This is a genomic window from Streptomyces sp. NPDC060194 (assembly GCF_042728285.1).
Classification (GTDB): Bacteria; Actinomycetota; Actinomycetes; order Streptomycetales; family Streptomycetaceae; genus Streptomyces.
The window spans coordinates 1-56,464 of sequence record NZ_JBHWZH010000022.1; the positions used below are offsets into that span (position 1 = coordinate 1).

A 56,464-nucleotide genomic window follows, 5' to 3' on the forward strand; every position below is an offset into this window, starting at 1 on the left:
GTCGGCGGGCCATCACGAAACTTCGAGGTTAGGTCATATGCCCTTCGCGCACAACTTCCTCAGCCTCTTTCAAAGCTTCACTGGAGACGCGCCGCAATTCGCCTTCAAATCGCAAGACTGAAGAACCGAGAAACCTAATTACCTCGTCCGACGAGTCGGCCAGTTGAGGAATCAGGAAGCAAACTTCTCGGAAGAACGCGAAATCCTCTCCGTTAGCATTCCGGAGAATCCCTGGAAGGAGGTCAAGGGTTCTTTCCCTGCAGTACTCAGCAGCATCCACCAAAACTCCACCAACAAGCACTTGGAGACCAGGAGATCTGGCGCTGAGAATCGATTCAAGCAAGGCGATGGAGTCGGAACTAAGCTCGCCTCCGGCCTTTACATGCTCCGCGATGATGTCAACGCATGCAGCGGCGGCACTGTACAACTGTCCCTGATTGGCAACTTCACAGTAGAGCAGCTGGCTTGCACGGTTGCGCTCCCCTGCATCTACCCCGAGAAGCTGCCCAAGCTGCTGCCGAAGCTGACTGAAAGGAACGCTCAGGGTTGTAAGGGAATCCCAATCCCAATCATGGGGGACTTTCACCCTAGATCACTCTCCCATGTAGTTCCGGGCGCGAACTGATCGCGAGTGGTTCGACCCTCACAGCGCACACATACAGGTGCGGGTTCCTGCTTCAGGGGACGGATCGGCACACTGTATACGATGTCTTCCGGATTCGCACCTCCGGCAACAAGTTCGGCCCGGCACATGTCCTCAGCGCAGAAGTCCCCATCACCGGATTTTTTCAGGTTTACCGCTACTTCCCCGCTTCTCCGGTCGACAGCGGCAGACCCCATTGCATATTTGCGAATCGCAGTGCGAGATATGTTTGGATCTCCATGCATTTCGTCGAGCTTATCGGATAGCGCCTGGTTCGCCTTATCTGCGGCTTCCTGGTGAGTAAGCGTTTTGCAATTGTGAACCAGGACCGGTACAGCACCCGCCAGCACATAGTACGTGTGGATGTCCGCGACCGTCAGGTTGTGGACGGTGGCCGGCTGGGTCCAGCGCTTGACTGCGGCGATCTGGACCTTGGTGCCGGCGCCGCTGTCGAGCCACTGGCCGGACTTCAGGTCGGTGGCGTCGATCCAGGCGTCGAGTTCGGGGACCCAGAAGGGGTGGCCGTCCGTCGCGGTGACGGAGGCGGTCTTCGTGCCCTTCTTGCCGTCGACGTCGATGACGACGTCGACGAGCTTCTTGGCACCCTTGCCCTTGATCTCCGCGGTGACCAGCTTCGCCTTGGTGACGCCGGTCTTCGGGTCCTTGGCGAGGACCTTGTCACCGACGCGGACGTCCTTGATGGCCTTGGCCTTGCCGTCGGCCATCAGCACCTTGGTGTCCGGGGTGAAGCTGTTGTTGATCGGACAGGCTGTCGGAAGACCTCGGATCTTGGCGTTGAGCGCGCTCAACGCCGCTCTGCCCTTGTCCGCGGCCCCCTTCAGCGCCGCCGCCTTGTCGTCCCACTTCATCCACGCGTTGAAGCTGCTGAAGAGTCCCTCGACCAGGCCGCTGACCCTCTTGCCGAGGGCGATCCCCTTCTCCCAGTTCCACGGCAGGCCGTACTTCGCCGCGAGCTTCCCGATGGCTCCGCCGACGGCGCTGGTGACGACGTTGACGATCGTGGCACCGCAGGCACCGAGGCTGCCGGTGGTGAAGCAGTCGAGGGCGTCGGTGATGCCGAGCTCGTCGGCGATGATGCTGCCGAGCTCCTTGGCGGTGGCGATCGCCCGCGCCTTGGCCGCGGCCGCCTTCGCCGCCGCCTCGTTGTACTTGCGGACCGCGGTGGTGTCGCGCTGGGCCATGAGGCTGTAGCGGACGGGGTCCCGGTCGATGTAGTTCTGCAGGACCTGCGCGTTGCCGAACCCGAGGCCGGTGACCTCGTCGTAGATCATCAGACCGGTCGGGTCCGAGAAGGTGACCGGGTTGTTGTTGGCGTAGGCGTAGCCGTTGATCTGCTGCGGGTCCGAGAAGTCGATCAGCGGGTCGGCGGAGATGAACCGCCCGTTCTCGGGCTCGTACTGGCGCGCCCCGATGTGCGTGAGTCCGGTGGACGCGTCGACCGGCTTGCCGAGGAACCCCTTGTCGTCGACCCACGGCTTGCCGACGGGCTCACGCGTGGTGCCGAAGGGATCCATCCGCCGGCGCGTGACCGAGCCGCTCGCCGCGTCGATCGCCAGCGCCATCGTGCCGTGGTGGTCACCGGAGAGGTACTGCACGCCCTTGGGCGTGCGGATCGCGACGGTCTGGCCGCCGAACCCGTAGTACCGGGTCGCCTCCACCGCGCGGGTGGCGGTGTTGAGCTTCAGTTCCATGCCCGGCAGGTACAGCGTCTCCGCGCCGGGCTCCTTGCGCACGAGCCGGCTGCCGCCCGCGTCGTACACGAAGCTGCTGGTCTTGCCCGCCTCGACCGCCTTGGTCAGCTGACCGGTGGCGCTCCACTGGAGATCCTGGGTGCTGCCGTCGCGCACGCGGACGTCGGTGTGACCGGCCTCGGTGTAGTCGAAGCTGTCCTGCCTGGTCAAGGCGGGGGTGGTCCCGAAGGCGGGGGTCATCTGCGTGACGGTGCTGAGCTGGTGCGGGCCGTCGGCGCCTTCACCGTAGTTGTATGTGCGGGTGGAGTCGGGCTTGCCGTCGAAGCCCTTGAGGACCTGCTGGGTCCGGTTTCCGGCCAGGTCGTAGGCGAAGGTCTGCCAGTACGGAGCAGCGCCCCCGATCGTGCTGCTGGTCGGGGCCGATGCGCACGCGGCGTCCTTGGCGCCGGTGCCGAGGGCGTCGTTCGACGCGTTCGTGGTGGTCCAGGCGGAGCTGAGCCGGCGCTGCCAGTCGTAGTCGAAGCACTGGACGTCGGCCGTGTTGCCGGTCGGCGTGTCCGCTATCGACATGATGTTGCCGGCGGGGTCGTACGTGTAGCTGGTGTCGGCCGCCACGGAGGCGGCGCCCTCGTAGTCGACGCGGGTGTTCGTCAGGCGGTTGGTGCCGCGCTCGTAGGCGTACGTGAGCCAGGTCTTCTTGGCCGTTCCCCCCGAACTCAACTCCAACTGCTGGAGCTGTGAAGTGGGGGCGTAACGGGCCGCGTTGACGTAGGAGGAGCCCAGCGAGCTCGTCAGCGAGACGGGCCGCTGCAGGTCGTCGTAGGTGGTGGTCAGGGTCTCCGCGGGGAGTCCGCCGACGGCGGGCATCCGCACGGACTGGACGGTGCCGTCCTTGTTGTACTGGGTCCCGAACTCGTACGTGCCCTTGAGCTCGGCCGCCTCGGAACCGGCCAGGGTGACGCGGCTGACCGTCGGCTGGTACATGTCGTCGATCTCGGCGACGACACTGGAGGACTGGACGACGCCGTTCTCGTAGCGGTAGCTCGCGCTGCTCCGGCCCTTGGCGAGGGTGTCGTAGGTCGAGACCGTCAGCTTGGTCCCGGTGTCCGGCTCCCCCTCCCAGGTCGAGAGGACGCGCCCGAGCTTGTCGTACTTGGTCGAGATCTTCTTGTTCCGCGAGTCCGTCGTGGACAGCAGACGGTCCATCGTGTCGTAGGCGTACACCGTCCTGCCGGTGTCCGGGTCCTCCGACCAGGACTTCCGCCCGAGCTGGTCGTAGCCGTACGACCAGACGTTGCCGGCCTGGTCGGTGATCGTGTCGGTCTGACCGGCGGGCGTGTAGGTGTACCGCATGGACTCGAAGCCGGTGGTGGCCGTCAGCTCCGGCTTGTCACCCTTGTAGCGGCGCACCTCGACCGTGCGCCCGTGGGCGTCGGCGATGGTCGTGGTCGGCGGTGTGCCGGCCGGCGGGTCGACGTGGACCCGGTCGGCCTCATGGACGTAGGTGGTGCGCCACTTCTCCTCGCCCGCGACCTGGAAGATGTCGGCGGTCTTGCGGCCGGCCCCGTCGTACTCGGTGCGGCTCTGGGCGTCGGTGTCGCCGTTGACGGCCTTGAAGACCGTGTCGCCGGGTTCACCGGTGGTGTAGTAGTCGGCGTTGGCCTTCACGATGCGGCCGACGCCGTCGTAGAAGGTGTCAGCGACCATGCGGCCACCGCCCGACGCCTCGGTCTGCTGCTGCCGGGGCCGCATCAGCCCGTCGTAGAGGGCGTACTCGGAGCCGTACGAGACCCCGTCCTTCTCGATCTTCTGGGTACGGACGGCCACGGGAGCCGTCTTGCGGACGAGGTAGCTGTACTTGACGGAGGGGGTGAACTCGGCCTTCGGACGGTCGGGCAGCCAGACGGACGTCATACGGCCGAGCGCGTCGTACGCGAGGTCGGTGCGCTTGCCGTTCATGTCGGTCTGCGCGGAGGGGGCGCCCCAGGAGCGGACGTACTCGGTGGTCGTCTTCCACGTCAGCGGGTTCGTCTCGACCTTTTTGGTGGTCAGGCCGTCCGTCTCGAAGTCACCTTGGAAAGCACCTCTCAAGCGGAACCGGGACACTTCGTTCCGCATGCTTGACCATAAATCGTGTGTTCGACGTATGATGCGCCAACGAGCCCACGAGAGTTCGATCCGAACGCTTTTCGCCTGATTTGCCGATACCTTCACATATAGACTTGTTGGCGTGAGGGGGGCTTCACGTGGACCGCGCGTTGATTGGCTGTGGTGTGGAGGGCCTGGCGGAACGCCGACACCCCATCGACATAGGCCCATCTAGAACTCCGCGGGGCAGGCCCCCCGCCGGCCGAGACCCCGAAAGCGGCCCGATGGCTGTCGGAATGCAAACGCGTTCGGACGAGCTGCGCACGTGACGCTCCCGACTGCCGTCCGCGTCGGCGTTTCGACGTGGCTGCGCGGTCGCGAACGTTGCTCGGCACACGTCTCATCGCTCCGGTGTCGTCGAGGCCGACACCGATCCCGCCCGTCTCCCGCAGCTCCGACGCAGTCGAGGAATCCCCATGAACCATCTGGCCAAGCGCGCCGCCGCTCGGTTGCTCCCCCCGTCCGTGCGTGCTCGTCGGGAGGAGGAGCGCAGGGTGGCCGAGGCGGAGGCGGCCGAACGGAAGCGGGTGGAGAAGCGGGAGGCGCGTCGGCGGAAGCTCCTGGCGGAGCGACCCGACGTCCGGACGACAGAGGTGGCCGGGCGCACGTGGTTCGGGCGCACGGTCACCTCGTTCAGCGCGGCCGGCGCCGCCGACCGCAACCTCGACCTGGTGGTCGACGCCCTGAAGCACGCGGGAATCGAGTACTTCCTCGTGCCCGGGCGCTCACCGTTGCGGCACGTCGTCGGCGTGCGCCTGGAATGCCGCAAGCCGTTCCTGGACGCGATGCGGGAACTGTACGGAGCGACCGCCGTGTACGCGGCCCTCCCCGGCCGCGACCTGCTGCCCGACGCGGCCCTGTACGCCGACGGAGCCCTGCCCGCTGTGGTCAAGCGAGCGGACGTCATCCGGTTCGGGGAACTGCTGCTCGGTCCGGAGGGCCAGCTCCTGGGGAGCCTCGAGTTCGGCTGCGACGTGGAGTTCTGGCGCGACGGTGCCGAGGTGGTCGACACACCGCGCTTTGGAGAACTGCGCACTCAGGCCCCGGCGGACGTCGTGCGTTCCGGCCTCGTGGCGCCCCGGCTGAACGCCGTGTCCGACGTGCTTCCGGCGGGGTCGACCGCGGCGATACGGACGGTCGCAGAGCGGCAGCACCCGACGTACGAGGACTTCACGCGTCCCCGGATCGACGAGGTCGACTTCCCGATCGACGTCGTCTACACCTGGGTGGACGGCGCCGACCCGGAACTCGCCGCCCGCCGGGACATCTACCGCACGAGCGGGATCTCACCGATTCACGCACGCGAGACGGGTGACTCACGGTACACGGATCATGACGAACTCCGTTACTCCCTGCGCTCGTTGGAGATGTACGCCGGCTTCGTCCGCAACATCTACATCGTGACCGACAGCCAGGTGCCCTCCTGGCTGGACCAGGGGGCCGAGGGGCTCCAGGTGATCCACCACAAGGAGATCTTCGCCGATCCCTCGGTCCTACCCGTCTTCAATTCACACGCGATCGAGTCCCAACTGCACCGCATTCCAGGGCTTTCGGAGCGTTATCTCTATCTCAACGACGACTTCTTCATGGGACGCCCCGTGACGCCGGGGCACTTCTTCCACGGCAACGGAGTGGCCAAGCTTCCGTTCTCGCCCATGCAGCTCGGTCTGGGCCGGCCCCATCCCGACGATCCCGCCCCTAACTCGGCTGGAAAGAACGTCCGTCGAGCGCTGTGGGACGCACACGGGAGGTTCGTCGTCAACAAGTTCATGCACACACCGCACCCCCAGATCCGTATGGTGATGCGGGAGATCGAGTCGACCTTCACGGAAGACGTCGAGCGGACGAGCGCGTCCCGGTTCCGGTCGACGGCCGACGTCGCCGTGACCACGTCCTTCCACCACCACCACGCGTATCTGACGGGCAGAGCCGTACCCGGCAAGTACAAGTTGCGGTACATCGACATGGCGGCCGAGGACGCCTTCGACAGTCTGGCCACCCTGGCCGAGGAGCGGCGCTTCGACTTCTTCTGCCTCAACGACGTGCACACTCCGGCGGACCGGCAGGAGGAGGTCGGACGGAGGATGTCGGAGTTCCTCCAGGGCTACTTCCCGTTCCCCAGCCGATTCGAGATCAGCAGCTGACGTCCACGCAGCGGCGGCAGGTCCGTCGGGGTGTCCATCGAGACAGCTCCGAGGAACCGGCACACGTCACGCCCCCGCCGCCACGACCCGCTCCAGTGTGCGGCGGCCCGTCGCGCTCATCACCGGGTTGGTGAGCGCGTAGTACTCGACGAGGCCGAGGGCCTGCTCGAAGGCCCAGGCGCGGCCGCGTTCCCAGGTGAGGGCGTCGCAGGCGAGCGCGGTGCGGAAGGCGTCGCGGGGGCCGTCGTCGAGGAGGTGCCAGCCGGCGATGAGGTCGAGGGCGGGGTCGGCGGGGGCGAAGCCGCCGGTGTCGAGGACGCCGGTGAGGCGGTCGCCGGCGACGAGGAGGTTGCCGGGCATGAGGTCGGTGTGGCTCATGGCGTCGGCGTCGGCCGGCGGCAACTCACGGAAGGAGCGCCAGAGTTCACGCAGGTGGGGGACGTCGAGCAGGTCCCCGCTCACGGCGAGGCACTTGTTCACCCACGCGTCGTGGTCGGCGAGCACCCCGCCCCTGCCGCCGCCGGAGAAGCGCCGGCCACCCGTCCCCGCCGTGCGCAGCCCGGCGACGAGGTCGGCGAGGTCACGGGCGAAGGCGTACGACCCGGCGAGCTCGTCCAGCCGGGCGGCGGCGACCGTCCCCGACAGCCACGTCTGCACCGCCCACGGCATCGGGTACCCCTCCCCCGGCTCCCCGAGGGCGACGGGCTCCGGCCCGGGGAACGGCGACACCCGCGCGAACTCCGCGCTCGCGGCGGCCTCCCGGACCAGCTCGGCCCGTACGGCGTCCGCCGGGGCGAGACGCAGCGGGAGCCGTGCGGCGAGCCGGTCCCCGATGCGGAAGATCGCGTTGACGGTCCCGTCGGACGCCACCGCACGGACCGGCAGCCCGGCCCACCGCGGGAACTGCGCCCGGACGAGCGCGGCAACGGTCTCCTCACCGACGTCGACCTGATCGACGTGCATACCCACCTACGTCACCCCTCCGAGCGCGCCCTCCGCACTCACACCCGCACACGACGAACCGGGGCACACCACGCCGCTCACATCCGCGCCCGCAGCACATCGACCTCGGCCCCCGGCAGGAACGGATCGAACCCGTGCTCGGCCAGCCAGCGGATCGCCAGCAGGCTCCGCAACGACCACCACCCGCGGACCACGTCGACGTCGACGCCGCCGCCGTACCCGTCGAGGACCTCGTCGAGGCGCTCCTCGTGCCCGAGCGTCAGGACGGCGAGGTCGAAGTGGGCGTCGCCGGGGCCGCCTTCGGACCAGTCGATGACGCCCGTGACCTCGTCGTCCTCGGTGAAGACGTGCGTGATCTGCAGGTCCCCGTGCGTGAACACCGGCGTCCACGGCCGGATCGCGGCCTCGGCGACCCGCCGGTTGCGCGCCACCAGGCCCGCGGGCAGCACCCCGTTCCGCACGAGCAGCCCGCACTCGCGCTCCAGCTCCGCCGCCAGCCCGTCGGGCCCCTTCCCGCGCGCCGGCCACGGCGGCAACGGCGCGTCGTGCAGCCGCCGTACGGCCGAACCCGCCGCGGACCACGCCGCGGCGGACGCCGGCGACGGCTCGCCCAGGACGCCGAGCGCCGACCCCCGCACGGCACTGATCGCCAGCACGTTGGGCTTGCGCCACAGCACCTCCGGGGTCGGCACCGGCGCGAGGACGATCGCCTCCACCTCGGTGTCGATCCGCGCCTGGTCGGAGTCCACCTTCAGGAACACGTCCCCGACCCGCAGCGTCGCCCGCTCGGAGTGCGCGACGACGACCTCGACCTCGTTCATGGTGCAGCAGTATCCCGGGCGCGGTCGCCCGCGTCGCGCCCATTTCGGCGCCGCCGACGGCTCGGCCGCCGCCTCCCGGACCGGGTACCCACGCTCCGATCCCGCTCCCCTAGGATGATCTTCACTCGCACGGCCGGGGGGCCGGGGGGAGGGCGGCGGACGCCAGGGGGGCGCCACCGCACGGGAATCCGGGACATGTGCAGCCTTGGGGGGCGCGGAAATGTCGGCACGTGAAGCGAGGGGTCCGCTGACGACCCTGGCCGTACTGCTCGCCGCGATCGGATCGGTCGCGGCCTTCTTCCTCTCGGTCGAGGGCTACCTGCCGTGGGACGCGATGGTGCGGTCCTGGGCGGCCGCGGAGGACCGGGAGGCGGAGGTCACGGGCGGCGACGCCACCTGGGTCGTCGGAGACGTCGCCGTCCGCAGCCGCCACGACGCGGTGAGCGGGTACGCGCTCACCGGGGACGACAAGGGCGGGAAGCTCTGGGAGTATGTGCCACCGGGCCGGGACACCGTCTGCGACAGCGCCGAGCACGCCGGTGCGAAGGCCGTGCTCGTCGCCCTGAGCAGCGGTGGCGGCAGCGACGACGCCGACGGCGGGTCCGGGGCCTGCAGCACCGTCCTGGCCCTCGACGCCGAGAGCGGGCGGCAGTTGTGGAAGCGGGAGTGGGAGCCGGCGAAGGACCCGCTCAGCGATGCCACCGACCTGAGCGCCCTCGACCTGGACGCCCGCGGAGACCTGGCCGTCGTGGCCGAGGACCCGTTCGAGGGCTACCCGCAGGACGGTACTCAGGAGCGCGCCGCGAAGAAGGACGGCGCATACGCCCTGCGCGCCCTGGACCTGCGCACCGGCGCGCCGCGGTGGACCGCCGAACTGCCCGACCGGTGCGCGCCGGACGAGGTCTCCGCCGGCGAGAAGCGGGTGGTCGCCGTCCTGTCCTGCGACGCCGGCGGACGCGACCGGCGCGAGGTCTCCGAACTGACCGTGGCCGTGCTCGACCGCGCCACCGGCGCCGTGGAGTGGAACGTGCCCGTCGACGCGCGCCGCCCGCTCGACCCGGCGACGAGCGTCGTCATCGACGCGACCGACCCACTGGTGCTCGCCGTGGGGTCGTCGGACGAGGCCGAGGGAGCCTCGGGCCTCTTCGCCTCTTTCGACGACGACGGCCGCCCGCGCCCCACCATCGACTTCGACCAGGGCGACGACGGCATCATCGGGGCGGACAGCCTGATGCAGACGGTGGTCGCGGGCGACCGGCTCTACGCCTTGGCCGGTTACTGGGAGAAGGGCGAGCACCACACGGTCATCGCTTTCGACCTGAGGACCGGCGACCGGGTCTGGTCGGAGGAGATGGACGACCCGGCCGCGGCGATGACGGTGAGCGGTGACAGGCTTACGGTCCTCTGCGAGTGGTCCACCCAGTCCGACGACATCACCACCCTGATCGAACTCGATGCCCGCGACGGCGACGAGACCGACGAGCGCCACTTCCGCGACCCCGTGCCGCGCCCGGTCAGCGCCATGTACGAGGCCGACGGCCTCCTCGTCACCGCGGGCCGCGGCGGCGGAGCGCCCTTCACGGCCTGGGAGCGCTGGTGACCCGGTCCGGCCGACCCGCACCCCGCACCTCGACTCGCCCGAGATCCTCCTGGCCCCCGGCGACGCCACGCTCGTCCACGACGACGCCGACCCCGGCTTCCGGGGCGACGACGCGGGCCGCGGCCGCGACCGGACCGGGCGCCCCCGGAAACCGGTCCGCTCCGCACCGCACGCCCAGCGCGCCGGCACCCCTGTCACGGCCGGGCACGGCACCCGGGCCGCTCCGGCGACGGATGCCGCAGTGATCGAAGCTGCGGAAGCCCCCGCCGGGCGACCTGGTCGCCTGACGGGGGTAGGTGCGGGAGGCTAGTGCCGACGGCGCTTCTTGCGGAGGTCGCGCCAGAAGTCGCGCACGCCGAGAAGGTCGGACACCGCGCCGACCACTTCGAAGGACCACCTGATCGTCCTGACGGCGACTTCATCCACGGCAGGCGCTCCTTCTTCCGGTCGGCGACCCTCTCGTCGTGTGCGACGCGGCGGCGATCGAGAAGGTTGCGCCTGCGGGGCCGACGGACGGCGCCGGCCCCGCGCCGATCGCCGGTTCACACCCCGCCGAGAGCCACCTCCTCGCCGTGGGCCTCGCGGATGCGGAGGTCCGCCGGGGTCTCGCGGCGGACCATGAGGCGGGCGCGGCCGTCGCGGACGGCGACGACGGCCGGGCGGGGCTGGGCGTTGTAGTTGCTGGCCATGACGTGGTGGTACGCGCCGGTCGCGGGCACGGCGAGGAGGTCGCCGGAGGCGAGGGAGGACGGCAGCGCGATGTCGGGCACGACCACGTCCCCGCTTTCGCAGTGCCGGCCGACGACGACGCTGTGGACGGCGTCACCCGCCGCACCCCCGACGGCCGGCCACGCGGTGTAGCGGGCCAGGTAGAGCGACGGCCGCAGCGCGTCGCTCATGCCCCCGTCGACGGAGACGAACCGCCGGCGCAGACCGTCCTTGACGGCTCCCACCCGGTACAGCGTCACCCCGGCGGTCCCGATCATCGAGCGCCCGGGCTCGACGGCGAGCCTCACCGAGCCGGCCGGCAGCACGCGGTCCAGGCCCGCCCGGAGCGCGGCGACGAACGCACCGGGTTCCAGGCGCGGTTGACCGGGGAGGTAGGGGATGCCGGCCCCGCCGCCGAGGTCGATCTCGTCGACCGCGATCCCGTGCCGGTCGGTGAGCTCGGCGACGAAGGCGGCGACCCGCTCGGCCGCCAGCGTGAGCCCGTCGGTGGCGGTGACCTGCGACCCGATGTGGCAGTGCACACCGGCCAGCCGCAGGGCGGGCTGCCCGGCCACCGCGAGGACGGCCCGCTCGGCGTGCCCCTCGCGCACGGGGAAGCCGAACTTGACGTCGTCGCCGCCGGTCGCCATGTACGCGTGGGTCTCGGCGGTGACGCCGGGGGTGATCCGGACGTACACGTCCTGGACGCGACCGGCCGCGGCGGCCGCCCGGCCAAGCCGGTCGATCTCCTCCAGGCAGTCGACGACGACCACGCCCACGCCGTGGGAGACGGCCGCCTCCAGCTCGGCGACGGACTTGTTGTTGCCGTGGAAGACGATCCGGGCCGCGTCGAAGCCGGTGTCCACGGCCAGTTCGAGCTCGCCGCCGCTGCACACGTCGAGGTGCAGGCCCTCGGAGTCGACCCAGCGCACCATCTCGGCGCAGAGGAACGCCTTGGACGCGTAGTGCACCTGGTCGGCGCCGGACGCGCGCCACGCGCGGGCGCGGTGGCGGAAGTCGGCCTCGTCGACCACGTACAGGGCGGTGCCGCAGGCCTCGGCCAGCTCGTCCAGGGCGACACCGCCGACGTGTATCCGGCCGTCGACCGTCCGCGCGGTCAGCGGCCAGACCTCGGGGGCCGCCTCGGGCGGGGCCGCGACGGTGATCCCGTCGGCCGCATCGGGGCGGGGGGCGTCGACGGCGGTCGCGAGGGAGGGGGAGGACACGTGCGCTACTCCTGGGTGAGGACGACGAGCATGAGCAGGTCGTCGCTGGGATCGGTGCAGTGGTGGGAGTCGCCCGCGGCGAGGTGGACGCTGTCGCCCGGTCGCAGCAGGTGGGTGGTGCCCCCGGCGGCGAGCCGGCAGGACCCGGCGAGGACGGTGACGAACTCCTCGCCGGGGTGGCTGACGGGTCCGGCGTGGTCGCCGAGGTCGGCGTGGAGGAGGCGGGGCCTGAGGAGCGCGGCTCCCGGGGCGCCGAGATCCCAGATGCCCCGGTGGCCGGCGGTCCGCGCCAGGAGCGGCGCGGGCGTGAAGCGAGGGGCGAACGGCGGAGTCGGCTCCGGGGCCGACGGCCGCTCCCCGCCGAGGAGTTCGGCCGGCGTCGTCCCCATCGCCTCGGCGATCGCGGCCAGCGTGCGCACGGTGGGGTTGGCCGCGCCCGACTCCATCTGCGAGACGTACGCGGGCGAGACGCCGGCCCGGGCGGCCACCGCGCTCAGGGTCATCCCGCCGGCCCGGCGGACCCGCGCGACGGAGGCGGCGAGCACGTCGACCGCGGCGACGGTCCCGTCCTGGGCTTCACCCGAGGGGCTTGACGTGGTCATGTGGCAACAGTAAGACTCCCGCATCGCATAGATCAAGCCATCCGGTCGCGACCTTTACCGTGAGTGGAAAAGGACTGGACCAATTCACCGGCGGCCCTGACGGGCCGTCAACAACCGCTGTACAAAGGGAGGTAGAGCCGTGCCGTCACCACGCGAGTCGCTCGCCCCCACCCCGACCCTGGACCTGCTCCGCGCGGCCGCCGAGCTGTTCGGTCCGGCCGCGCGGCGGCTGGTGGCGGTGCTCGCCGAGGACTACCCCGCCTCACTGGAGAGCCGTCCGGGGCAGCTGCTGCGGGTCGCGGAGGCGGGCCCCGCGGACCTCGACGCCCTGCTGTCCGCGGCCGGGTTCGCCTCCACCGACGACCTGCGCCGCCTCGCCGCCCACGAGAGCGACCAGCGGCTCGCCGACCCGGACCTGCGCTTCACCCTGCGCGAGCCGCGGTCGGAGCCCAGCGAGCGGTCCGCGCTGCGGCGCATGATCGCCGCGGAGGAGGACAACCTCCGCCGCACCCTGTCCGACCTCCAGGCCAACGGCGCCCTGGAACTGGCCGCGTCCGCACTCCTCGGCGCCCGCCGGCGCTGGGTGCTCGGCGACCTGAAGTCGACCGGGTACGCCGCCCTGCTGGCCACCGACCTGACCAGCAGCCTGCGGGACGTCACCCTCGTCCCGCCCGGCACGGGCGCGGCGGTCAACGCCATCAGCGACGCGCACCCGAGCGATGCGCTGGTGGCGTTCAGCTTCCGCAACTACAGCGACCTGACGGTCCAAGTGGCGCGCGAGTTCCACGCGTTGGGCGCCACCGTCGTCGCGCTCACCGACAGCTACGCGAGCCCCGTCTGCGCCTACGCCACCCACACCCTGGCGGTGGACACGCGCAGCGAGTCCCCGCACCACTCCCCGACCGCCGTCGCGGCCACCGCGCACGTGCTCGCGGCGCTGGCCGCGGCCGGCGCGAAGGGCGCGGGGCGGCGGGGGCGGAGGCGGGCGGAGCTGTTCCGCGCCCTGGACATCTACCACCCCGAGGGCGCCGAGCCGTCCGGGCTCCCCGAGTCCGGCCCGTCGCACGACGGTTAGGCCCTTTCCGCACCGACATCCCGTCCCTCGACGCCCCTCCCCGGAGCCCCGTGCCCCGGCGTCGGGAAAGGCAGTGCTTCCCGTGACCCCACCCCCGCCCGACCCCCCGCCCGGCTGTCCCTCCGGCCCGCACGACACCCCGCACGACACCCCGCCCGCATCCCGCCCGGCCGCCCCGTCCGACGACGCCGCGGCACGTGCGCTGACGGCCGACGTCGTCGACCTCTGCTCCCGTCTGATCCGCTTCGACACCAGCAACTACGGCGGCGGCGAGGCCCGCGGCGAACGCGAGGCCGCCGAGTGGGTCGCCGAACTGCTCGCCGACGCCGGTCACACCCCCGTCGTCCTCGAGTCCGCCCCGCGCCGGACCAGCACCGTGGTCCGCATCCCCGGCACGGACCCGACCGCTCCCGCCCTGCTCGTCCACGGGCACCTGGACGTGGTGCCCGCCGAGGCGTCCGACTGGAGCTTCGACCCGTTCTGCGGGGAGGTGCGCGACGGCGCGGTCCTGGGCCGCGGCGCCCTGGACATGAAGGACATGCTGGCGATGATGGCGGCGCTCGTCCGGTCCTGGGCCGCCCGCGGGATCCGGCCGCCGCGCGACATCGTGATGGCGTTCGTCGCGGACGAGGAGGACACCGGCGAGCTGGGGGCCGGCTTCCTCGTCGAGCGCCACCCGCAGCTGTTCGACGGGGTGGCCACCGCGATCGGCGAGTCGGGCGGCTACTCGGTGCGGCTGCCGGACGCCGGGCTGCTCTACCCGATCGCCGTCGGCGAGCGCGGCAGCGCCTGGATGAACCTGACGGCGCGCGGCGCGGCCGGCCACGGCTCGCGCCCCGGGGGCGACAACGCCGTCACAGCCCTCGCCCGCACCCTGACCGCGCTGTCGGCGCACCGCTGGCCGGTCCGCACCGTCCCCGCCGTGGCCACCCTCCTCGACGGGCTCTCGCAGCGGCTCGGCTTCACCGTCGACCCCGCCGACCAGGCGTCGCTCGCGCGGCTCGGCGAGGCGGCGCGGCTGGTGGAGGCGACGGTGTCGCACACCCTCAACCCCACCATGCTGCAGGCGGGTTACAAGCACAACGTGATCCCGAGCGAGGCCGTCGCGGGCGTCGACGGCCGCATCCTGCCGGGCGCGGAGGACGACTTCTTCGCCACCGTCGACGCGCTCCTGGAGGACGGCGTCACCCGCGCGTTCCACAACTACGCCGCCCCGGTCGCCGCGGACCACACCTCACCGGAGTTCGCCGCCATGGCCGGCGCCCTGCGCAGGGCCGACCCCGAGGCCCTGGTGCTGCCGTTCGTCATGTCGGGCGGCACCGATGCGAAGGCCTTCTCCCGGCTCGGCATCCAGTGCTACGGCTTCGGCCCGCCCGGCCGCACCCCGCCCGGCTTCGACGCCTGGTCCTACGTCCACGGCGTGGACGAGCAGGTGCTGGTGAGCAGCCTCGACTTCGGGGTGCGGGTCCTGGAGGACTTCCTGCTGACCGATCCGCGCACCGCCTCGCCCGAGGACCCGGGTACGGCCCCGCCGCGGACCTGAGCGCCGCCTCACCGGCCCCCGGCGCCGCACCCCCCCCCACCCCACCGACCCGAGCGCCGCACCGCTCGCCCACCCCCCGCGCGTCCCGATCCCGCCCCTCCTCTCCCTGGAGCGCCCTCATGAGTCCCCTCCGCACCCCCGGCCACCGCGCCCGCAGAGGCGCCGCGCTGGCCACCGCCCTGCTGCTCGGCATCGGCGCGAGCTCGCTGACCGCTCCGACGGCCGTCGCCGCCGGCGGCGACGGAACCACCCTTCGGATGCCCGTCACCGGCAACGGCATCGACAGCCTGAACCCGTTCCTCGCCTACTTCTCCGGCAGCCTGGACGTGTTCGCCGCGATCTACCCCTCGCTCAACACGATGGACGCCGACGGCACCGCGAAGCCGTACCTGGCGGAGTCCTGGGAGACGTCCGCCGACAAGCTCACCTGGACCTTCAAGATCCGCAAGGACCTGAAGTGGAGCGACGGCAAGCCGATCACGGCGGAGGACGCCGCCTGGACGTTCAACATGATCATGACCGACCCCACGGCCGCCACCGCGAACGGCTCCCTCGTGGAGAACTTCGACTCCGTCAGCGCCCCCGACGCCGGCACCCTCGTCATCCGGACGAAGAAGCCGCAGGCCAACATGCTGACCATCAGCATCCCGGTGTCGGGCATCCCGATCGTGCCGAAGCACGTCTGGGAGCCGCAGGCGAAGAACCTCAAGGACTTCAAGAACGACAGCTACCCGATCGTCGGCTACGGTCCGTGGACCCTGACCGAACGCAAGGTCGAGCAGTACGTGAAGTTCGACGCCAACGACGACTTCGTCCTCGGCGCGCCGAAGTTCGACCACATGATCCAGCAGCAGTTCAAGAACAGCGACGCCGCCGTCGCGGCCCTGCGCTCGGGCCAGCTCGACTACCTCCGCGACCTCAACCCGACCCAGTTCAAGGCGCTGGAGGGACAGAAGGGGCTGGAGACCTTCAAGGAGGTCGGCGACCGCTGGAGCGGCATCGAGGTCAACGGCGACGCCCGCACCCGCAGCGGCAAGAAGATCGGCACGGCGCACCCCGCGCTCGGCGACGTCAAGGTCCGCACCGCGCTGGCCCTGGCCGTCGACAAGGAGACGGTGGTGAAGAAGATCCTCGGCGGCCTCGCCCGGCCCGGCGGGGGCTACCTGCCGCCGTCGCTGCCGCAGTACGAGTGGAAGCCCTCGGCCGCCGAGCGGCTCGACCACGACCTCGACCGGGCCAACGCCCTGCTGGACGACGGCGGTTACAAGAAGGGCGGCGACGGGATCCGGGTTGATCCGAAGTCGAAGCGCAAGCTGGAGTTCCGCCTCGGCATCCACTCCGACAACGACACCTACGCCAAGCTCTCCACCTACCTCACCGGCTGGTTCAAGGAGATCGGCGTGAAGACCGAGATCCAGGCGATGAGCTCGTCCAAGCTCAACGCGGACCTCGCCAAGGGCGACTGGGACATCCTGACGGACTCCTGGTCGACCGGCCCGGACCCCACGTACCTGCTCGGCATCCAGAGCTGCGGAGCGCTGCCGGACGACAAGGGCGAGGGCGGCAGCACCGACTCGTTCTTCTGCGACAAGGAGTACGACGAGCTGTTCAAGGACCAGCAGAGCGCGTTCTCCGAGTCGGAGCGGGCCGAGCTGCTGCGGCAGATGCAGTCGATCCTGTACAAGGCCAACCACAACATCCTGATCTACTACGCCGACGCGCTCGGCGTGTACCGGAGCGACAAGGTCACGGGCGTGGTCGCGGGCAAGCCGAACGCGGACGGCGCCCACCCCGCGCAGCTCGCCCTGGACACCTACCTGAACGCGGCCCCCGCCAAGGCGACGGAGAAGGCCGCGGCCGCGAGCGGGGACGGCAACGGCACGCTCATCGCCGTCGGCGCCGCCGTCGCCCTCGTCCTGGTCGCGGGCGGGGTCGTCGTGGCCCGCCGCCGTTCCGCCGACGACCGGGAGTAGGCGTGTCGGACACCATCGCCGCCGCCGGCACCCTCGACCCGCCGGCGGTGGCGCCCCCGCCCCGCCGGCGCGGATCCGGCTTCGCCCGCTACCTGGCGGGCAAGGCCGCCGCGGCCTGCGTGAGCCTGCTGGTCACCCTCGTGATCGGGTTCGTGCTGTTCAGCCTGATGCCGGCCGACCCCGTCCAGTCGCTCACCCGAGGGCGCCCCACCAGCGACGCCCAGATGGCCGAGCTGCGCCGCCAGCTCGGTCTGGACCAGTCCGTACCGGAACGTTTCCTCTCCTTCGTCGGCGACGTCCTGACCGGGAATCTCGGCACGTCGTGGGAGTTCCAGCAGCCGGTGAGCGAGCTCATCGGCGAGCGGCTCTGGCCGACGCTGCTGCTGACGGGCACCGCGACCGCGATCTCGGTGCTGCTGGGACTCTGGCTGGGCGTCAGAGCCGGTTGGCGGCAGGGCGGCAAGCTGGACCGGATCGCGTCCGCCACCTCGCTGACCCTGTGGTCGGTGCCGACGTTCTGGCTCGGCATCATCCTGCTGATCACCTTCAGCGTCGGCGTCGGCCCGCTGCCCGGGTTCCTGCCGGCCGGCGGGATGAGCGACCCCGCCGTCACCGGCGGCCTCGACCAGGTCCTCGACGTGGCGTGGCACCTGGTCCTGCCCTGCCTGACCATGGTGCTCGTCGTGTTCGCCCAGTACGTCACGGTCATGCGCTCCTCCGTCATCGACGAGCTCGGCAGCCCGTACCTGCTGACCGCGCGGGCCAAGGGGCTGCGCGACGAGCAGGTGCGGCGACGGCACGCCGTGCCCAACGCCCTGCTGCCGTCGGTCACGATGATCTTCATGCAGCTGGGCACCGTCGTCGGCGGAGCCATCACGGTGGAGACCGTCTACTCCTGGCCTGGCCTCGGGCTGCTCAGCTACCAGGCCCTCAAGGTGCCCGACCTGCCGCTGCTGCAGGGCACCTACATCGTCTTCAGCGCTTCGGTGATCCTCATGAACCTTCTGGCCGACGTGGTCTACCGCTTCCTCGACCCCCGGGTGCGTGCCCAGTGACCACACCCGCGACCGCCCCGGCGGACACCGGGCCCGCCCCGTCCGCCCCGCTCCCCTACGTCCACAAGGAGGCCGGCTTCGTCCGCTCCTTCCTGCGCGTCCCCTCAGGTGTGGCGGGCGTCGGCATCCTCGCCGTGTCCGGTCTCCTGGCCCTGCTGGCACCGCTGTTCGTGTCCGCCGACGACCTCGACGTCATCAAGGTCGACGGCCCGTCCCTGCACGGTCCGACCGACGGGTACCCGCTCGGGACCGACCAGGAGGGCCGCTCGATCCTGCTGCTGGTGGTCTGGGGAGCGCGCTCCTCGCTCGCCGTCGGGCTGCTGGCCACCGTGCTGACCGTGGTCCTCGGCAGCGCGATCGGCCTGGTCGCCGGCCACTACGGCGGCTGGACGGGAAAGGGCCTGATGCATGTCACCGACTGGTTCATCGCCCTGCCCGGCCTCCCGCTGGCCATCTCCCTGGCGGCGGTGCTCGGCCAGGGCAGCACGTCCATCACCATCGCCATCGCGGTGACCAGCTGGGCCTCCACCGCACGGCTCGTGCGCGCGCAGACCCTGTCGGTGGAGGCGAGGCCGTTCGTCGAACGGGCCAGGGCGCTCGGCGCGAGCGGCCGGCAGGTGATGGTGCGGCACGTCCTGCCGAACGTCACCCCGCTGATCCTGGTCTCCTCGACCCTGACCGTCGCCTCCGCGATCCTCTCCGAGGCCACGCTGACGTTCCTCGGGCTCGGCGACCCGACCGGGATCTCCTGGGGCTCGATGCTCAACTCGGCGCTCAACGGCGGCGCCGTGACCGCCGGCGCCTGGTGGTACCTGTACCCGCCGGGCGTCGCCATCCTGATCGTCGTCCTCGGCTTCACGCTGACCGGCCGGGCCGTCGAGACCGTACTCAACCCGAGGTCGGTGAGCGCCCGATGAGCGCCATGCTGGAGGTCGAGGACCTCACCGTCACCTACCGCACCGGCGGCCGGTCCGTCCCCGCGCTGCGCGGGGTGGACCTGACCCTGGACCGCGGTGAGACGCTCGGCCTGGCCGGCGAGTCCGGCTCGGGCAAGTCCACGCTGGCGCTCGCCCTGCTGCGGCTGCTGCCCGCCGCGGCCGAGGTCGGCGGCCGGGTGCGCTACGAGGGTGAGGACCTGCTCACCGCCCGGTGGAACCGGATGCGGGCCGTCCGCTGGGCGGAGGCGTCGGTGGTGTTCCAGGGGGCGATGAGCGCCCTCAACCCGGTGCACACCGTCGGGGACCAGCTCGTCGAGCCGATCCTGCTGCACGGCCGCAAGGCCGGCGAGGAGGGCGGCCGGATCACCGAGCGGGAGGCCCGCCGCCGGGCGGGCGAACTCCTGGAGTCGGTCGGCGTCCCGGCCGCCCGGATGCGCGGCTACCCGCACGAGTTCTCCGGCGGGCAGCGGCAGCGCATCATGATCGCCATGGCGCTGGCCTGCCGGCCGTCCCTGATCGTCGCGGACGAGCCGACGACCGCGCTCGACGTGATGGTGCAGGCCCAGATCCTCGACCTGCTCGCGGAGCGGGTCCGGGACGAGGGCATCGGGATCATCATGATCAGCCACGACCTGTCGGTCCTCGGCCAGATGTGCGACCGGCTGGCGGTGATGTACGCGGGGCAGATCGTCGAGCACGGGCCCTCGGGCCGGCTCCTGGAGGACCCGCGGCACCCGTACACGGGGGCGCTGTCCCGGGCCTTCCCCACCATCGGCGACCCCGCGTCCCGCCGGGCGCCGGCCGGCCTGCCCGGCGATCCGCCCGACCAGGCGGCGCTGGGCGCGGGGTGCTCCTTCGCGCCCCGCTGCCCGCAGGTGCACGAGGTCTGCCGCAGCCGTCCCGTCGAGCTGTGGCCCGCGGGCGACGACCGGGTCTCGGCCTGCCTGCGCACGCTGCCCGGCTTCCCCGACGTCACCCCCACGGCGAGCGAGCCGGCCACGGAAGGAGCCCGCCGATGACGACCGGCAGCACGGAGGGGGCGGCCGTGCCCGCCCTGGAGGTCCGGGACCTGCACGTCACCTACCCGGCCCGCGGCGGGCGCGGACCCGCCCGGGCCGTCGACGGGGTGAACCTGCGGCTGCACGAGGGTGAGGTGCTCGCCCTGATCGGCGAGTCCGGCTGCGGCAAGTCCACCCTGGCCAGGGCCCTGACCGGGCTGGTGAGGCCCACCTCGGGCCAGGTGCTGCGCCGGGGCGTGCCGCTGCGGTACACCGGCGCGGCGATGAAGGCGCACCGCAAGGACGTCCAGCTCGTCCTGCAGGACCCCGGCGGCGCCCTCAACCCCCGGCAGAACGTGTACGGCGCTGTCGCCGAGGGCCCCAGGCTCCACCGGATGACCGCCGGGCTCGACGAGCGGGTGCACTCGGCCCTCTCCCGTGCCGGGCTGCGGCCGCCGCAGGACTACATGTCCCGCTTCCCGCACCAGATGTCGGGCGGGCAGCAGCAGCGGGTGGTGATCGCGGGCGCCCTGGCCCTCGACCCCTCCGTGATCGTCGCGGACGAGCCGGTCGCCTCGCTCGACGCCTCCGTGCGCGGCGAGATCCTGCGGCTGCTGCTCGACCTGCGCCGCGACCTCGGGCTCTCGTCGCTGGTCGTCAGCCACGACCTGGGGCTCGCCTGGAACATCGCCGACCGGGTGGCCGTGATGTACCTCGGCCGGGTGGTGGAGGTGGGCACCGTCGAGGAGGTGCTGCTCGACCCGCAGCACCCGTACACCAAGGCGCTGCTCTCGGTGCTGCCCGAGGGCGGCGCGCGCGGCCGGCGTCCGGTGCTGCTCGCCGGCGAGCCGCCGGACCCGACCGCCGTCCCCGGCGGCTGCCGCTTCCACCCCCGCTGCCCGGCGTACGCGGCGCTGGACGCGGCGGGGCGTACTGCGGCGGGCTGCGACCGGCGGTCGCTGCCGGTCCTGGGCGACGGGGCGGGCGACGGCGCGGTGGAGGGTGCCGGCGCGGCGCAGGGCAGCGGCGCGGCGAAGGGCGGTCGGGCGGCCTGCCACCTCGTCGAGGCAACCGCGTGAACGCGTCGGTGGCCTCCCTCCGGCTCCCCGGACCGTCGGCGGGCGGCCGCCTGCTGACGGTCCGGGACGTGGAGGGCCCGGCGGAGATGGCCGCCTGCATCGCCCTCTACGAGCGGGTGATGGGCCTCAGAAGCGGCGACGGAAGCCTCAACCTCCGCCTGCTGACCGCGCTCCAGCACAACAGCGGGCTGGTGCTCGGCGCGTTCCTGGACGGTGAGCCGGTCGGCTTCACCTACAGCTTCCTCGCCCGCGGGCACGACCGGGGCCGCCAACTCCTCTACCAGTACTCCCAGTTGGCCGTCGTCGCGCGCGAGCTCCAGGGCACGGGGGTGGGGCGGCTGCTCAAGCTGGGGCAGCGGGAGCGGTGCCTGGCCGAGGGCACGACGCTGATGCGCTGGGCGTACGACCCGGTCCAGACCCGCAACGGGCACTTCAACCTGGACGTCCTCGGCGCCGTCGTGGAGACCTTCACCCCCGCGATGTACGGCACCGAGGGCTTCGGCGACGCCACCGGCGACACCACCGACCGCTTCATCGTCACCTGGCGGCTCGAAGGGGCCGCTCCCCCGCCGCCCGCCCGCCCGCTTCCGCCCCCGCCCCCGTACGGCCACCGGGTGGGGGACGTGCGGACCGCGGGCGAGGACCGGTTCGTCGTGCTGCCCGACGACTGGCAGCGCCACCGCGCCGAGGTCGGCCCCGCGGCGGCCGCCGAGGACCGGGCCCGGCTGACGGGGACGTTCACCCGGCTGCTCGCCGACCGGGTGGCCGACTCCTGTGTGCGTCTCGGGGACGGGTACGCCGCCTACCGCTTCCGCCCGACGCCCCCCACCCTTCCGTAGAACGGCCACGACGATGACCATCACCCTGAGCGAGATCGAGCTGTCCCTGGTCCGGCTCGACCTCGTGCACTCCTTCGAGACCAGCTCGCACCGCAAGACCTACCTGGAGCACATCGTCGTGCGCGCCACCGCCGAGGACGGGACGGTGGGCTGGGGCGAGTGCGCCTCCCCCAGCGACCCGTACTACTGCGGCGAGTCCACGTGGAGCTGCTGGCAGGTGCTGGGCCGGTACCTCGCGCCGATGCTGATCGGCCGGCCCTGGAACCACCCCGAGGAGGCGGCCCGGCACACGGCCAAGGTCAGCGACAACCACTTCGCGCGGGCCGGCCTCGACATGGCCTGCTGGGACCTGTACGGCCGGCGGCGCGGCGAGCCGCTCGCCGACCTGCTCGGCGCGACGGCGACCGCCGTGCCCGCCGGGGTCAGCCTCGGCATCGAACCCACCGTCGACGCGCTGCTCGCCCAGGTCGCGCGGCACGTCGAGGACGGCTACCGCCGCGTCAAGCTGAAGATCCGGCCGGGCTGGGACGTCGAGCCCGTGCGGGCCGTGCAGAGCGCGTTCCCGCACGTCGCACTCCAGGTCGACGCGAACACCGCCTACCACCCCGACCGCGGGGACCTGCCCGCCGCGCTCGACGGGCGCGGGCTGCTGATGGTCGAGCAGCCGTACGCCCCCTCCGACCTGCTCGGCCACGCCGCCTTGGCCGCCCGGTTCGAGACGCCGGTGTGCCTGGACGAGTCGGTCACCACCCCCGACGTGCTGCGCACGGCGCTGGCGCTGGGTGCCGCCGACGTCGTCAACGTCAAGGTGTCCCGGCTCGGCGGCCTCGGCCCCTCGCTGGCCGTGCACGACCTGTGCCGGGACGCGGGGGTGCCCGTGTGGTGCGGGGGGATGCACGAGTTCGGCATCGGCCGGGCCGCGAACCTGGCGCTGGCCGGGCTGCCCGGGTTCACCCTCCCCTCGGACGTCTCCGGCTCGGACAAGTACTACCGGCAGGACGTCGTCGCCCCGGCGATCCGCGCGGTGGACGGCATGGTCGCCGTCCCGCGCGGCGGGGCGGGGATCGGCGTCGAGGTCGACACCGCGCGGCTGGCCCGGCACACCCGCCGCACCTGGACCGTCCGCCCCGCCCCCGCCCGGGCGGCCGCCCCCGCCGTGGAGGACTGCCGTGTCTGACCCCGCCGAGCTGCTCGCCCTCGCCCGCACCCGCGGCGACGCCTGCCTGGAGCGCTGGGAGCGGCTGGTCGCCCTGGAGACGCCGTCCGGCGACGCCGACCTCGCCGCGGTGTTCGGCAAGGAGCTGGCCGCGGGGCTCGCCCCCACCGCGGACCGGGTGGAGCACCCGCCGGGGCCCGGGGGCGACCACCTGGTCGCGCACTGGCCGGGCCGGTCGGCGGACGCCGGACATGTGCTGCTCGTCGCCCACAGCGACACCGTCTTCCCCGCCGGTACGGTCGCCGGCCGGCCGTTCACGCTGGCGGAGGACGGCGACACCGTCACCGGGCCCGGCGTCTTCGACATGAAGGGCTCCCTGGTCGCGGTGGAGCTGGCGATGGACCTCCTGGCCCGCACGGGCGGGGCCCCGAGCCGGCCCGTGCGGCTCCTGGTGGTCAACGACGAGGAGATCGGCAGCCCGGACGGCAGCCGGCTCGTCGCCGCGCACGCGGACGGAGCCGTCGCCGTCCTCGGCCTCGAACCACCGCTGCCCGGCGGGGTGTTGAAGACGGGGCGCCGGGGGGTGGCCCGGATCCGGCTGTCCGTGAGGGGAGTCGGCGCGCACGCGGGTCTCGACGCGGCGCAGGGCGTCTCCGCGATCGACGAACTCGTCGATCAGCTGGCCGCGTTGCGTGCCGTCGCGGCCGGCCTCCCCGACGCGGCGCTCAACGTCGGCACGGTGTCGGGCGGGACCCGCGCCAACGTCGTCGCCGAGCACGCCGAGGCCGAGATCGGCCTGCGCTACGCCACGCCGGAGACGGAGCAGGCGCTGCTGGCGGCGGCGCGGGAACCCCGGGCCGTACGCCCCCGGGCCGTGCTGTCCGCGCGGACGCTGTCCCACCGGCCGGCGTGGGCGAGGGACCCGGAGAACCCGCTGGCCGCGGAACTCGTCGCGCTGGGTGGCCCGTTGGGCCTCGACCTGTCGTGCGGGACGTCGGGGGGCGCGGGCGACACCAACCTCACCGGGGCGCTCGGCATCCCCACCGTCGACGGCCTGGGGCCGGACGGGGCGGGGGCGCACAGCGAGGACGAGTGGGCCTCGCTGTCGTCCCTGCTGACACGGGGGGCGCTGCTGGCGTCGTACCTGAGCCGCGACTGAACGGCGCGGGTCGCTCTCCGGTCCGGTACGCCCGCGCGTGCGCGGGCCGTCGCGCGAGCGCGTGCCCGCGCCGGCCGGAAAGGGCACGCGGACCGCACCTACCGGCACATGTGAGCCCGTTGACACCCGGTCGCCCATCGACAACGCACTCTTCTCCTTTGTTCGCCCGCCACCCCCGAGGACCCCGATGACCCTCCCCGACCGTCTCCCCTCCGGCGGGCTCACCCGCCCCGCCGCCCTGCAGCCAGGTGACCGGGTGGCCGTGATCGCCGCCAGCGGCCCCGTCGACCAGCCCAACCTGGAGGTCGGCCTGCAATCCCTGCGGGGCCTCGGCCTGCGGCCCGAGGTGTTCGCCTCCGCCCGGACCGGGGGCGACTACCTGGCCGGCAGCGACCGGTTGCGTGCCGACGACCTGACCGCCGCCCTGACCGACCCCGCCTTCACCGCCGTGTTCTGCGCGGCGGGCGGGTACGGGGCCCAGCGCACCCTGGAGCTGGTCGACTGGACGCGCATGGGCACCCCCACGCCCCGGGCCGTCATCGGGTTCTCCGACGTGACCGCGATCCTGGAGGCCGTCGCGGTGCGCCTCGGCTGGGTCGGGTTCTTCGGTCCGATGCCCGGCGGCGGGGGATTTCGTCCCGGGAGGGCCGACTTCGACGCGCTGGCCGCGCTGCTCACCGATCCCGCGTCGGTGAAGGAGCTCCGGTTCCCCGCGTCCCGCGCGCTGGCCGGCGGCGTCGCCGAGGGCGTCACGCTCGGCGGCACGCTCAGCCTCCTGGCCAGTTCGGCGGGCACCGCGACCTCCCTGCCCGCCGCGGGCGGCATCCTGCTGATCGAGGACGTGGAGGAGGAGCCCTACCGCCTCGACCGCCTCCTCACCCAGCTGCGCCGCAGCGGCTACCTGGCCGACGCGGCCGGGATCGTCTGCGGCACGTTCACCGACTGCGGCCCCCGCGAACGCGTCGAGGAGCTGCTCCACGACCGGCTCTCCGACCTCGGCGTCCCCGTCCTGCTCCGCGCGGACATCGGCCACGGCGTGCACCAGCAGACCTTCCCCGTCGGCCTCCCCGCCCGGCTCGACGCCGACGCGGGCACCCTCACGTTCGCCGTCCCCGCGCTCGTCTGACCCGTTCCCGCGCTCGCCCGACCCGTCCCCGCGGGCATCCGACCCGTCCCCGCGGGCGCTCGCGTCACGGCAGCGTGAGCACCCGCGGGCCGTCCTCGGTGATCGCGACGGTGTGCTCGACGTGGGCGGCGCGGCTGCCGTCGGTGGTGCGGAGGGTCCAGCCGTCGGGGTCGGTGCGGTAGTCGTTGCGGCCGCCGGCCATGAGCATCGGCTCGATGGCGAGGGTGAGGCCGTGGCGCAGGGGATAACCGCGCCCGGGGCGGCCGAAGTTGGGGACGTGCGGGTCCTCGTGCATCTGGCGGCCGATCCCGTGCCCGCCGAAGTCGGCGGGCATCCCGCAGCGGGCCTCGCGGGCGACGGTGCTGATCGCGTGCGAGATGTCCCCCATCCGGTGGCCGACGACCGCCGCGGCGATCCCCGCGTCCAGCGCGCGATGCGTGGCGGCGATGAGCTCCTCGTCGCCCGGCCTCGGCGTGCCCACGACGAAGCTGATCGCCGCGTCCCCGGTCCACCCGTCGAGCTTCGCCCCGCAGTCGACGCTCACCAGGTCGCCGTCCCGCAGCCGCTGTCCGCCCGGGATCCCGTGCACCACCGCGTCGTTCACCGACGCGCAGATCACCGCGGGGAACGGCGTCGGCGCGAACGACGGCCGGTACCCGAGGAACGGCGAACCCGCCCCCGCCGCCTCCAGCACCTCCCGCGCCGCCTCGTCCAACTCCCGCAGCCTCACCCCCACCCCCGCGGCCTCCCGCGCCGCGGCCAACGCGTTCGCCACCACCCTCCCGGCCTCCCGCATCGCCTCCATCGCGGCATCCGTCTTGATCTCCACCATCCACACCACATCCTCCCGCGAGGGCACACCGAAGCACCGCCCACCCAATACCTATACCGGTATGAGTATCACGGCCGCCCGCCTACGCGCACATCCGAGGGGGTGCGGGCGGATGCGGCGGCCGCACGCCGGTTCGGCGTTCGCCGCGCCGCCGCGAGGTACGCGAACGCCTGGCGTACGCCGAGGGCCGGGGCGTGCCGGTCGGGAGGGCGCTCGTCCGCTTCGACGTGTCCTAGCCGTACGGGTTCAGGGCGCGGAAGCGGACGGTGCGGGTGCGGCGGTCGAACCACAGACGGGTGGAGGAGCCGTCGGCGTCGCGGTCGAGGGTGTCCGAGCGGACCCAGTGGGGGTCGTCCGGGCCCTCGCCGCGGAGCGGTTCCTCGAACCAGGAGGGGAAGTCGTCGGCCGGGGCCCCGGAGACGAAGGTGTGGGCGGCGGCCAGTTCCGCGAGGGTGCCCGGGGCCAGGCGGGCGAAGCCCGAGATCGCCAGTTCCGGGGACGGCAGGTCCCGTTCGTCGTCCCGGCTGCTGACCCATCGGGCGTCGGCGAGCGGGCCGAGGGCGGGGAACGCCTGCTCCAGCGGTTCGGTGTCGGTGCACCAGCGCCTCTCGGGGCCGTTCGACTCCTGGCCCAGTGCCCCGCAGACGGGCAGGACCGCGAGCCCGGCGGCGATGCCGAGCAGTTCGCGTCGTTTCACCGCGGACCCCCTCGCGTCTGGCGTCGGGGCACCTTGTCGGGCTGTCACAGGAGGTCGAGGAGCGCGTCCAGCGGGGCCGGGACCTCGTCGGGGCGCAGCTCCTCGACGAGGAGGCGACCGTAGCGGATCTTGCGGCCCTTCTTCGTGCCGAAGAACCTCCGCAGGACCGCCTCGCGGGGGCGGCCGGCGTGGGCGGGCTGGTGCAGGAGGGTCTGCCAGGGGCGCAGGTCGCCCGCGCGGCGGACGACGTCCTCGATCCGCGCGACGCCGAGCGCGCGGACGAGCTCGTCCTCCAGGTCCGCGGCGCATACGAAGACGTCCTCCTCCGCGGCCCCCGCGCGCCCGAACCCCCGCTCGTAGAAGCCCCGTTCGCGCTCGTCGCACAGCCCCACGAGCCGCAGGCCCGCCCCGCCGGGCCCCAGCCGCTCGGCGTAGCGCCCGACGTTCATCGCCCCGCCCATCGACACCACCGCCACCCCCTCCCCCGCCAGGTCCCGCCCCCGCATCCGCGCCAGCGCGTCCACCGCCGCGAGATCGCTCAGCCCCTCGACCAGCACCACCGTCCGCACCCCCCACTCCCCGGGCCGCCCCCGCCCCTCCCCGGCCACCCACTCCCGCACCGCGTCCCCGAACACACCCGTCTCCACCATGCACCGAGTGTGCCCGTCCCCCCTCCCCTACGGCCCGCCGTTTTCCGGCACACACAGCGGGCCCCGACCCTTCCTGCGCCGCGGGGCCGGCCGCCATCCCCGCGCCACCCCCGACCTGCTCGAGCACCTCCTCGCGGCCCCGGACCCGCAGGTCGCCGAGGAGGCCGCGGCGCACCCCGCGCTGCCGCCGTCGCGGAGGGACGACCTGCTCACCGCGGCCGGGCTCTGACGACGGCGGACCGCCGTCAGCCCGGTCGCACGCTCAGCTGGCGCCCCAGCTCGCGGAAGCCGAGGGCGAGGGCGACGCGGCGAGAGGCGGGCGGGACCGCGCGCCACTGCGGGAGGAGGCCCGCCGCGAGCGCGTGGGCGACCGCCGCGGAGGCGACGAGGCGGGCGAGGCCGCGGCCGCGGACGTCCGGGTGGACGAGCACGCAGAGGTGCGCCGTCGACGCGGGCCAGGCCTCGTGACCGGCGACGGCGACGACCCGCCCGCTGTCGTCGCGCGTCACGAAGAGGGGCGAGGTGACCTCGTCGATCGCGCTCTCGGCCGCGTCGCCGGGACCGACCGCGTCGAGCAGCGCGGCGACGTCCGGGTGCGCCGCCGGAAGGCGCTCCACCCCGCCCGCGACCGGCGCGAAGGCGTCGCCGTCCACGTACGCGAGCGCGGCCGGCCCCAGCACCCCGGCGTGCGGCAGGTCCCCGAGCCGCGCGAGGACGGGGCCGCCCGCCACCGCGCGCCGTACGACGTCCGCCACCCTCTCGTCCGGCGCGGTGACGAGCGTCCCCCCGCCGAGCGTCACCGCCCCCACCCAGCCGGGCGGACACAACCCCGAGCCGGGAGCCACCACGACCCGCACCCCCTCGGCGGGGAACCGCTCCCCGGCCACCGCCCCCCACAACGCCCGCGCACGCGCCGCCACTTCGCACATGCCCCGATCATGCGGGGCGGGGGGAGGTCCGGCAACGAGGTTCGCCGCGCGCCCGCCCCCTCGCTCCCCGCCCCTGACCCGCACGTCAGGGATTACCTTCTGCGCGCCCGATCCCCGACCCCACCCGGAGCGCCCCGTGCCCACGACCCGCCGCGTCCACCTGACCGCCGCCCCCGCCGGCCTCCCCGAGCCCGCCCACTTCACCGTCACCGAGGCCGGCCTCCCCGCCCCCACCCCCACCCAGGTCGTCGTCCGCAACCGGTACTTCCTCGTCTTCCCCGGCCTGCGCACCCTGATCGGCGGCGAGGTCGACGGCCTGCCGCTCCCCGCCCTGCACCCCGGCGACGCCCTGTTCGGCCCGGCCGTCGGCGAGGTGATCGCGGCCGGCGACGCGACCGGCCTGCGGGTGGGCGACACCGTGACCCACCTGGACGGCTGGCGCGAGCACGCCGTGGTCGAGGAGGCGTCGTGCACGCCCCTGGGCGACGCCGACACCGTCGCCGCCCTCTCCCCCGGCGAGGCCGCGTACGGCGCGGCGACCCGGCTCGCCCGCGTCCGGGACGGCGACACCGTCCTCGTCACCGGCGCGGCGGGCGCGGTCGGCACGCTCGCCGGGCAGATCGCCCGCCTCCTCGGCGCGGGCCGGGTGCTCGGTACGACCCGCACGCACGCGAAGGCGCGACGGCTGACCGGCGAGCTGGGCTACGACGCGGTCGCCGTCCGCGAGGGCGACGCCACCGTGGCCGAGCAGCTGACCGCCGCCGCCCCCGACGGCATCGACGCCGTCGTCGACCTGGTCGGCGGCGACGACCTCGCCGCCGCGCTGACCCTGGCCCGCCACGGCGCCCGCGTCGCGCTGGTCGGCGCCCTGTCCGGCCAGATGTCGCCCACGCGCCGTGGCGGCAGCGCACCCGTCGCGATCGACACGTTCCGCCTCATCGCCAAGGGCATCTCGCTGCAGGGCTACACCGGCCGGGACCACCCCGACGTCGCGAAGGAGTGGCCGGACCGCTTCGGCGCGTGGCTGCGCGACGGCGCGATCACGTTCCCGCGCACGTCCGCATCCCGGGCATCGCCCGCGCCCCGCAGGCGTTGCACGACATGATGGCGGGGAAGCACTTCGGCGCTGTGTTCGTGGAGCTGTAGCAGGGGGCGGCCCGTCCGCGCCGGGGCCCGAGGGGGCCGAGGGGGCCGTCGGGCCCCCGAAGGGGGAGCACGCCATGCGCATCGGCGACGCGGCCGCCGCCGCCCGCACCACCCCCCGCGCCCTGCGCTTCTACGAGCAGCGCGGCCTCCTCCCGCCGCCCGCCCGCACCCCCGCGGGCCACCGCGAGTACACCCCGGCCGACGTCGAGCGCGTCCGCGTCATCCGCGACCTGCTCGCCCTCGGCCTCACCGTCGAGGACCTGCGGGCCATCGCCGACCGCCTCCACCTGCTCGCGCTGGACCCGCCCCCGCGCTGCGGCTCCGCACCCCCCGGCGGCAACCGCGGCAGCGACGTCATCACCCACCGCCTCGCCGCGCTGGACGCCGAGATCACCCGCCTCTCCGCGCTCCGCGAGCGGCTGGCCCGCCACACGTCCGGCGACCGGGACGAGCCCACCCTGTGAGGCATGACACGAAACGGACAATAAGCGCCCAAGAGGTGTCAGAGTGAGCCACAGGTGCACTCGGGTGTCGTGAGCGACCGCGTGCGGTCACCGGAGTCGACGACTCCACCGCGCCCTCGCACCCGCCCGCCACCTCAGCTTCCTCCGGTCGTCCCGTCCCGGGTGGAGATCCACGAGCCCTCCGGGAGCACGTCCGATGAGAGCCCTCGCCGCCTGGTGCGTCCGGCACCGCCTCGCCACCGTCCTGCTCTGGCTGCTCGTCCTCGGCGGCACCGGCGCGGCCGCCGTCACCGCCGGCTCCGCCTACTCGAACGACTACGACGTCCCCGGCACCGAGTCCGGCCGCGCGAACGCGCTGCTCACCGCGGAGTTCGACGACCGCGGCGGCGACGTGGGCACGGTCGTCTGGCACACCACGGGCGACGGCACCGTCCGCGCGTCCGCCGTCGAGGCTCCCGTCGCCCGCGCGCTGGACCGCATCGCCGCGCTCCCGGGCGTCGCGTCCGTCGGCACCCCCTACGACGCCCGGACCGCCGACCCCGGCGCCATCACCCCCGAGCCCGGCGCGGCGACCGTCGTCCACGCCCCCGGCCAGATCAGCGCCGACGGCCGGACCGCCTACGCGACCGTCACCTTCGCCGCGCAGGCCGAGGACATCCCCGTCGCGCAGGCGCAGGCCGTCGTCGACACCGCGCGGGAGGCCGCGAGCGACGACCTCCAGGTCGCGCTCGGCGGCGGGGCCGTCGCCCTCACCGAGGCGCCGAGCGCGCACCTCGCCGAGGTGGTCGGGGTGGTGGTCGCCGCCGTCGTCCTCTTCCTCGCCTTCGGCTCGCTCGCCGCCAGCCTGCTGCCGATCGCGACCGCGCTCGTCGGCGTCGGCACCGCGTACGCGGGCGTCACGCTGCTCGGCCACGCGATGACGGTCGCGGACTTCGCGCCGATGCTCGGCACCCTGATCGGTCTCGGCGTCGGCATCGACTACGCGCTGTTCATCGTCACCCGCCACCGCCGGGGGCTGCGCCGCGGCCTGCCGGTCGAGCGGGCGGCCGTCGAGGCGGTCACCACGACCGGCCGCGCGGTCGTCTTCGCGGGCGTGACGGTGTGCATCGCGCTGCTCGGGATGCTGATCCTGCGGCTGGACTTCCTCAACGGCGTCGCGATCGCCGCGTCGCTGACGGTCGTCCTGACCGTCCTCACCACCGTCACCCTGCTGCCCGCGCTGCTGCGGTACATCGGCCCGCGCGCCCTGAGCCGCCGCGAGCGCCGCGCGCTGGCCGAGCACGGGCCCCGCCCGGAGGTCCCCGGCGGCTTCGCGGCGCGCTGGTCGGCGTTCGTCGAGCGGCGGCCGAAGCTGCTCGGCGCACTCGCCGCCGTGATCATGCTCGGCCTGGCGATCCCGACCCTCTCGCTGCACCTCGGCACCTCCGACCAGGGCAACAACCCCACCTCCTCCACCACCCGCCAGGCCTACGACCTCCTCGCCGACGGCTTCGGCCCCGGCACGAACGGCCCGCTGACCCTGGTCGCCGAGCTCGGCGACGACGCCGGCGCGCGGGCGGCGGACCGTACGGCCCTGACCGCGCTCACCGCCACCCTGCGCACCACCGACGGCGTCGCGGCCGTCACCCCGCCGACGTACGACGCCGACGGCTCCACCGCCGTCCTCACCGTCGTCCCCGACTCCGCCCCGCAGGACCGCGCCACCAGCGACCTCGTCGACCACCTGCGCGACGACGTCATCCCGGCCGCCGAGCGCGGCACGACGCTGGAGACGTCCGTCGGCGGCGTGACCGCGAGCTACGACGACTTCGCGCAGGTCATCGTGGCGAAGCTGCCGCTGTTCGTCGGCGTCGTAGTGGCGCTCGGCTGCGTGCTGCTGCTGCTCGCCTTCCGGTCCGTCGGCATCCCGCTGAAGGCGGCGCTGATGAACGTGCTCGCCGTCGCGGCGGCGTTCGGGGTGGTCGTCGCGATCTTCCAGTGGGGCTGGGGCAGCGAGCTGCTCGGCCTCGGCAGCGCGGGCCCGATCGAGCCCTTCCTGCCGGTGATCATGGTGTCCGTGCTCTTCGGCCTCTCCATGGACTACCAGGTCTTCCTGGTCAGCCGGATGTACGAGGAGTGGCTGGAGACCGGCGACAACCGCCGCGCGGTACGGGTCGGGCTCGCGGAGACCAGCCGGGTGATCAACTCCGCGGCGGTCATCATGATCGCCGTCTTCCTCGCCTTCGTCCTCAGCGGCGACCGCGTCATCGCCATGTTCGGCATCGCGCTGGCCGCCGCCGTCGCCCTCGACGCCTTCGTCCTGCGCACCCTCCTCGTCCCCGCCCTCATGCACCTCCTCGGCGGCGCCAACTGGTGGCTCCCCCACTGGCTCGACCGCCGCCTCCCCCGCCTGAGCATCGAGCCCCCGGAGTGCGCGCGCGTTCCCGGCGGGGCGAAGGGCCGCCTCCCGCGCCCACGAGGTTCCGACGAGGACGACGTACCGCAGCGGGTGCGGTAGCCGAGCGCGGGTGCGGGCGCGCGGCTGCGGCGCGGGCACGACGCTGACGCGCGAGCACCGCGCGGACGGGTGCCGGCCGCCGCACACCGGTGCCGTCCCGGCGCCGAGCCGTGCGCGCACCACACCCGGACCTCGCGGCGGCGACGCCGGGCGGCACCGGCGCCCTCGCGGGCGAGGACCCGCCCCTGGCCGCACGCGGTGCGCACCCTTGATCGCAAGCCGTCCCCGCGCAACTGTGGTGGACATGCCGACGACAGACTCCACCCCCACCGTGGTCCTGTCCGACATCCACGGCGTCCTGCCCGCCCTGGAGGCCGCGCTCGCCGAGCCGGAGGTGCGGGACGCCGGGCGGATCGTCGTCACCGGGGACATCGCCGCAGGGCCGCAGCCGGAAGAGGTGCTCGACCGCCTCACCGGGCTCGGCGATCGAGCCGTGCTGATCAGCGGGAACGCGGACCGCGAACTGGTGGAGCTGCGCCGCGACGCGGCCGCGCAGGTGCCGGACCCGATCGCCCCGTACGCCGCCGCGCGGCTGCGGGACGACCAGGTCGAGCTCCTCACGAACCTCCCGCATTCGCTGACGCTGCCCGTCCCCGGCCTCGGCGACAAGGTGGGCACGGTGGTCTGAGGCCACACCCACATGCCGTACGTCCGCCTCGCCGACGGTCTGAACGCCCGCTTCACGGACACCGGCGCGCTCGCTGCCTTCGGGTCGCGTGACGGCCGAACACCGGGTCAAGCGCACGCCAACTGAGGCCCGGTGCGGGGTGCGTTGTGGAAGCGTCTCCTCCGGGGCGGGCGCGGGTCCGACCGGTGAGAGCGGGGCGGGGCGGATGGCGATGACGGCGGAGACGGCCGAGTGGGAGTGGGACCACACGCTCTTCGCGGGCGCGGCCGCGCACTACGAACGCGGCCGGCTCCCGTACGCCCCCGGCCTCTCCGACGCCTTGCGCGACGCGCTCGGCCTCGACGGCACCGGCCGGCTGCTCGACGTCGGGTGCGGTCCCGGCACCCTCGCCCTGCGCCTCGCCCCCCTGTTCAGCGAGATCGTCGGCGTCGACCCGGACCACGGCATGATCGCCGAGGCGCAGTGGGCGGCCGGCATCTCCGGACTCGGCGCCCGCGCCCGCTGGCTGTGCATCCGCGCCGAGCAGCTCCCCTACGGTCTGGACACGTTCGACGTCGCCACGTTCGGCCAGTCGTTCCACTGGATGGACCAGCCGCAGGTCGCCACGACCGTCCTGGACATGCTCCGGCCCGGCGGCGCGTTCGTCCACGTCTCGCACCTCCAGGACGAGGACCTCCCCGTCGCAGACCTCCCCTGGCCCGCGATCCCGCACGCGGCGATCGACCAGCTCATCCAGTCCTACCTCGGCCCCGTCCGACGGGCCGGCCGCGGCCTCCTGCCGAACGGCACCCGCGGCGGCGAGGCAGAAGCACTCACGGCGGCCGGCTTCGAGGGCCCGCAGCGCCTCGTCATCCCTGCCGGCCAGCCCCTCGAACGCGTCCCCGACGACATCGTCGCCGCGGTCTTCTCCACGTCTTCCTCCACACCGCACCAGTTCGGCGCTCAGCGCGGCGACTTCGAGGCCGCCCTCCGCCGCCTCCTCGCCCGCACGTCCCCCACCGGCCCGTTCTCCGCCCGCCGCCCGAGCACCGAGATCCACCTCTGGCGGCGGCCGTCGGACTGACGGCGAAGGTGCACGCCTACGGTCAGGGCGCGTGGACGGGTGCGGGAACGGTGGACGGACCGGTCGGCGGCGGGCCGAAGCTGGTGCCGGAGGTGACCAGGACCCTGAGCGCGGACGGCTCCGCTAGCCGGGGCAGCAGCAGCGCCCAGAACCGGGTGAGGGTCCCGCGCGACAGCCACATCGCGTCCTGGCTGCCGAGCGTCTTCAGCCCCACCGTCACCGCGACCACCGTGGCCGCGACGTCCTGCGCGGCGATCCCCGAAGCCAGCGAACCCTCCCGCTCCGCGCGCACCAGGGTTTCCTCCACCCACTCCTGCCAGCGCCTGCGCAGCGAGACCCCCGTCGCGACGCGGCCCGGCACGTCGCCGAGCTCGAACCCCGCCCGCAGCACGACGTCGAAGCTGAGCGACCGGACCAGCGCGTGCGTGGCGTCGATGAGCACCTGCAGACCGTCCTCGGCCCGCTGCTCCACGACCCACTCCAGCCGCCGCAGCGCCTCCTGCCCGACGGCGTCCGCGAGCGCGGCCTTGCTGGCGAAGTGGAAGTGCAGCGCCCCGTTACTCACCCCGGCCAACGCGCTGATCGTCGACAGCGAGGTCGCCTCGAAACCGTCCCGGTCGAACAGTTCCGCAGCGGACTCGATCAGCGCACTCCTCGTCCGGACCGCGCGCTCCTGACGAACCATCGGACGCCCCTTCCCTCGAGGGCACCTTAACAAACCGCGTAAGCGGTTTCTAGAAGATCCACGAGGCGCCCGCAGCCCGACCGGAGGGCCCACCGACCCGCATCCCGCGCCCCCGCCTCACCTCCCCGCATCCGCCTCCTCGACCGCCTCCCGGTACACCCCGCTCGCCCGGGCGGACGAGAAGTCCAGCCGCTCGAACACCGCCGGCACCGCGACCCCCGCCACCAGACTCCGCATGAGGTCCATCTCCCAGTCCACCAGGCCCACATGACCCGTCATGATCTTCGACAGCACGTGCACCCCCGTGAACCCGCCGACGAAGATCCGCGCCGCGGCGTCGATGTCGACGTCCGGCAGCGTCTCCCCCCGCGCCTCCGCCTCCCGCAGCAGCTCCGTGCAGTGCTCGATCCACCCCCGCATCGGCTCCTGCCGGTCGAGCCCGTCCAGCGGCGCACCCTGCTCGACGGTCAACCGCACGCCGCCTCGCACCATCGGATCCCCGAGCGCCAGCAGATGCGCGAGGACGAGCGCCTCGTCGATCAACCGCTGCAGCACCACCTTCCGCTCCGGCACCGACGGCAGCGCCGCCACCTGCCCGGCGAGCACCGCCTGGGCCAGCTCCTCCTTCGAGGTGAAGTGGAAGTACAGCGCGCCCTTGGTCACCCCGGACGCCTTCAGGATCTGCGAGATCGTCGCCGCCTCGTAGCCGACCTCGTCGAAGACTCCCGCCGCCGCGACGATGATCTTCTGACGTGTCCGGACGGCCCGCTCCTGTCGTGCCACGACACCCCTCCCCCTGTTGGCGCGGAACGCGAAAAGAAACCGAGAGGTCCGTACTGTAACAGCGGCTCTCCGCCGCCCCACGAGACCCCGAAAGCTCTCAAGAGCGCACATAAAGCTGCTCCTTGAGACATCGGATCATGACGAAACCGGTCGGTACGTATGTCGCTCCGGACCGCCCGACACCTCCCGCACGGGCCCGCCCCCGCCCGACGCAGCCCCCTCGGACACGTGCGTCGACCAGCGCAGACCGGCGCCAAGCGGAGGCAAGAACGTACCGCGAAAGGCCGACCACGACCGCCGAAGCGGAATCCGGGGCCGTCCTCGTCCGACTCCGCCTGCATCCGGGTGCATCCACCGAGCCTCGATGACCGGTAGTCATGGATGTGCGCCCCTGCGCCGATCGCAGACCACCGATCGGCATCAGGACGCGCACGACCGTCCGGCCGCCCACGGGGAAGAGACGCTCCGCTCCATGAACGACCCTCGCACCACCATGGACTCCGCAGCCCGCCTCTCGCTGCCGCTCGAACGCGCCGAGGCCGCACCGGGCTGCGAGACCTGCGCGTCACTCGTCGAGCAGCGCGAGATCGCTCGCGCCCGGGGCGACTTCTCCGCGGTCACGGACGCCGACGTCGAGATCCGGCACCACCCTCACCCCGGGAGGACCCCGCGATGACCCGCTCCGTCTTCCGGCACGTCCTCCACAAGATCACCGAGCACCCCGACTCCGAGATCACCTACGAAGCCGCCTGCATCTGGTGCGACTGGCAGGCCACCCCCTCCGCCGACTCCGCCGAGGTCGACCTCGCCTGCCTCACCCACACCGGCGCCAGCACCCACAAGTCCTTCCGCCGCACCCGCACCTCCCTCGCCATCGTCACCCGCGCGGACGACGGGCGGCCCGACGCGGGATGACGGGGTATTAACGGCGTTAACACCTCCGGACGTTAACGGCGTTAACACTCGGGACCGTTAACGCCGTTAATACCCCCGGCCCACCAGCGCTCCCGCAACACCGGCACCCAGTGCTCCCCGTAGCGCGCCCGCAGCTCCGGCAACCGCCAGTCCGCGCCGGTGACCGCGCCCCGGCACAGCGGTGAGCGGCACTCGCAGTCAAGGCGGTACGCCTCGTCGCCGGTGCAGGTCGCATAGTCGAAGGTCAGCTCCGCGCCGGCAGCGACGTCCCGTCGGACGGTGAGGGAGTAGGGGTCCGTCCACCAGAGGTTCGGATCACAACTGTGGTTCCCGAACCCGTTCGTACTCCCCGGCGGCAAAACCAGATGCCGCGTCCGACTGATCGCGACCGTGTCCACATACCTCCGCACCCCCTCCGGCAGGCCCGCCGCAGCCGCGAACAACTCCTGCAGCTCCGACCACGCCACCAACTTGCCCCCGAGCCGCGACACGACGGTCCCGACAGGCAGGCCGACCCGCGCGAACAGCCCGACACCGGCAACCCCCGAGACCCGCGACTCGACATCCGGATGCAACCAGCAGACGGGGGGCGGGAGTTGATCCGTCACCGGGCCGGCTCCCCGCCGAAGCGGGCGATGTAGTGCCAGACCTTCTTCAGGTCCTGGGGGTCGTAGCGCCCGCTACGGGCCGCGTCGCCGAGAACACGGGCGTCGAGGTGGCCGTCGACGGCAAGCTCGAGCCCCAGCTCGACGAACCGCCGGCCCCGGAACTCCGGCCACCGGCACAGGACATCGACGGGCAGCCGGTAGCCCGGATGCCACTCCACCGCGCACGGCAGCCGACGCGCGGCCGCCTCGACGGGCGTCCCGGCGTAGGACGGGTCGAGCACCAGCGCCTCGATGTCGCGGGCCAGCACGACGGGGCCGTGGACGTGCGCCTCGATGTGGCAGTCCAGCGGGTCCAGACCCCCCGCCTCAGCCGGCTCGACGAACCCGCAGCGCTCGGCGGTGGCGAAGGACGTGGGCTCGGTCGAGCTGTCCGGATAGCAGAACGTGGTGCGGGCGAGCGTCTCCGCCGTGAGGCGGAAGAACGAGGACCCGAAGCGCCGGGCCCCGCCCCGCGGGTCGCGCCGGTAGTCGAGCGCTCCGTACACCGGCCGCTCCTCCGCGGCCGCCGCGTCGTACGCCCCACCGAACATCCGGCTCTCCCACCGCCAGCGGTCCCCACCGGGGTACGCCGTCAGCCCGCCGTTCCCCGTACCGGTCACGAACTGCGAGCGGTAGACGCCGTCCTCCGCCATCCGGTCGAGGATCGGCAGATCCCCCGCCATCCGGTCGGGATGGAAGTGCATGGTCACCCGCAGCGCGTCCGACACCGGACCCCCCGCCCCCGCCACCGCCGCGACGTACCGCAGGGCCCGCTCCATCGGCGGCCCGACGGCGTCAACATCCGCACATGTCCGCCCACTTGATCCCGCGCGTCGACTCATCCGCCGAGTGTGCCCCTTGCCCGGCCACCCCCGCACTCCCCTTACGCCGCCTGCGGCACCCGCTCCCCCACCGCCTCCGCCGCCTTCGCCCAGGACTCCGTCACCGCACGGTGCGCCGCCTCCGTCGCCTCGGGGATGTCCGCGGGCAGCAGCACCGGCGCCCCGATGTGCACATGCACCCGCGGCCGCCTCAACGGCGCCGTCAGCACCCCGGCGAGCTGCTTGCCGTTGCCCCCGGAGGTGATCCGCCGCGCCCCGGCGTGCCCGACCGGCACCACCGGCGCCCCCGCCGCACGCGCCAGCCGGGCCAGCCCGGTCCGGAAGGACTCCGGCGCGCACGCCCCCGCGTCGGTACGCCGCGGCAGACCCCCCTCGCCGTAGATGAGGACGTGCCGCCCCCGGGCGAGCGCCGCCGCCGCGTGCTCCAGGGCCTCCGCGGCCCGCGCCGAACGGCGGTGCACCGCGATGTGCTCGCCCTTCGTCAGCAGCCGCCCGAGCACCGGCACCCGCCACAGCCCCGCCGTGGCCATGACCACCGGCCGCACCCCCACGCTGTGCAACGCGGCCAGCGTGACGGCCGGGTCGGCCATCGAGTCGTGGTTCGCCGTGATGATGCTCCCCGGCTGCACGATCCAGGCCGCCCCCCGGGTGCGGTCGACACCGTCGACGGTGATCGTGAGCTGCCCGAAGGCGGGTACGAGCGCGGCTGCGAGTCGGCTGAGCACGGGTGGCCTGCCTCTTCCTGGGGAGCGGACGGTTGCCGAACGCCCTCATGTTCGCCGCATCCGCGTGCGAACCGCCTGAGTACGCCTACTCATCCCGCCCGGGGCACGTACCCAGCCGACCGGTCGACCGGGACCGCCGGCCAGGGGCCGAAGCCCCGGCCCTTCCGGCGGAATCCCTCGGTCCCTCCGGCGGAATGCTTCGGTCCCGCCACCCACACCTCGCTGACCTGCAAAAACCTTTCACCGACCAGGGACCGAGGGACTGAAGTGACCGTTCCGGCACACAGGTGACAGCATGTGCCCACATCCACCGCACCACCCGTGACCACATCCGAAGAGGGGACCCGGCCGTGACCGCTCCACGCCTGCGCTCGACACCGTTGCCAGGGATCGGCGTCAAGTACGACCTGACCACCCGCGAGCAGCGCCACCTCTCGGTCATCGCGCACCGCGACGGCACCCGCACGGTGAACGTCTACCGCGAGGACGACGCCGACGCCTGCGCGCACGCCATCCACCTCGCCGCCTCCGAGGCGGCCTCCCTCATCGACGCCCTGGCCCCCACCCACCACAACCCCACACTCCTGCACACCACCGACCTCGGCCTCGTCGCCGAGCGGATCGAGATCACGGCGACCTCGCACTGGAACGGCCGGCTCCTCGGCGACACCCGGATGCGCACCGAGACCGGCGTGTCCGTCGTCGCGGTACTGCGCCGCACGGAGGCACTCCCCTCCCCCGCCCCGGACTTCCGGCTCGCCGGCGGCGACACCCTCATCGTCATCGGCACCCGCGAGGGCGTCGACGCCGCGGCCGAGATACTCGGACGGGTGTGACGGCCGGTGCACTCCGCGGTCTTCCTCATCGAGTTCGGCGCGATCATCCTGGCCCTCGGACTCCTCGGGCGGTTCGCCGCCCGCTTCCACTTCTCCCCCATCCCCCTCTACCTGCTGGCCGGCCTCGCCTTCGGCACCGGCGGTCTGCTGCCGCTCGGCGCGAGCGAGGACTTCGTCGCGATCGGCGCCGAGATCGGTGTCATCCTGCTGCTGCTCATGCTCGGCCTGGAGTACACGGCGAGCGACCTGGTCTCCAACCTCAAGACGCAGTACCCGGCGGGGTTGGTCGACTTCGGCCTCAACGCCGTCCCCGGCGCGGTGGCCGCACTCCTGATGGGCTGGGGCCCGGTCGCCGCGGTCGTCCTGGCCGGCGTCACCTGGATCTCGTCGTCCGGGGTCATCGCCAAGGTGATGGGCGACCTCGGCCGGCTCGGCAACCGCGAGACGCCGGTGATCCTCAGCATCCTCGTCCTCGAGGACCTGGCGATGGCCGTCTACCTGCCGATCATCACCGCACTGCTCGCCGGGGTGAGCCTGGCCGCGGGCAGCGTCACCCTCGCGGTCGCGCTCGGCGTGGCAGGCCTCGTGCTCTTCGTCGCCCTCCGCTACGGCCGGGTCATCTCGCGGTTCGCCTCCAGCGACGACCCGGAGAAGCTGCTCCTGGTCGTGCTCGGCCTGACCCTCCTGGTGGCGGGCATCGCCCAGCAGCTCCAGGTGTCCGCGGCGGTGGGCGCGTTCCTCGTCGGCATCGCCCTCTCCGGCGAGGTCGCCGAGGGCGCGCACACACTCCTCAGCCCGCTGCGGGACCTGTTCGCCGCGGTGTTCTTCGTCTTCTTCGGCCTGCACACCGACCCCGCGAGCATCCCGCCGGTGATCCTGCCCGCGCTCGCCCTCGCGGTGGTGACCGCCTTCACGAAGATCGCCACCGGCTACTGGGCGGCACAGCGCGCGGGCATCGGCGTCAAGGGCCGCTGGCGGGCGGGCGGCACCCTGGTCGCCCGCGGCGAGTTCTCCATCGTCATCGCCGGCCTCGGCGTGACCGCGGGCATCGAACCGGCGATGGGCCCGCTCGCCACGGCCTACGTGCTGCTGCTCGTCGTCGTCGGCCCGCTGACCGCCCGCTTCACCGAGCCGCTCGCCACCCGCTTGTTCCCCCCGAAGCCCGCTCCGGCTCCCGTCGCCCCGGCCGACCGCCCCGCGGTGGTGACCGCCGCCGACGACGTCGACCCCGTCGAGGAAGGCGACCCGGCTCGCCGCGGCTGACCGCTGGACGGCCCGGCGGGTGTTAACGGCCTTAACGCCTTCCGCCGGGCCGACCTCCCGACCCCTCGGGGTATTAACGGCGTTAACGGTCCGGATCCGCGAATCCTGTCCTCCCGGACCGATGTGAAAGGTCTCAGAGCCGTTTCGGCACCGATCCCGAAGCCGAAAAGCTCTGTACGGCCCGCTGCGGGCCTCCCACGCTCCGGACCATCCCGCCATACCGGCAACTCCCTGATCGGCCGTCAGAACCCCCATTCTGGCGGCCAATTTTTTGCGCCTTTTGCACCGAAATAACCTTTCTGATACCGCCATTGCGGTGACAGAGTTACCAAAGTGCTCGCCCATGGCTTCCGGGGATTGAAAAGTTAGTAAGGTACATCCATGAGTTCGCCATCCGCCGGCGACCGCGAGAAGGTCGTCTCGAAGCTTCCGCCGTCACTGCGCCAGCAGCTGAAGATCCGCACCGCGCAACTGGGCCTCGACATCCAGGACGCCGTGCACGAAGGAATCGCCGCCTGGCGCGCCCTGGCGTCCGCACCCTCCCCCGTCGACACCGCCGGAGCCGAGCCGTACTCGACCTGGCTGCCGGTCGGCCAGTGGGACGACTTCCGGGTCAGCGCCAAGGACCGCGGCGTCTCGCTGGTTCAGGGCCTCGCCCAGTCCGTGCACCTGTGGCTGGAGAAGAACCCGCCGCCGTCGGTGCGCCGACCGTCCGTCGTCCGCCGCGTAGTGGTGTGCAACCAGAAGGGCGGCGTCGGCAAGACGGCCATCACCGCCGGTGCGGGCGAAGCGCTGGCGGAGAACCCCGACGCGCTCTACCCGGTCCGCATCGCGCGACAGCTCGCGGTGCTCACCGACGCCGGAGCCGCGCTCGAGCGCGAGGACCTCCCCGGCCTCGGACTGCGCGTCCTGCTGGTCGACTTCGACCCGCAGGGCCACCTCACCAAGCAGCTCCGGCACCAGCCCATCCCCATGGGCGGCGACAGCCTCACCACGCACATGGCGGGCGAGAGCCGCACCCCGATCCAGGACCTCGTCGTCCCCATCCAACCGACCGACCCCGAGGGCAACGGCGTCGACCTCGACCACTTCGGCGACCGCCTGCACCTGCTGCCGGCCTGCACCGACGCGTTCCTGCTCGACGTCCGCCTCTCCACCGTCCGCGCCCGCGAGGCCGCGCTGGAACGCGCACTCGCCCCGCTGGAGAACGAGTACGACGTCATCCTCATCGACTGCCCGCCCAGCCTCGGGCTCAGCATGGACGCCGCGGTCTACTACGGCCGACGCCGCGACGGCGAGGCCGCCGGCTCGTCCGGCGCACTCATCGTCGTCCAGGCCGAGGACACCTCCGCCGACGCGTACGACCTCCTCACCACCCAGATCAACGACCTGCGCGACGACCTGAGCCTGGACATCGACTACCTCGGCATCGTCGTCAACCTCTACGACGGCCGCCGGGGGTACATCGCGACCTCCTCGCTCGAGTCGTGGGTCGACATAAAGGACCCCCGGGTCGTCGCCGTGGTCGGGGACCTCAAGGAGCAGAAGGAGGCCGTACGGATGAAGCAGCCGCTCCTGTCGTACGCGCCGAAGTGCGACCAGGCGATCGCGATGCGCGCCCTCGCCAGGGAGATCTCATGAGCAGCAAGGCCGACAAGCTCCGCGCCTCCGCGTCGTTCGCCCGCGCCCAGCCGGTCAGTTCACGCCGGGCCGCGATCGCGGCGGCGACCGGTGTCGCGACCGAGGGGGTGGCGCCCCCGACCGAGGCGCCCATCGACACCCTCGCGCACAACCCGCTGAACTTCCGCGAGGAGCTCACCGGGATCGAGGAGACCGCGGAATCGCTCAAGGTGCGGGGGCAGTTGCAGCCGCTCGCCGTCGTGAACCGCGGCGCGTTCCTCCGCGCACATCCCGAGCAGCAGGAGGCGGTCGGGCAGGCCCGGTTCGTCGTCATCGACGGCAACCGCAGGCTCGCGGCGTCCCGGCTCGCCGGGCTCACCACGCTCCTCATCCACGTCAACGACGCGCTCGCGGCCTCCTCCCAGGACATCCTGGAGGCCTCGATCATCGCCAACATCCACCGGGTGGACGTCCCGCCGATGGACCAGGCGAAGGCCATCCAGTCCCTGGTCGCCGTCCACGGCTCGCAGGGCCAGGTCGCCAAGCGGCTCGGCAAGACGCCGGCGTGGGTGTCGCAGCGGCTCGCGCTCCTGGAGCTCGTCCCCGAGCTCCAGGAGAAGGTCGAGACCGGGGAGCTGCGCGTCGAGTCCGCGCGCCGGATCGGGCGGCTCCCGGCGGAGCAGCAGGAGTCCGAGGCGCGGCGCACCCTCGCCGAACCCAAGCCGGCGCGCAAGGCGCGGCCGACCCCCGTGGAAACGGCCCCGGCCCGACCCGCACCGGAGGCCGAGCCGCGCGACACAGCGCCGGCTCCGGCTCCGGCCCCCGAGCCCGCCCACGTCCCCGCCCAGCCCACGTCCCCCGACACCCTCTGGGACGACCCGCAGCGCCTCGCCCGCGAGATCATCTCCCGCCTCGACCACGCCCAGCGCCGCAAGGTCATCTCCCTCCTCCTCCGCGCCAACGAGACCCCCGAATAACCCTCTCCCGCCCCCACCTGAGCCCGTCCGGCCACCACCGGACGGGCTCAGGTATTAACGGCGTTAACGGTTCCGCCCGCGACCCCGCTCGGTGCAGGGGTATCAGCACCCTCAACGGTCGGCCCGCCCCACCCTCCCGACGCTCCGGTGCGGCGCGCAGGTATTAACGGCGTTAACGGTCACCCCTCGGAGCCGGCGCGAACGCGCAAGCCTCACCGCCGCTCCGACCCCCTGTCGAGACCAAGACCCCACTCATGCGCCGACGCCCAGGTATTAACGGCGTTAACACCCCACCGCGGGGGCCGCGCCCACCGCAGGGTATTAACGGCGTTAACGGTCACCCCATCCCAGCCCGTCTCAGCGCCCCGACGGCTGGCCAAACGCCGCCCGCACAGCCCCTCGCCCGTGCCTCGCTCGTCTACGAGACCACGTCACCCGCCACCTCGCCGCCCGCACTCGGCGCGGCACTTCCCCACGTCCACGCCTGGTCCCGCGAGGAACGGGTACCGGGATCGGAACAGCGCCGGACCGATGGAACCCGCCCACCGCGCGCCCCCACCATGGCCTGGTACCGACATGAGCCCACCTCGCCGCGCCCCCGCGAGCACAACGCCGTCCTCGTCCTCGCCCGCAGGACCTGACGGCACCACCTCCCGGGAGTCCTTCGGCAACGGCCCGGAAGGGAACACCAGCCTCACCGCGGCGGACTGCTCAACGACCACGCCACAACGCATGTCTTCGCCCCACACGTGGACGACACGACGCCTCCCCCGTTGCCGCGCCTCTCCCCCACGCACCGGTGCCTCAACGGCGACAGCTACGGGGTACGAATCCTCAGCCCGACGGCGTACCTCTCCGCGATCCGGGGCCGGGGGAACGCTACGACCACTCGCTCGAAGTCAGACTCAACGTTCCTCCGCCCCGGACCGACGGCGCTCGCACCGCCACCCCCGCGTCCTCGACGCCGAGACTTGACGGCGACCAAGCATTCCCGCGTGGGTACAACCCGACTGCCCACCCTCAGTCGCACCCCGACGGGTGCCTACGGTCCGCCGCCACAGGTCCGCACGCAACCTCGGGACCCAACGCCGTCCAGAAGACCGGCCACCGGGCGACGTCCACATCGACGCAAGGGTATTAACGCCGTTAACGGTCAAGCAGCGAGCTGCAGCAGGAGCGAACGCGGCCCGGAGCTGCAGTACCGCCGAAGGATCAGCCCCGAGGGCCTTCAACCTGGCCCGGCGGGACCGGAGGGTATGAACGGCGTCAACGGTCCGCCTCACGGCAGCAGAGCAAAGCGCAATCTCCACGCCACGGCGGCAGCCGATCGACTCCCGGGCTCAGGCTCAGGACCGGCGCGGGGTATTAACGGCGTTAACGGTCCGCCGCCGATCGCGTCAGGAGCGTGCTCGGACGCTCCCCAGACCGTCGCCGATCGGGCCTGCGCACCCACCCAGTCTGGAGCCCGGCAAGCCGCGGGAGCGTGGGGCAGTGTCCCGTGGATCACCACGTGAGGTAATCGATCAATGAGCTACTTCATGTACGACGTCACGGGCGGGACGGTCGACGAGCCTGATCTGGAGACGATGCAGCGGGTGCTCGACGGTCTGGCACAAGCCGATGACGAGCACCCCGATGTCTCACTCACCCATGAGAGCGGGTGGTCCCTCAGCGCCTTCGGCGACGGTCTGCTGGTCTGGGAGAACCCGGACGAGGACTCGATGGCTCCGGGGGAGATGCGCAATGTCGCCCGCAAGGAGGTTCTCGGGCTCTTCGGACTGCTGGCCGCGGGTGACATCGCATCGGTTGAGGCTCTCCCCTGGCAGAGATGACCGGCGTCAGCGTCAGCTTCAGACCCAGAGGAAGATGGCTGCGACCCTGAAGTGCCGCGAGGTAGCGCACGGCAAGCTTGTCGGTGCGCCTGGCGCTACCGCGCACTGCTTGAGCTGGTTGATGCATCACTCGTCACTCGTCAGTGTTGCGGTGCCTGCCCGCCCGGCGGTCGAAGCCGGGCGGGCGGCCGCCGCCTGAACCGCGCCGCTTGCGGTTGGCGATCTGGTTCGCAGATTCGGGATCACTGTCATGATGCCGCGACGGCGCACATCGGAGCGGATCGCACGGCAGGAGTAAACGCGATTCCGCTCTCACATTGGCCGGTCTCGTCCTGCATACGTTGTCGCCCCGGTCACCGTGGGCGGGTTCAGCGGCAGGAGTCGCGGGATCCGCTCCCCGCCCTCATCGCTCAACCCGCCCCTGAACTCCGCGTCGGATCAAACGATCATCGGATTCACAGGACATTTCCCTCACCCCTCCAACGGTCCGGTGGCGGACCCCAGTAGGACCGGGCGGACCCTTGGGGCCCTCTCGGCGTGCGGTCGTCTCCCGGGACTCAGTGCACACGACAAGGTATTAACGGCGTTAACAGTTCGCCCTCGCGCCCGGGGCCGAGCCGGCCCCGGCCCCCGGCCCCGGCCCCCGGCCCCCGGCCCCCGGCCCCCGGGTATTAACGGCGTTAACGGTCGACGCCCCCGCCTTGACCCTCGACCTGGTGCAGGGACCAGAGTCCCGGACGTGGAGAACGACATGCGCAGCATCGGCGAGATGGCACGGGACAGCAGTCTGGGGATCAGCGCGCTGCGGTTCTATGACCGCGCCGGGGTGCTGGTGCCGGCCTGGGTGGACCCGGTGAGCGGGTACCGCTGGTACGACCCGGCGCAGCTGGACGAGGCCCGCGTGCTGGCGCGCCTGCGCCGGGCGGGGATGCCGCTGGCGGACATCCGGCTGGTGCTGGCCGGCTGGGCGAGTCCGGAGGACGGGCTCGTCCGCCGACTGCTCGACGCACACCTGGGCCGCCTCGAAGCCGGACTGACCACCGCCCGCGCCGAGTTCTCCGCAGTCCGCGCCCTGCTCGACGACCGGGAGACCACCATGACCACAGTCCGCACCGCCTCCGTCCACCTATCCCTCCCCGCCCCGGCGCTCGCCGCAGCCCTGGACGCGGTCCGCTTCGCCGCGGCGACCGACCCCGAACTGCCGATGCTCAACGGCATCCTCTTCGACATCGAGGACGACCGACTGACGGTCGTCGCCACCGACCGCTACCGGCTCGCACTGGCGGAGGCGACCGCCCGAACCACCCAGGGGGACACGGACAGCCGCGTCCAGCTCACCGTCCCCACCTCCCTCGCCCACGCGATGCGCGCGCTGTCAGACGGCGACGGAACCGTTCGACTCTCCGCCGACGGCCCCCGCGTCACGTTGGAGGCCGGCGACCGGCAGACGACGGGCCGGCGCCTCGACCACGACTTCCCCGACTACCGCCGCCTCCTCCCCCAGTCCCTCGGCCGCCGCGCGGTCGTCGACGTCGCGGAGTTCCGGACGACGTTGGAGACGGGCCGCCCCGTCCACGTAGCCTGCGGCGGAACCGACACCGAAGGACCGCACCTGAGCGTGCTCAGCCTCCAGGACGACGGCACCGTCGCCCTCTGCGCCGACGGCGACAACGCCCCCACCCCCGTGGCCGTCAACCGCGCCTTCCTCCTCGACGCCCTGCGTGCCGCCGCCCTCGACCACCTCGTCATCGAGGTGGTCACCCCCACGACGCCGGTCGTCCTCCGCCACCCCGACACCGACCGGATTCTCTCCCTGCTGATGCCGGTCCGGCTGGAGGACTGACGCCGGGGGTATTAACGGCGTTAACACCCGGCCACCGTCGGCGCCGTGGACGGTGGCCGGGTGGATGCGTGATGCCGTGCGACATGGCGCGCTAGGCATCGTGCTAGGAGGTGCGGCCGGCCGGGTGAACGGCACCGCGCCGGGGTGTGTCAGCGGAGTGATACGTCCGATCGTCCTTAAGGTCGACGATCAGATGATGTCCGCTTTGTAACAGGAAGTGATCCCTGTGTCCACAGGCGCCAATGCGCTCGACCTCGTCGATCTGGCCGGGGTGAAGCATGCGTTGCGACAGCGACAGCAGCGCATGTCCGAAGGCCTCCACACGACGAAGGTGTTCGTCGTCGTCAACGGCAAGGGCGGTGTCGGGAAGAGCTCGCTGTCCGCCGCCCTGAGCGCGTCCTGGTCCCAGGTCGGACTGCGCGTGCTGCTCATCGAGCTGGACGAGCAGGGGAACAACGGCGAGGACCTCGGCTTCACCGGCACCCCGCTCGCCGACCAGGGCGACGCCCAGGCCGCCGCGCTGCTCGACGGAAAGCTCCTCACCCCGACCGGCGAAGCGCGCCCCGGCCTGTTCGTCGTCCCCGGCGGAGCGATCCTCGAGGACGTGGTCGAGGAGCTCTACTGCCAGCGACGCCTCGCCTCGCGCTGCGAGGCACTCGAGGACCGCACCGCCTGGATGGGCATGTACGCCGCAGCGATCGACGCCGTCCGCGACGACTACGACATCATCGTCCTCGACGTCGCCCCCGGCTCGGAGCCCCTGCAACTGCAGGCACTCGTCGCGGGGGACGTCGTCCTCATCCCGTCCAAGTCGGACCCGTCCTCCCGCAAGGGCCTGCGCACGGTCGCCCTGCGCTTCGCCCAGGCACGCGCCCTCAACCCGTTCCTCCGGCTGCTCGGCGTGGTCGTCTTCGCCACGAACGTCTCCGCGACGCGGGTCCAGGCGAACATCAAGGAACAGCTCGGCCAGGACCTGCGGGGGGCCGCACCGGTCTTCGAGCAGTGCATCCGGCACGTCGAGTCCGCCGCGGTCGCGTGCCGGACGGCCGGCAAGGTCGCGCACGAACTGCGCAGCAGCAAGGACATCGACCCCAGCCTCCGGCGCTCGCTGAAGGCTCTGGCGGGGGACTACCAATCGCTGGCGATCGAAGTGATGCAGGCGAAGACGGCACTGGACCGGGCACGGCAGACGGAGGACGAGGCATGAGTCCCACGAGGAACACCCGCGCGGGGGAGTCGGACGGCAAGCGCGGGGGACTGCCGGAGGACGACGGCCTCGACGCGTTCGCGGCTGCCGCGGCGGGAGCGTTCACCGCACCACCCGTACGTCGGCGGAGAGGCGGTGCCGGACCAGTGGAGACGCCGGGCGGAACATCCGCAAGGACACCCGCCAACGGATCCGGTGAGGCACCCCCGGCGCTCCACACGCCACCGACGGACACACCCGCAGGGCCCCCCGCACCGACCGCTCCCGTACCCGGTCCGGTCACCACGGCAGTCACCACGGCCGTCAGCCCACCTCAGGAACAACCGAAGACAAGCACCCCGGCCCCCCGCAACGCCCCGCTCGCGGCTCCCCTCGCCACCGCACCCCATGCAAACGCACCCCTCGTCACCCCTGCAGGGCCGGCCCCCACACCCCGCACCCTCCACGTACCGCACCTGGGAGAATCCGGCCAAGAGGCGACCCAGTGCACGATCATGGTCAGCTCCCAGGTGCGGAAGCGCTTCGCCGCCTACCAGCTCGCCCAGAAGCTCAGCACCGGACACGAACCCACCAACGCGGTGGTCGTCCGACGAGCCGTCCTGCACGCGAAGAAGCACGACCTCTTCGCCACTCTCCTGGAATCGGTACGGCACCGACAGCAACCCGTCCAGGACGCGGACTTCGACCCGGACAACATCTTCGGCGACGTACCGGCCCGCAGGACCGAGCGGGGAGCGGTCAAGGACGGACGCCAGCAGTCCTTCCGCCCCTCCAAACAGGAGCTCGCCGTCATCGACGGCTTCACCACGGCGTACGGCTTCCCCAACCGGAGCGACTTCCTCAACGGCGCCCTCGACGCCTTCCTCCCGGCCCTCCCCGAGGGACGGGGCCGCTCCCGCTGACGGAACGGGGGAGTGGTCCCGCAGGTGTGGGGTGTTAACGCCGTTAATACCCCACACCCACCCGCCTAGGATGCCTTCATGGAACTCCGCCCCATGCCCCGCATGAACAGAAACGTTTCCGTCATCGGCCTCGGCACCTGGCAGCTCGGCGCAGACTGGGGGGACGTCCACGAGAAGGACGCCCTCGCCGTCCTCGACTCCGCCGTCGACTCCGGAGTCACCTTCTTCGACACCGCGGACGTCTACGGCGACGGCCGCAGCGAACAGCTCATCGGCCGCTTCCTAAAGGAGCGCCCCGACGCGGACGTCTTCGTCGCGACCAAGATGGGCCGCCGGGAGGACCAGGTCCCGGAGAACTACTCTGCGACGAACTTCCGCCTGTGGAACGACCGTTCGCGCCGGAACCTCGGCGTGGACACCCTGGACCTGGTCCAGCTGCACTGCCCTCCCAGCTCGGTCTACTCCACGGACGCCGTCTTCGACGCCCTGGACGAGCTCGTCGCGGAGCAGCGCATCGCGGCCTACGGCGTCAGCGTGGAGACCTGCGCGGAGGCCCTCACCGCGATCGCCCGTCCGGGAACGGCCAGCGTGCAGATCATCCTGAACCCCTTCCGCCTGAAGCCGCTGGAGGAAGTCCTCCCGGCGGCAGCCGAGGCCGGCGTCGCGGTGATCGCCCGTGTCCCCCTCGCCTCCGGACTCCTGACGGGCAAGTACACCCGGGAGACGGTCTTCGCCGACGACGACCACCGCACGTACAACCGGCACGGGGAGGCGTTCGACCAGGGTGAGACGTTCTCGGGCGTCGACTTCGCAACGGGGATCGAGGCGGCCGCCGAGTTCGCCGAACTGACAGCACCCGACTCCACGCCGGCCCGGACCGCGCTCCGCTGGATCACGCAGCAGCCCGGTGTCACGACCGTCATTCCCGGTGCCCGCTCGCCCGAACAGGCCCGCACCAACGCGGCCGCCGCGACCGACAGCCCGCTGACGGGGGAGACCCTTGTCGCCGTACGCGATCTCTACGACCGCCGGATCCGCGCCCAGGTGCACCACCGCTGGTGACCCGAAGGACTGCCTTCCGCGCGGGAGGAGGACCCGAGGAAAAGACTCCCAGCGGGCGCGGCACCACCGCTCCGCCCCCTTCAGTCCCTCGAACCGAAGACCCTCCACACGGTGAAGTCATCCTCCTTGAGTCCCTTCGGTCCCTTCGGACCCCGTAGGGGTTTCCCCCGAGGCGTTCCCTAGGGGAACCCCTACGGACAAACCCGTAAGGGGCGCACGAAACACCCGAGCTCTCCGTACAGGCATGACGGCCCGTGACCGGCGCGGGGCGTTGGGCGGCGGCGGGGACTCGAAGTGCGGGGACCGAGCCCTTCAGTCCCTCCCTTTCGGTCCCTCAGTCCCTCCGGCGGGAAAAAGCAGGTCACAGGCTTGTGGCCCGGCGGCGGCGCTCCGATCCAGGGACCGAAAGGGACTGAAGGGACTCAACATCGCAGTATCCAGGCCAATTGTGTGCGCGCGTGTATGCACGCGTGTGTATAAGGCAACTATCTCTCTGGAGCGCTCATAACTGGGATTTTCAGTCCCTTCGGTCCCTTTCAGTCCCTCTTCGGTCCCTTGACCGGCCACCGAAAAGCCCCTGACCTGGGCTTTTGCTCGGAGGGACTGAACAGGGACCGAAGAGGGACCGAACTTCACAGGCCCTCAGTCCCGGTCCCGACCCCTTCAGTCCCTCGGAGACCCACCCGCGCCACCGGCCGGCCCCGCCCGCTTCGGGTCCCTCGCGATGGCCCCGTCTGCCGACCCCCCGAAGGGACTCAAGGGACTGAAGAACTGATACAACGGCAGTTCGCCCCCGGCATCGGGCCTGCCTTGCGCTACGCTCACCACCGCAAGGGAAAGTTCAGTCCCTTCAGTCCCTGTCACAGGTCCCGAAGCGGTCCTGATCAGTACGTTCTCCGACGGGGACCGAAGCAGGACCCCCAACCCGGACAAGGACGACCGCGTGCCCGCCCATGGTGACGACAGCGCCACCGCCCCCTCAGGGGCGGTGCGGGCCCACGACGTTGCCCGCTGGTGCGCTGCCCAGGGGTGGCCCGTCCACCCGCTGGCACCGGGCCGCAAGACGCCGGCCGCCAACTGCCCCGCCTGCCGGGAGCCCGGGCACCAGGCCGAGGACTGCCCCTGCCGGGCCGCCGGCCGCTGGTGCCACGGCTTCCGTGCCGCCACCACGGATCCGGGCCTGATCGACGCCTGGTGGGGCGCACAGCCCTCCCTCGGCGTCGGCGTCGCCTGCGGGCCCGCCGACCTCGTCGTCCTGGACGTCGACGCCCACAGCGCGGACGTCCCGTCCCGGGACCGTCTGCTGCCGGGCATCCCGATCCACGAGAAGGTCGACCTGACGGGTCTCGCTTCCGGGTACGACACGCTCGCCCTGCTGGCCGCGTACCTCGGCGAGACCGACCCCGCCGAGGACGGGACCACGCTGCGGGTCCGCACCCCGTCGGGAGGCCTGCACATCTGGTACCGGAACCCGGACCCCGGGACCCGCTACCGCTCGTCCACCGGCTCCGGCCCCAGGACCGCGCTCGCCTGGCAGGTCGACGTCCGCGCGGACCACGGCTACATCGTCGCCCCCGCCAACCGCGTGCCCAAGGGCACCTACAGCCCCGTCGGCGACGTCAGGCTGCCCGCCCCGCTGCCCGCCTGGCTCGCCCGCGAACTCGCCCGCACGGGCCACGTCCTGACCGCCCCCCAGTCCACCGCCACCCCGCCCCCGACCGCCCCACAGCCTTCAAACGCCCCACAGGGCGCGTACGGGCCGTTTTCCCCCACCTCCCGCCCCTCGGGGCCGAGAAGAGCTCCGAGGGCCGCAGAACGGCTCCTGGGGCCTCTCCTGGCCGAGGTCGAGGCCTGCGCCGCCGTGCCGGAGGGCGCGAGCTTCACCGAGAAGCTCAACCGGGCCGCCTACACCGCCGGCGGTGTGGTCGCCGCCGGACACCTGACCGAGCGCCAGGCAAGGGCTCTGCTCGACGAGGCGGCCCGGACCGCGCGTCCGCACCAGCTCCGCCGCAGTGCCACCATCATCGAGTCCGCCCTCGCCGCAGGTGCCACCCGACCGTTCCATCCCCAAGGACGCCCATGAGCAGCGCCGAGAGCACGAGCTTCGACGCCACCGCCGCCGCTCAGCAGATGCTCGCCTTCCCCGTCGCCGACGCCGCACCCGCCGACCGCAAGCCCGGCGCCCTGCCCGCCCAGCAGGCCGGGGCCCCGGGCCAGCTCATCGTTAACGAGTCCGCCCACGAACCCGGTCTGCTGCCGCGCATGCTCACCGACCGGGGCAACGCCAAGCTCTTCGCCCAGCTCTACGCCGACCAGTTCCGCCACGTCGAAGGGCTCGGCTGGTACTCCTGGGACCAGTACCGCTGGAAGCGCGCCGGCGGCGAGAAGGCCGCCCTGTGGGCCGCCGGCGACATGGCCGAGCAGATGCCCGCCACCGACCCTCGCGGCTTCTTCACCGACCGCGAGCTGTACGCCCACCGCAAGCGCACCATGTCCACCCCCGGCATGAAGGCCCTCCTCACCCAGGCCAAGGCCTCCCCGGCGCTCACCCTCGACCCCGACGTCCTCGACGGCGACGCCTACGCCCTGTGCACCCCCGAGGGCGTCGTCGACCTGCACACGGGCGACATGCACAAGCCCGACCCGGTCAAGGACATGCACTCCCGGGCCACCAGCGTCGGACCCCAGAACATCCCCACCCCCCGCTGGTACCGCTTCCTGCGCGACACCTTCGGCGACGACGACAAGGGCGAGGAGACGATCCGCTTCCTCCACCTGCTGCTCGGCTACTCGATCACCGGCGACGTCGGCGCGCAGGTCCTGCCGTTCCTCTTCGGCGCGGGCGCCAACGGCAAGTCCGTGCTGCTCGACGTGATGATCCAGATCCTGGGCGACTACGCGGACGCCGCGCCGCCCGGATTTCTCATGGAGAAGGGCAAGTTCTCCGAGCACTCCACGGAGCTCACCGAGCTGCACGGCCGCCGCATCATGGTCTGCAGCGAGCTGAAGCCGAACGACAAGTTCGACGAGTCCCGGGTCAAGCTGCTGACCGGCGGCGACCGCATCAAGGCCCGGCGGATGCGCCAGGACTACTTCTCGTTCGCCCCGACCCACAAGCTCTGGCTGCTCGGCAACCACCGCCCCGAGGTCGGCACCGGCGGGCACGCGTTCTGGCGCCGCATCCGGCTGATCCCCTTCGAACGGGTCGTGCCGAACTCGCGCAAGATCGACAACCTGGCCTTCGAGCTCGTCCGCGACGAGGGGCCCGGCATCCTGCACTGGCTCATCGAGGGCGCCATGCAGTACCTGGAGAGCCGCGACCCGCTGACCGGCCCCGACTCCGTCCGCAACGCCACCGAGGCGTACGAGACGACCGAGGACCACATCGGGCGGTTCATCAAGGAGTGCTGCACCCACCGCCCCGAGGCGGCCTCGGAGTGCCGCGTCGAACAGGGTCTGCTTTACGCGACGTACGCGAGCTGGTGCCACGCGGGGGAGGGGATCAGGCCCGCCACGTCGCGTTCCTTCGCCGCCCGCATCCGCCAGGAACTGGGCCTTGCCTCACCCGCCGACATGCTCAAGTCCAGCGGCAAGAAGTACTACCCCGGCCTCGGCCTGCTGGCCGATGACGAGGACTCCGCGCCCCCGGCGGCCCCATGAGGCCCGGGCCCGCACTGTGCCGCAGCCCGGAACCGCCTTACGATGGGGCCGGACCCACGGAGCACTCAGACCACCAGGACCCGCCGTCGGGAACCACCCGGACGTCGGCGGCCGACCGAAGCACCTTCCGGGGCGGACGACACGAGGAGAGGCCGCAGCCATGAGCTCGCTACTGAACGAGAGCGATCTCGCCCACGAGAACGCGGTGGTGTGGCTGGAAAGCCCCGACAACCTGGACTACGTACGGCAGGCCCTCGACAAGACCCCCCGCCGCCGCGGCAAGCCCCGCTACGCCCGTGACGGCCGCCTGGTCGGCTACACCGAGCTCGACGAGCACGCCGAGGCCGACCCCGACAGCGGTCTGCACAAGCGCCGGGTCTTCTTCCTGCTGCCCCACGACCGCGACACCGCCCCGACCGGCTACTACGCCACGGGCGCTCCCGGCGAGGCGGTCGACCCGCGGACCATCGACCCCCAGAAGGTCGGCGAGAAGACACCCCGCTCCCAGCAGGGCTCCGCCGCGGCCATAGCACTGCCCTGACCCGCGCCGGAAAGCCCCGGACGTCGAAAAAGGCCGCTACCGGTGACGGTACGCGGCCTGCGGCATGCGAGGACGTGAACAAAGGGCGGGGAGCGCGGCACGGGGGCCTGGCCGACGGGCCGCGGTGACCCGCGGGGCTGGATCCAGGACCCCCGCCGCAACGTCCGGTGAAGAGGCGGGAGGAACGCCGCTCCACCGGACCGTCCGGGGTGGTCAGCCGTTGTCGACGCCGTTGGCCGACAGGACCGGGATGTCGTTGAGAATGTGCGACAGCGGCTCGTCGCCCTTGGCCTGGGTCGAGTTCTCGACGCACTGCTGGTTCTGCGGCGCGCTGAGGATCGGGATGTCCTGGACCGAGATCGGCACGACGCCGACGAGGGAACCGAGGTTGGCCTTGGCCGGGAGGCCGATGCAGGGCTTGTTGAACGAGCCCTGGATGAGCGCGAACTGCGGGCTCATGTCGCCGTGCGTCGACGAGTTGCCGTACGACTGCAGGGCCCCGTTGCCGCTGAAGGACGTGGTGCCGCCGTCGTCGCCGAGCGCCGCCGCCTGGGGGGCGACCATCGCCGCGGCGCCCAGGACGGAGGCGGCCATGGCGGAGGTGGCGAACAGCTTGTTCATGGTGTTCCCTTTCGGTTCCCGACCCCAGGACACTGGAGCCGCACTGACAACTGCCGCGACAGCGAATAGGTTTCGTCATTCCATCCGGACGGGTCGCGGATTTCTGCTCCCGCCGGTCCGGACGGGTGCTGAATCGATTCAGCCGCAGCTCAGCTTCGATCCCGGAACGGGAACGTGTGTACCGAATCCGGGAACACGGTTCGGATCCGCACCCGCATTCCTCGGCAGCGGTCGGTCGGCCGCCAGGTTCGAGAACATCTCGCCGGCCGCCCGCTCGTCCCATTGGAGGGTCGAACCGGTGCCGTTCTTGTTGTCGTTGTAACCGCTCACCGGCACGATCGCGAATTCGACCTGCTGCGGTTTCAGGGAACGCAACCGGTAAGCCAGGTCCAGGATCTCACCCGACGTCATCTCCGGCCCGACCGGAGCCGGGGCAGCGATCAGCGAAGCGAAACCGGTGAGTGCGCCGCGCCCCTTCGCGACCCGCTTGCGCACCTCCTCGCCCAGCGCGAGCAGGAAACGCTGCTGACGCTGGATGCGGCCGAGGTCGGCGCGTGTGTCGACGTGCCGGGAGCGGACGTACTGGAGCGCGGGCCCGCCGTTCAGACGGTGCCGGCCGGGGGCGAGGTCGAGGGCCGTGACCTTGTCCTTCAGCGGCTTCTCGGTGCAGACCGGAACCCCGCCGAGATCGTCGACGCCGTCCATGAACCGCCGGAAGTCGACCTGCATCGCACGGTCGACGTCGAGCCCGGTCATGCTCTGCACGGTCCGGACCGACAGCTCCGAACCGCCGTCGCGGAACGCCGCGTTGATCTTCGAGGGGCGTTCGGGCAGCACCTCGCCCGAGTTCTTGTGCGGCCCTTCGGGAACCACCGCGTACGAGTCGCGGGGAATTCCGACGACGCTCACGCGGTCATTGCGCGCGGAGACGTGGACCAGCATCAAGGTGTCGGTGCAATCGCACGCGACACCGCCGAGACGGAATGTCCGCCGCTCCTTCTCCGTGATCGTGTCGCGGCCGTCGGTCCCCATCAAAAGGATATTGAGGCCGTCCTCGGGGGCGGGCAGACTGCGCAGAGTTCCACCCGG

At 72.4% G+C, this 56,464-nt stretch carries 49 protein-coding genes and 2 pseudogenes (1 of these 51 cut by a window edge); 33 read left to right on the forward strand and 18 right to left on the reverse strand.

Annotation, left to right across the window (positions count from 1 at the left end; translation table 11 throughout):
- Nucleotides 1-28: 28 nt before the first annotated feature.
- Together ACFWEG_RS07345 and ACFWEG_RS07350 are read right to left on the reverse strand one after the other, a co-directional pair.
- Complete coding sequence (locus ACFWEG_RS07345) at nucleotides 29-586, reverse strand: hypothetical protein (protein WP_387210192.1); 558 nt, start codon at nucleotides 584-586, stop codon at nucleotides 29-31.
- The gene (locus ACFWEG_RS07350) at nucleotides 583-4,473 is read right to left on the reverse strand and encodes a polymorphic toxin-type HINT domain-containing protein (protein ID WP_387210194.1); all 3,891 of its coding nucleotides are present in this window, start codon (nucleotides 4,471-4,473) and stop codon (nucleotides 583-585) included. Before ACFWEG_RS07350 ends, ACFWEG_RS07345 begins: the two co-directional genes overlap by 4 nt.
- 446 nt (nucleotides 4,474-4,919) lie before the next feature.
- Here ACFWEG_RS07350 and ACFWEG_RS07355 point away from each other — a divergent pair, with 446 nt between their 5' ends.
- The gene (locus tag ACFWEG_RS07355; RefSeq protein WP_387210196.1) at nucleotides 4,920-6,647 is read left to right on the forward strand and encodes a stealth family protein; all 1,728 of its coding nucleotides are present in this window, start codon (nucleotides 4,920-4,922) and stop codon (nucleotides 6,645-6,647) included.
- A 66-nt stretch (nucleotides 6,648-6,713) separates the two neighbouring features.
- On the opposite strand, the gene ACFWEG_RS07360 is transcribed toward ACFWEG_RS07355, so the two are convergent.
- Both ACFWEG_RS07360 and ACFWEG_RS07365 read right to left on the reverse strand, forming a co-directional pair.
- Nucleotides 6,714-7,610: an aminoglycoside phosphotransferase family protein gene (locus tag ACFWEG_RS07360; protein WP_387210198.1), complete on the reverse strand. Its 897-nt coding sequence runs from the start codon at nucleotides 7,608-7,610 to the stop codon at nucleotides 6,714-6,716.
- Nucleotides 7,611-7,687: 77 nt separating this feature from the next.
- The gene (locus ACFWEG_RS07365; RefSeq protein ID WP_387210200.1) at nucleotides 7,688-8,431 is read right to left on the reverse strand and encodes a phosphotransferase family protein; all 744 of its coding nucleotides are present in this window, start codon (nucleotides 8,429-8,431) and stop codon (nucleotides 7,688-7,690) included.
- 220 nt (nucleotides 8,432-8,651) lie between these two features.
- On the opposite strand from ACFWEG_RS07365, the gene ACFWEG_RS07370 reads away from it, so the two are divergent.
- Nucleotides 8,652-10,031, forward strand: coding sequence for a PQQ-binding-like beta-propeller repeat protein (locus ACFWEG_RS07370; protein WP_387210202.1), 1,380 nt, complete (start codon nucleotides 8,652-8,654; stop codon nucleotides 10,029-10,031).
- 542 nt (nucleotides 10,032-10,573) lie between these two features.
- On the opposite strand, the gene lysA is transcribed toward ACFWEG_RS07370, so the two are convergent.
- Together lysA and ACFWEG_RS07380 are read right to left on the reverse strand one after the other, a co-directional pair.
- Nucleotides 10,574-11,965, reverse strand: a complete 1,392-nt coding sequence (lysA, locus tag ACFWEG_RS07375) for a diaminopimelate decarboxylase (protein ID WP_387210204.1) — start codon at nucleotides 11,963-11,965, stop codon at nucleotides 10,574-10,576.
- Between the two features lie 5 nt (nucleotides 11,966-11,970).
- Nucleotides 11,971-12,567 (reverse strand): helix-turn-helix domain-containing protein, encoded by a 597-nt coding sequence (locus ACFWEG_RS07380; protein WP_387210206.1) that lies wholly within the window; start codon nucleotides 12,565-12,567, stop codon nucleotides 11,971-11,973.
- Between the two features lie 139 nt (nucleotides 12,568-12,706).
- Here ACFWEG_RS07380 and ACFWEG_RS07385 point away from each other — a divergent pair, with 139 nt between their 5' ends.
- From ACFWEG_RS07385 to ACFWEG_RS07435, 11 genes are all read left to right on the forward strand, one after another.
- A complete protein-coding gene (locus ACFWEG_RS07385) occupies nucleotides 12,707-13,642 on the forward strand; it encodes a MurR/RpiR family transcriptional regulator (RefSeq protein ID WP_387210208.1) in 936 nt (311 codons plus the stop codon).
- An 82-nt stretch (nucleotides 13,643-13,724) separates the two neighbouring features.
- A complete protein-coding gene (locus ACFWEG_RS07390) occupies nucleotides 13,725-15,185 on the forward strand; it encodes a M20/M25/M40 family metallo-hydrolase (protein WP_387210210.1) in 1,461 nt (486 codons plus the stop codon).
- Nucleotides 15,186-15,304: 119 nt separating this feature from the next.
- On the forward strand, nucleotides 15,305-17,158 hold the full coding sequence (locus ACFWEG_RS07395; RefSeq protein WP_387210212.1) for an ABC transporter substrate-binding protein: 1,854 nt from the start codon (nucleotides 15,305-15,307) through the stop codon (nucleotides 17,156-17,158).
- A 2-nt stretch (nucleotides 17,159-17,160) separates the two neighbouring features.
- A complete protein-coding gene (locus tag ACFWEG_RS07400) occupies nucleotides 17,161-18,213 on the forward strand; it encodes an ABC transporter permease (RefSeq protein WP_387210214.1) in 1,053 nt (350 codons plus the stop codon).
- Nucleotides 18,210-19,130 carry an ABC transporter permease gene (locus ACFWEG_RS07405; protein WP_387210216.1) on the forward strand — a complete coding sequence of 307 codons (921 nt, stop codon included), beginning with the start codon at nucleotides 18,210-18,212 and terminating at the stop codon, nucleotides 19,128-19,130. The genes ACFWEG_RS07400 and ACFWEG_RS07405 overlap by 4 nt, the downstream gene beginning before the upstream one ends.
- Complete coding sequence (locus ACFWEG_RS07410) at nucleotides 19,127-20,170, forward strand: ABC transporter ATP-binding protein (RefSeq protein WP_387210218.1); 1,044 nt, start codon at nucleotides 19,127-19,129, stop codon at nucleotides 20,168-20,170. The genes ACFWEG_RS07405 and ACFWEG_RS07410 overlap by 4 nt, the downstream gene beginning before the upstream one ends.
- On the forward strand, nucleotides 20,167-21,228 hold the full coding sequence (locus ACFWEG_RS07415; protein ID WP_387210220.1) for an ABC transporter ATP-binding protein: 1,062 nt from the start codon (nucleotides 20,167-20,169) through the stop codon (nucleotides 21,226-21,228). Before ACFWEG_RS07410 ends, ACFWEG_RS07415 begins: the two co-directional genes overlap by 4 nt.
- The gene (locus ACFWEG_RS07420) at nucleotides 21,225-22,067 is read left to right on the forward strand and encodes a hypothetical protein (RefSeq protein WP_387210222.1); all 843 of its coding nucleotides are present in this window, start codon (nucleotides 21,225-21,227) and stop codon (nucleotides 22,065-22,067) included. The genes ACFWEG_RS07415 and ACFWEG_RS07420 overlap by 4 nt, the downstream gene beginning before the upstream one ends.
- A 13-nt stretch (nucleotides 22,068-22,080) precedes the next feature.
- Entirely contained in the window at nucleotides 22,081-23,244 is a 1,164-nt protein-coding gene (menC, locus tag ACFWEG_RS07425) for an o-succinylbenzoate synthase (protein WP_387210224.1), read from the forward strand.
- Nucleotides 23,237-24,382 carry a M20/M25/M40 family metallo-hydrolase gene (locus ACFWEG_RS07430; protein ID WP_387210226.1) on the forward strand — a complete coding sequence of 382 codons (1,146 nt, stop codon included), beginning with the start codon at nucleotides 23,237-23,239 and terminating at the stop codon, nucleotides 24,380-24,382. The genes menC and ACFWEG_RS07430 overlap by 8 nt, the downstream gene beginning before the upstream one ends.
- Nucleotides 24,383-24,569: 187 nt before the next feature.
- Entirely contained in the window at nucleotides 24,570-25,508 is a 939-nt protein-coding gene (locus ACFWEG_RS07435) for an LD-carboxypeptidase (RefSeq protein WP_387210228.1), read from the forward strand.
- A gap of 64 nt (nucleotides 25,509-25,572) precedes the next feature.
- On the opposite strand, the gene map is transcribed toward ACFWEG_RS07435, so the two are convergent.
- The 3 genes from map to ACFWEG_RS07450 form a co-directional block, all read right to left on the reverse strand.
- A complete protein-coding gene (map, locus tag ACFWEG_RS07440; RefSeq protein ID WP_387210230.1) occupies nucleotides 25,573-26,340 on the reverse strand; it encodes a type I methionyl aminopeptidase in 768 nt (255 codons plus the stop codon).
- A 232-nt stretch (nucleotides 26,341-26,572) separates the two neighbouring features.
- Nucleotides 26,573-27,037, reverse strand: coding sequence for a hypothetical protein (locus tag ACFWEG_RS07445; RefSeq protein ID WP_387210232.1), 465 nt, complete (start codon nucleotides 27,035-27,037; stop codon nucleotides 26,573-26,575).
- A 44-nt stretch (nucleotides 27,038-27,081) separates the two neighbouring features.
- Entirely contained in the window at nucleotides 27,082-27,687 is a 606-nt protein-coding gene (locus tag ACFWEG_RS07450) for a TOPRIM nucleotidyl transferase/hydrolase domain-containing protein (RefSeq protein WP_387210235.1), read from the reverse strand.
- A gap of 7 nt (nucleotides 27,688-27,694) precedes the next feature.
- Here ACFWEG_RS07450 and ACFWEG_RS07455 point away from each other — a divergent pair, with 7 nt between their 5' ends.
- The gene (locus ACFWEG_RS07455) at nucleotides 27,695-27,916 is read left to right on the forward strand and encodes a hypothetical protein (RefSeq protein WP_387210237.1); all 222 of its coding nucleotides are present in this window, start codon (nucleotides 27,695-27,697) and stop codon (nucleotides 27,914-27,916) included.
- A gap of 16 nt (nucleotides 27,917-27,932) precedes the next feature.
- Here ACFWEG_RS07455 and ACFWEG_RS07460 read toward each other — a convergent pair whose 3' ends face one another.
- Entirely contained in the window at nucleotides 27,933-28,616 is a 684-nt protein-coding gene (locus ACFWEG_RS07460; RefSeq protein WP_387210239.1) for a GNAT family N-acetyltransferase, read from the reverse strand.
- A gap of 136 nt (nucleotides 28,617-28,752) precedes the next feature.
- Here ACFWEG_RS07460 and ACFWEG_RS07465 point away from each other — a divergent pair.
- From ACFWEG_RS07465 to ACFWEG_RS07485, 5 genes and pseudogenes are all read left to right on the forward strand, one after another.
- Nucleotides 28,753-29,762, forward strand: a pseudogene (locus tag ACFWEG_RS07465) (MDR family NADP-dependent oxidoreductase).
- A 74-nt stretch (nucleotides 29,763-29,836) separates the two neighbouring features.
- On the forward strand, nucleotides 29,837-30,226 hold the full coding sequence (locus ACFWEG_RS07470) for a MerR family transcriptional regulator (RefSeq protein WP_387210241.1): 390 nt from the start codon (nucleotides 29,837-29,839) through the stop codon (nucleotides 30,224-30,226).
- A gap of 196 nt (nucleotides 30,227-30,422) precedes the next feature.
- Nucleotides 30,423-32,723 carry an MMPL family transporter gene (locus tag ACFWEG_RS07475; protein ID WP_387210243.1) on the forward strand — a complete coding sequence of 767 codons (2,301 nt, stop codon included), beginning with the start codon at nucleotides 30,423-30,425 and terminating at the stop codon, nucleotides 32,721-32,723.
- Between the two features lie 244 nt (nucleotides 32,724-32,967).
- Nucleotides 32,968-33,348 (forward strand): annotated as a pseudogene (locus tag ACFWEG_RS07480) (metallophosphoesterase family protein); the annotation flags it as partial.
- 214 nt (nucleotides 33,349-33,562) lie between these two features.
- Entirely contained in the window at nucleotides 33,563-34,414 is an 852-nt protein-coding gene (locus ACFWEG_RS07485; RefSeq protein WP_387210245.1) for a class I SAM-dependent methyltransferase, read from the forward strand.
- A 22-nt stretch (nucleotides 34,415-34,436) separates the two neighbouring features.
- On the opposite strand, the gene ACFWEG_RS07490 is transcribed toward ACFWEG_RS07485, so the two are convergent.
- Together ACFWEG_RS07490 and ACFWEG_RS07495 are read right to left on the reverse strand one after the other, a co-directional pair.
- Nucleotides 34,437-35,099: a ScbR family autoregulator-binding transcription factor gene (locus tag ACFWEG_RS07490; protein ID WP_387210247.1), complete on the reverse strand. Its 663-nt coding sequence runs from the start codon at nucleotides 35,097-35,099 to the stop codon at nucleotides 34,437-34,439.
- A 117-nt stretch (nucleotides 35,100-35,216) separates the two neighbouring features.
- Nucleotides 35,217-35,882, reverse strand: coding sequence for a ScbR family autoregulator-binding transcription factor (locus ACFWEG_RS07495; RefSeq protein WP_387210249.1), 666 nt, complete (start codon nucleotides 35,880-35,882; stop codon nucleotides 35,217-35,219).
- A 472-nt stretch (nucleotides 35,883-36,354) separates the two neighbouring features.
- On the opposite strand from ACFWEG_RS07495, the gene ACFWEG_RS07500 reads away from it, so the two are divergent.
- Both ACFWEG_RS07500 and ACFWEG_RS07505 read left to right on the forward strand, forming a co-directional pair.
- Nucleotides 36,355-36,558, forward strand: coding sequence for a hypothetical protein (locus tag ACFWEG_RS07500; RefSeq protein ID WP_387210251.1), 204 nt, complete (start codon nucleotides 36,355-36,357; stop codon nucleotides 36,556-36,558).
- The gene (locus ACFWEG_RS07505; RefSeq protein ID WP_387210253.1) at nucleotides 36,555-36,797 is read left to right on the forward strand and encodes a hypothetical protein; all 243 of its coding nucleotides are present in this window, start codon (nucleotides 36,555-36,557) and stop codon (nucleotides 36,795-36,797) included. Before ACFWEG_RS07500 ends, ACFWEG_RS07505 begins: the two co-directional genes overlap by 4 nt.
- Before the next feature lie 41 nt (nucleotides 36,798-36,838).
- Here ACFWEG_RS07505 and ACFWEG_RS07510 read toward each other — a convergent pair whose 3' ends face one another.
- From ACFWEG_RS07510 to ACFWEG_RS07520, 3 genes are read right to left on the reverse strand one after another with little or no spacing between them, the layout of a single operon-like run.
- Nucleotides 36,839-37,405: an SET domain-containing protein gene (locus tag ACFWEG_RS07510; protein WP_387210255.1), complete on the reverse strand. Its 567-nt coding sequence runs from the start codon at nucleotides 37,403-37,405 to the stop codon at nucleotides 36,839-36,841.
- Nucleotides 37,402-38,286, reverse strand: a complete 885-nt coding sequence (locus ACFWEG_RS07515) for a DUF3626 domain-containing protein (RefSeq protein WP_387210257.1) — start codon at nucleotides 38,284-38,286, stop codon at nucleotides 37,402-37,404. The genes ACFWEG_RS07510 and ACFWEG_RS07515 overlap by 4 nt, the downstream gene beginning before the upstream one ends.
- Before the next feature lie 41 nt (nucleotides 38,287-38,327).
- Nucleotides 38,328-39,011: a lysophospholipid acyltransferase family protein gene (locus ACFWEG_RS07520; protein ID WP_387210259.1), complete on the reverse strand. Its 684-nt coding sequence runs from the start codon at nucleotides 39,009-39,011 to the stop codon at nucleotides 38,328-38,330.
- A 350-nt stretch (nucleotides 39,012-39,361) separates the two neighbouring features.
- Between ACFWEG_RS07520 and ACFWEG_RS07525 the strand changes: the two genes are divergently transcribed.
- The 6 genes from ACFWEG_RS07525 (at nucleotide 39,362) to ACFWEG_RS07550 (ending at nucleotide 47,382) form a co-directional block, all read left to right on the forward strand.
- Nucleotides 39,362-39,847: a cation:proton antiporter regulatory subunit gene (locus tag ACFWEG_RS07525; protein WP_387210261.1), complete on the forward strand. Its 486-nt coding sequence runs from the start codon at nucleotides 39,362-39,364 to the stop codon at nucleotides 39,845-39,847.
- Nucleotides 39,848-39,853: 6 nt separating this feature from the next.
- Nucleotides 39,854-41,110 carry a cation:proton antiporter gene (locus ACFWEG_RS07530; protein WP_387210263.1) on the forward strand — a complete coding sequence of 419 codons (1,257 nt, stop codon included), beginning with the start codon at nucleotides 39,854-39,856 and terminating at the stop codon, nucleotides 41,108-41,110.
- Between the two features lie 381 nt (nucleotides 41,111-41,491).
- Nucleotides 41,492-42,751, forward strand: a complete 1,260-nt coding sequence (locus ACFWEG_RS07535; RefSeq protein WP_387210265.1) for a ParA family protein — start codon at nucleotides 41,492-41,494, stop codon at nucleotides 42,749-42,751.
- On the forward strand, nucleotides 42,748-43,707 hold the full coding sequence (locus ACFWEG_RS07540; RefSeq protein ID WP_387210267.1) for a ParB/RepB/Spo0J family partition protein: 960 nt from the start codon (nucleotides 42,748-42,750) through the stop codon (nucleotides 43,705-43,707). The genes ACFWEG_RS07535 and ACFWEG_RS07540 overlap by 4 nt, the downstream gene beginning before the upstream one ends.
- A gap of 1,526 nt (nucleotides 43,708-45,233) precedes the next feature.
- Nucleotides 45,234-45,539: a hypothetical protein gene (locus ACFWEG_RS07545; protein WP_387210269.1), complete on the forward strand. Its 306-nt coding sequence runs from the start codon at nucleotides 45,234-45,236 to the stop codon at nucleotides 45,537-45,539.
- 739 nt (nucleotides 45,540-46,278) lie between these two features.
- Nucleotides 46,279-47,382 carry a MerR family transcriptional regulator gene (locus ACFWEG_RS07550; RefSeq protein ID WP_387210271.1) on the forward strand — a complete coding sequence of 368 codons (1,104 nt, stop codon included), beginning with the start codon at nucleotides 46,279-46,281 and terminating at the stop codon, nucleotides 47,380-47,382.
- A 103-nt stretch (nucleotides 47,383-47,485) separates the two neighbouring features.
- Here ACFWEG_RS07550 and ACFWEG_RS07555 read toward each other — a convergent pair whose 3' ends face one another.
- Nucleotides 47,486-47,704, reverse strand: coding sequence for a hypothetical protein (locus ACFWEG_RS07555; protein ID WP_387210273.1), 219 nt, complete (start codon nucleotides 47,702-47,704; stop codon nucleotides 47,486-47,488).
- Here ACFWEG_RS07555 and ACFWEG_RS07560 point away from each other — a divergent pair.
- From ACFWEG_RS07560 to ACFWEG_RS07585, 6 genes are all read left to right on the forward strand, one after another.
- Nucleotides 47,687-48,589, forward strand: a complete 903-nt coding sequence (locus ACFWEG_RS07560) for a ParA family protein (RefSeq protein WP_387210275.1) — start codon at nucleotides 47,687-47,689, stop codon at nucleotides 48,587-48,589. The genes ACFWEG_RS07555 and ACFWEG_RS07560 overlap by 18 nt on opposite strands.
- 494 nt (nucleotides 48,590-49,083) lie before the next feature.
- A complete protein-coding gene (locus ACFWEG_RS07565) occupies nucleotides 49,084-49,491 on the forward strand; it encodes a hypothetical protein (RefSeq protein ID WP_387210277.1) in 408 nt (135 codons plus the stop codon).
- Nucleotides 49,492-49,584: 93 nt separating this feature from the next.
- Complete coding sequence (locus tag ACFWEG_RS07570; RefSeq protein ID WP_387210290.1) at nucleotides 49,585-50,553, forward strand: aldo/keto reductase; 969 nt, start codon at nucleotides 49,585-49,587, stop codon at nucleotides 50,551-50,553.
- Nucleotides 50,554-51,496: 943 nt separating this feature from the next.
- Nucleotides 51,497-52,636 (forward strand): bifunctional DNA primase/polymerase, encoded by a 1,140-nt coding sequence (locus ACFWEG_RS07575; protein WP_387210279.1) that lies wholly within the window; start codon nucleotides 51,497-51,499, stop codon nucleotides 52,634-52,636.
- Nucleotides 52,633-54,213: a phage/plasmid primase, P4 family gene (locus ACFWEG_RS07580; protein WP_387210281.1), complete on the forward strand. Its 1,581-nt coding sequence runs from the start codon at nucleotides 52,633-52,635 to the stop codon at nucleotides 54,211-54,213. The genes ACFWEG_RS07575 and ACFWEG_RS07580 overlap by 4 nt, the downstream gene beginning before the upstream one ends.
- A gap of 160 nt (nucleotides 54,214-54,373) precedes the next feature.
- The gene (locus tag ACFWEG_RS07585) at nucleotides 54,374-54,754 is read left to right on the forward strand and encodes a DUF6009 family protein (protein WP_387210282.1); all 381 of its coding nucleotides are present in this window, start codon (nucleotides 54,374-54,376) and stop codon (nucleotides 54,752-54,754) included.
- 213 nt (nucleotides 54,755-54,967) lie between these two features.
- Here the strand turns inward: ACFWEG_RS07585 and ACFWEG_RS07590 are convergent, their stop codons facing one another.
- Nucleotides 54,968-55,375 carry a rodlin gene (locus tag ACFWEG_RS07590; RefSeq protein ID WP_387210284.1) on the reverse strand — a complete coding sequence of 136 codons (408 nt, stop codon included), beginning with the start codon at nucleotides 55,373-55,375 and terminating at the stop codon, nucleotides 54,968-54,970.
- A 138-nt stretch (nucleotides 55,376-55,513) separates the two neighbouring features.
- Nucleotides 55,514-56,464: the 3' portion of an LCP family protein gene (locus ACFWEG_RS07595; RefSeq protein WP_387210286.1), read on the reverse strand. Its footprint extends 102 nt past the window's final position; only the last 951 of its 1,053 coding nucleotides appear in the window; its start codon lies beyond the right edge, outside the window; its stop codon occupies nucleotides 55,514-55,516.

What these genes read in the sequence shown, in the direction of transcription:
- ACFWEG_RS07485 (WP_387210245.1), top strand. Translation starts at nt 33,563, where the DNA reads ATGACGGCGGAGACGGCCGAGTGGGAGTGGGACCACACGCTCTTCGCG.
- ACFWEG_RS07590 (WP_387210284.1), bottom strand. Translation starts at nt 55,375, where the DNA reads ATGAACAAGCTGTTCGCCACCTCCGCCATGGCCGCCTCCGTCCTGGGC.
- ACFWEG_RS07540 (WP_387210267.1), top strand. Translation starts at nt 42,748, where the DNA reads ATGAGCAGCAAGGCCGACAAGCTCCGCGCCTCCGCGTCGTTCGCCCGC.
- ACFWEG_RS07460 (WP_387210239.1), bottom strand. Translation starts at nt 28,616, where the DNA reads ATGTGCGAAGTGGCGGCGCGTGCGCGGGCGTTGTGGGGGGCGGTGGCC.
- ACFWEG_RS07365 (WP_387210200.1), bottom strand. Translation starts at nt 8,431, where the DNA reads ATGAACGAGGTCGAGGTCGTCGTCGCGCACTCCGAGCGGGCGACGCTG.
- ACFWEG_RS07560 (WP_387210275.1), top strand. Translation starts at nt 47,687, where the DNA reads ATGTCCGAAGGCCTCCACACGACGAAGGTGTTCGTCGTCGTCAACGGC.
- ACFWEG_RS07565 (WP_387210277.1), top strand. Translation starts at nt 49,084, where the DNA reads ATGGTCAGCTCCCAGGTGCGGAAGCGCTTCGCCGCCTACCAGCTCGCC.
- ACFWEG_RS07490 (WP_387210247.1), bottom strand. Translation starts at nt 35,099, where the DNA reads ATGGTTCGTCAGGAGCGCGCGGTCCGGACGAGGAGTGCGCTGATCGAG.
- menC (WP_387210224.1), top strand. Translation starts at nt 22,081, where the DNA reads ATGACCATCACCCTGAGCGAGATCGAGCTGTCCCTGGTCCGGCTCGAC.
- ACFWEG_RS07570 (WP_387210290.1), top strand. Translation starts at nt 49,585, where the DNA reads ATGCCCCGCATGAACAGAAACGTTTCCGTCATCGGCCTCGGCACCTGG.
- ACFWEG_RS07355 (WP_387210196.1), top strand. Translation starts at nt 4,920, where the DNA reads ATGAACCATCTGGCCAAGCGCGCCGCCGCTCGGTTGCTCCCCCCGTCC.
- ACFWEG_RS07515 (WP_387210257.1), bottom strand. Translation starts at nt 38,286, where the DNA reads ATGAGTCGACGCGCGGGATCAAGTGGGCGGACATGTGCGGATGTTGAC.
- ACFWEG_RS07410 (WP_387210218.1), top strand. Translation starts at nt 19,127, where the DNA reads ATGAGCGCCATGCTGGAGGTCGAGGACCTCACCGTCACCTACCGCACC.
- ACFWEG_RS07505 (WP_387210253.1), top strand. Translation starts at nt 36,555, where the DNA reads ATGACCCGCTCCGTCTTCCGGCACGTCCTCCACAAGATCACCGAGCAC.
- ACFWEG_RS07545 (WP_387210269.1), top strand. Translation starts at nt 45,234, where the DNA reads ATGAGCTACTTCATGTACGACGTCACGGGCGGGACGGTCGACGAGCCT.
- ACFWEG_RS07380 (WP_387210206.1), bottom strand. Translation starts at nt 12,567, where the DNA reads ATGACCACGTCAAGCCCCTCGGGTGAAGCCCAGGACGGGACCGTCGCC.
- ACFWEG_RS07500 (WP_387210251.1), top strand. Translation starts at nt 36,355, where the DNA reads ATGAACGACCCTCGCACCACCATGGACTCCGCAGCCCGCCTCTCGCTG.
- ACFWEG_RS07535 (WP_387210265.1), top strand. Translation starts at nt 41,492, where the DNA reads ATGAGTTCGCCATCCGCCGGCGACCGCGAGAAGGTCGTCTCGAAGCTT.
- map (WP_387210230.1), bottom strand. Translation starts at nt 26,340, where the DNA reads ATGGTGGAGATCAAGACGGATGCCGCGATGGAGGCGATGCGGGAGGCC.
- ACFWEG_RS07450 (WP_387210235.1), bottom strand. Translation starts at nt 27,687, where the DNA reads ATGGTGGAGACGGGTGTGTTCGGGGACGCGGTGCGGGAGTGGGTGGCC.
- ACFWEG_RS07350 (WP_387210194.1), bottom strand. Translation starts at nt 4,473, where the DNA reads ATGCGGAACGAAGTGTCCCGGTTCCGCTTGAGAGGTGCTTTCCAAGGT.
- ACFWEG_RS07475 (WP_387210243.1), top strand. Translation starts at nt 30,423, where the DNA reads ATGAGAGCCCTCGCCGCCTGGTGCGTCCGGCACCGCCTCGCCACCGTC.
- ACFWEG_RS07395 (WP_387210212.1), top strand. Translation starts at nt 15,305, where the DNA reads ATGAGTCCCCTCCGCACCCCCGGCCACCGCGCCCGCAGAGGCGCCGCG.
- ACFWEG_RS07470 (WP_387210241.1), top strand. Translation starts at nt 29,837, where the DNA reads ATGCGCATCGGCGACGCGGCCGCCGCCGCCCGCACCACCCCCCGCGCC.
- ACFWEG_RS07585 (WP_387210282.1), top strand. Translation starts at nt 54,374, where the DNA reads ATGAGCTCGCTACTGAACGAGAGCGATCTCGCCCACGAGAACGCGGTG.
- ACFWEG_RS07580 (WP_387210281.1), top strand. Translation starts at nt 52,633, where the DNA reads ATGAGCAGCGCCGAGAGCACGAGCTTCGACGCCACCGCCGCCGCTCAG.
- ACFWEG_RS07370 (WP_387210202.1), top strand. Translation starts at nt 8,652, where the DNA reads ATGTCGGCACGTGAAGCGAGGGGTCCGCTGACGACCCTGGCCGTACTG.
- ACFWEG_RS07415 (WP_387210220.1), top strand. Translation starts at nt 20,167, where the DNA reads ATGACGACCGGCAGCACGGAGGGGGCGGCCGTGCCCGCCCTGGAGGTC.
- ACFWEG_RS07435 (WP_387210228.1), top strand. Translation starts at nt 24,570, where the DNA reads ATGACCCTCCCCGACCGTCTCCCCTCCGGCGGGCTCACCCGCCCCGCC.
- ACFWEG_RS07360 (WP_387210198.1), bottom strand. Translation starts at nt 7,610, where the DNA reads ATGCACGTCGATCAGGTCGACGTCGGTGAGGAGACCGTTGCCGCGCTC.